We start from the raw sequence: 43,763 nt of genomic DNA on the forward strand, positions 1-43,763 counted from the left end.
CCTGGGCTACCGGCCACCGGCACCGGAAACGGCGACACCGCCATATCCGGCCTCCGGTTCCGCTTCGCTCCACCTCCGTCCGGATATGGCGGCGATGCGCTTAATGCACTAACAAACCAATCGGTCCACTCGGTGGGGGCAGACCACATCGTGGTCTGCGGGATATGCGGACACCGCATGGGTCTTCACTCACTCTGCCCATAAGAAGACCCCCGTCTATCACTGCATCGATAGCGAGCAGAGCGGGCACTGCCAGAATGTGCGCGCAAACCAGGTTGATGCAGAGGTCGAGCGGCTGTTGATCGAAGCTCTGCAACCCGATCGCATCGACCTTGCGCTTGCGGCTCATGAACAGATGAACGGCGAAAACCGGCTGCTGGAACGTCAATGGGCGCTGAATCGGGAGAAGGCGCATTACGAAGCGGAGCGTGCACGCCGACAATATGATGCCGTGGAGTCGGAAAAGCGGCTCGTCGCACGTTCGCTGGAAACGTTGTGGGAAGAGAAAATACGCGAAGCCGACGCGTCGAACAGGATTACGCGCGGTGGCATGTCGAGCAGGTTAACGCCCTGGCCGCCGCCGCGCGAACGCGTATCCTGACCATTGCCGACCCTGTTGCCCGCGTTCTCGAAGCGGGCTGGCATCGACGAACGCAAAGAGATGATGCGGCTCGTGATCGACAGCGTGACGGTCGACAAGAGCCGTGCGCAAGGCCGTATCTGGTTCGCGATCCTGTGGCAGACCGGCGCGCGAACAGAGCATGTGATCATCCGCAATACCGCCAACTATGACGATCTGGCTCACTTCGCACGCATCGAGGAGATGGTGCGAACGCTCAATGCTGTGGGATCACTCGACCGTCAGATCGCGGACGCCCTGACAGCCGAGGGCATCATGAGAAGATCGGCGCTCTGATCTATGCCAACCTCTTCGACAACGAGGGCGAAGACACCTTCTCGCTGATCTGGTCCCGCCCCAACGGCAGGCGCGCCGACTAAGACCCCACGCAAGACCCCGCCACAAGGTCGGGGCCTTGGTCCGTCATGCCTTCACTGTCCGGAGCCGCAGCGAATTGCCGATGACGCTGACGGACGACAGCGCCATCGCGGCAGCAGCGATGATCGGCGACAGCAGCAGCCCAAACGTGGGATAGAGCGCCCCCGCCGCGATCGGCACGCCTGCCGCATTGTAGATGAAAGCGAAGGCGAGGTTCTGGCGGATGTTGGCCATCGTCGCCTGCGACAGGCGTCGCGCGCGGACAATGCCGGTGAGATCGCCCTTGAGCAGCGTTACCCCCGCGCTCTCGATGGCAACGTCGGTCCCTGATCCCATGGCTATGCCGACATCAGCGGCGGCGAGCGCCGGCGCGTCATTTACGCCGTCACCCGCCATGGCCACCACCTTGCCCTGCGCCTTCAGGCGCTCGACCACCGCCGCCTTCTGGTCCGGCAGCACATCGGCCTCGACCTCATCAATGCCGAGCTTTCTGGCGACGGCTTCGGCCGTGGTGCGATTGTCGCCGGTCAGCATGACGATGCGGATGCCTTCGGCATGCAGGGCCTTCAGTGCCTCAGGCGTGGTCGCCTTGATCGGGTCGGCGATGGCGAAGATGCCGCCGATGGCATTGCCTATCCCGATATAGATCGCCGTCGCACCGTCGCGGCGCAACTCATCCGCCTGCCCGGCGAGCGACGCCGTATCGATCCCATGCTCGGCGAGAAAGGCGGTGCTGCCGAGCACCACTTGCCGTCCCTCGATCACGCCGACCGCGCCCTTACCGGTCGGCGAGTCGAAATCGGCGACATCGGGGATGGCGATCTTTCGTTCCTCGGCAGCCGCCACGATCGCGCGCGCAAGCGGATGCTCCGAGGCTTTTTCAACACCTGCCGCCAGCCGCAGGATGATCTCCTCGACAAATCCCGGCGCCGCGACGATCCGGGTCACCGCCGGTTTGCCTTCGGTAAGCGTCCCGGTCTTGTCGACCACCAGAGTATCGATCTTCTCCATCCGCTCGAGCGCCTCCGCGTTCTTGATCAGAACGCCGGCGGCCGCCCCCTTGCCGATACCGACCATGATCGACATCGGCGTCGCAAGCCCGAGCGCGCAGGGGCAGGCAATGATCAGCACGGAAACGGCCGCGATCAGGCCATGCGCCAGACGCGGCTCTAGCCCCCATACACCCCAGGCCGCGAAGGCGAGCAGCGCTACGGCGATGACGACCGGCACGAACCAGCCCGACACCTGATCAGCCATGCGCTGGATCGGCGCGCGCGAGCGCTGGGCATCCGCGACCATCTGGACGATGCGAGCCAGCATCGTGTCGCGCCCGACTTTTTCCGCCCGGATGACGAGCGCGCCGGTCTGATTCAGCGTACCTCCTACGACCGCTTCGCCGACTACGCGCGTCACCGGCATGGATTCGCCGGTCACCATCGATTCATCGATCGATGAGCGCCCCTGCTCGACCACGCCATCCACCGGCACGGTTTCCCCGGGCCGGACCCTGAGCCGCTCGCCGATCGCAATCGCCTCGACCGGCACATCTTCTTCCACACCGTCTGCCCCGATGCGTCGTGCGGTCTTCGGCGCGAGATTGAGAAGCGCGCGGATCGCGCCGGACGTCTGTTCCCGGGCGCGCAACTCCATAACCTGACCAAGCAGCACCAGCACGGTGATGACGGCGGCCGCCTCATAATAGACCGCGACCGCGCCATCAGCGTCACGGAAAGCCTGCGGGAAGAGCTGCGGCGCGAATGTCGCGACGATGCTGTATCCCCAGGCGACGCCGGTCCCCATCGCGATCAGCGTGAACATGTTGAGGCTGCGGTTGACGATCGACGCCCAGCCACGCGCGAAGAACGGCCATCCGGCCCACAGCACCACCGGCGTCGCCAGGGCGAACTGGATCCAGATCGAGATGTGCATCGGCCCCAGATGGTGCAGCGCCGGGATCAGGTGGCCGCCCATCTCCAGCAGGAACACGGGCAAGGCGAGCGCGAGGCCGATCCAGAAGCGCCGGGTCATATCGGCAAGTTCGGGACTGGGTCCGGCATCCGCCGCCGCGATCAGCGGCTCCAGCGCCATGCCGCAGATCGGACAACTGCCCGGCGCGTCCCGGCGGATTTCCGGATGCATCGGGCATGTCCAGATCGTCCCTTCCGTTGCGGTTGCCGTTACTGCCGCAACGTGGTGATGCTCATGGGTATCAGGTCCATGCGTGTGGCTATGGTGGGAATGATCGCCATGGGCGGCAGCACCCTCATGGTGATGTGCAGCATGCGCTGCCAGTGCCGCATAATGCACGGGGTCGGCGTCGAACTTCGCCTTGCAGCCGGCCGAGCAGAAGACGTAGCGCTCGCCTTCATACTCAGCATTGTGAGCGGTCCTGGCGGGATCGACCACCATGCCGCAGACCGGATCATGGTCGACGTGACCGGACGGCGTTACGCCGTCCGGCTCATGATGGTGATGATGGCCGTGCGCCCCAGTCACCTCGGCGGCGCGTTCGCTCTTCTGATCGTCGTCGGCCATTCATCACCTTTCACACGCCGCGCGTGCCTTCCGGTCTTTGTTCACTCCTCGATCAGATGGAACTCTTCGAGCAGCTTGGCGATCTCGGTGCCTTCGAGCTTCTTCATCAGCAGCTTGCGCAGGAAGGCCGGCCCGGGAAGATCGATGCCCTTGCCGTCCCGCAGCGGACCGATCGCAGCAAGAAGTGTACGGATATCATAGGTCGAGTTGAAGACCTCGGGCACGCCGCGCTCGACATTCATCAGCGTGTAGACGGCCTCCATCGGGGTTCTCACCGAATATTCCGTGGTGAAGATGCAGTCCCGCTGCTTCGACTCCGCGAACTGGCCGATGAAGGCGAAGTTGACCGCGCCCTCCGGCACCACGTCCGGCCGGTCACCCGCCTGGCGCGGCATGAAGAAGGCGGTAATATAGGGCATCATCGTGGGAACGGTGCTGGCGCCGGATGCCGCGAGTTCGGGAATGTCCTCGACCGGCACGCCGAGGTGATAGAGCCATTCCTGGGTGATCTCCTCACCGGTGCATTCCTGCATCGGCTTCTTCACGAAGTCGCCGGGGCAATCGACAAAGAGCGCGTAGAACCAGGCGATCATCTGATCTTTGGGCTGCTTCTTGAAATGCGGCTGGCGATGAACCGTCCAGCTCAGCAGCCACGCCGAGTCCTTCACCGTGACGATACCGGCGGAGACGATCTTGCCGGTAAAGGGGTTCCGCTTCGTGATCTTCTCGACATAGGCCGGAATGCGGGCGTCGAGGGCAGTGATCGACGCGGAGGCCCATTTCGTCTCCGGGATATGGGCGCCGAATACGTCCGGGCGGCCGAAGGCCGGATCCTTCGCCGCGATCCGCCGCCACAGGTCCCAGGCCGGCGCCGGTCCTTCGTTGAGCTTCGCCGGTGTCCTGTGGTCGCCATTGTCGGAATTCTCGGTCAATGAGCCGATGGTTATGAAGACGAGATCGTCTGGCGCGAGATCGACGCCGCCTTCGACGCCGCGCTCTTTCCAGTGAATGCGGGTCGCTTGCTTGCGGCCGGGCTGGATGTCGAAATCGACATCGGTGACCTCGACGCCGTAGCGGAACGTGACGCCGTGATCGGTCAGCCACTTCACCAGCGGCAGGACCATCGATTCATACTGGTTATAGCGGTTGAACTTGAGCGAGGAGAAGTCGGCGAGACTGCCGATGTGATGGATGAAGCGGTGCAGGTAGAGCTTCATCTCCAGCGCCGAATGCCATTCCTCGAAGGCGAACATGGTGCGCCAGTAGAGCCAGAAATTGCTTTTGAGGAAGTCTTCGCCGAAGACCTCGTTGATACGCTTGTTCTCCATCTCCTCGCGCGTCGCGAGGAAGACCGAGAGCAGGTCCTTCTGGGCCTTGTCGTTTAGCGTCAACAGCGCTTTGTCGGGCACGTCCTGGCCCTGGTTCTGCGTCGTGCGCTGGAGCGAAAAGTTGGGATCGTCCTTGTTGAGCCGGTAGAACTCGTCGAGCACGCTGGCGTCCTCGATCTCCAGCGAGGGGATCGAGCGATAAAGGTCCCACAGGCACTCGAAATGTTCTTCCATTTCGCGGCCGCCGCGAATGACGAAGCCCTTTTCGGGCACGTCCAGACCATCGAGCGCGCCACCAGGGATTTCCAGCTCTTCAAGGATGGTGATGCGGTCGCCGGAAACGCCGCCGTCGCGGATCAGGAAGGCCGCGCCGGCAAGCCCCGCCAGCCCCGAACCGACAAACCAGGCCGTCTTCTTGTCGGCGCCCTCGGGCTTGCGGGGACGCACGAAGGCTTCATAGTTTCCGCTGCTATAGTGCATGGCGAACTCCTGTTCTTCTTGTTGGGATCAGTCTGCGGAGGGCTTGTAGCTGTAGAAGCCTTCGCCCGAGGCGATGCCGAGCCTGCCCTTGTCGATGTAGTTTTCCTTCAGCCAGGCGGCGAGCGACTGAGCATGCTCGCCGCCATGCGAGAGGATGTTGTAGGGGGTGTTCAATCCGATGATGTCGTAGATCTGGAACGGCCCCATCGGCGCGCCGGTGGCGATCCGCCAGACCTTGTCGACATCTTCCGGCTCGGCATAGCCGCCGGCAGCCAGATCGGTGGCCGCGTTCAGGAACGGCACCAGCAGGGAGTTGAGGACGTAGCCCGCTTTTTCCTTGCGCACCGGGATCGGCACCATGCCGATCGCGGAGGAGAAGGCGATCAGGGTATCGAACACGGCCGGATCGGTGTCGTCCGTGCCCATCACCTCGGCGGTGTTGAACTTCCAGATGCTGTTGGCGAAGTGCAGCGCCAGAAACCGGTCCGGTCGGCCGGTGTAAGCCTTCAGGTCGCTCGGCAGCAGGGTCGAGCTATTGGTGGCGAAGATCGTCCTGTCCGGCGCGAGCCCCGCCAGTTTCTCGTAGAGCGCCTGCTTGATCGAAAGAACCTCCGGAACCGCCTCGATCACGAGGTCCGCGTCCGCGACGGCCGCGCCGAGATCGCTCAGCAGAGCGATCCGCTTGAGCGCCCCGGCCGCCTTGCCGCCAGCCGCGCCCGACACCTCGTTCGTGTAGGTTTCGACGAGCGCCGCCAGCCGTGCGCGCGCCTGTTCGAGCGCTTCCTCGCTGATGTCGTAGGCGACAACATCGAAGCCGCTATAGGCCGTCTGGAAGGCGATCTGGCTCCCGAGGACTCCCGTGCCGAGAACCGCCACTTTCCTGATATCGCTCATCCAATTTCCTTCTGCGCGGTATCGTCACTTAGAAACGGAGCCGCCACCTCCACCGGGACGCGGGCCAGCTTGCCGGTTTCCCGATCGACCAGGGCCCATTGGGTCAGCGAGGCGACGATCGTCCGGCCGTCTTCGGCATGGAATTCGACACATCGTGCATAGCGGGCACCCCGCGGCGCTCGGACGACCCAGGTGATCGCACTGACCTCGTCTCCCGCCCGGACATTGCCGCGATAGTCGACCTCATGGCGCAGCACGACCGCGACGAACCGGTCGCGATCCTGCGGCCGCGCGGCCGTCAGCCAATGCGCCACCGACGCATCCTGAATCCAGGTCACCCAGACCGCATTGTTGACATGGCCGAGTTCGTCGATGTCGGCGTCCCGGGCGCGGAAGCGGATATGGAAGCGCCGACGCTCATCCACCTCGCCGACGAGTGGGTGTCCGTGCTCATCGCAGCCGATGCGTCGACGATCTGACACGATCCCGCTCACGAATACGCCTGCTCCTCAAGCGACGAACCCAGTCCTGCCATGGCGCGGAAGAAGCCGACGAGCATCTCGTCGCGCGGCATGGCGCCTTCGACATCGCCCTGCACCGCCAGTCCCATCCAGAGCGCGTAAAGACCGATACCGGTCTGCATCGGCGGCAAGGCCGGACGAAGTGCGAAGCGTTGCGTCAGATCGGCGACGAGCTCACCGAACATCCGATAGCAGGCCGCCTTGCCCTCCCGGTGCCGCTCGGCGAAAGCCGGATCGCGCCGGGCATGGAGCTGCAATTCGATCGAGAGCAGTGACCATTGTGCCTCGTCGGCCAACTTCGCGAGCCGCGCGGCCAGCACCTGCAGCGTCGCCTCGATATCGTCGCCGGAGCAGTGCGCGACCAGGTCGCGAAGCAGTGTGACCTCGTCCTGGATATGGCTTTGCAGAATCTCGACCAGCAGATCATCCTTGCTGGCGAAGTTCGAGTAGAAGGCGCCCTGCGAATGCCCTGCGGCGCTGCAGATGTTGCGAATCGACATGGCAGCGACCCCCTCCTCGATAATCGAGGAATGCGCGGCCGCGATCAGCCGGTCCCGCGTCTGGCGCTGCGTGTCCTTGCGCGTAAGCGGCATGGGTTCGTTCTCCAACCAACGGGCGAGACGTGCGAAACCTTTTCGGAGGTTCCGCGTTCTCAGTGAAACCAGATATCAACTGATATCCGCAATCAACGGCGATTTCGACCCGAAATCGTTCCTGGGCAACGAAATCTCAGTGTGAAGGAGCGCTCTTGGCTCAAACCTACATTGGCTATTCCCCGGACGTGGAGGTTCTCGGCGAGGACGAGGAGCGGCTGACCGCCGAGATCCTCGAGATCATGGCCACCACCAACCGGCGGGCCTTCGAGCGTCATCGCCACGCCGTGCGCGACGCCCATGCCAAAAGCCATGGGTTCCTGAAGGGCGAACTGATCGTTCACGAACTGCCCTCGCATCTGCGCCAGGGCTTGTTCGCCCGACCCGCCAACTATCCGGTGGTGATCCGCCTCTCTTCGGCGCCGGGCGACATCCACTCCGATACCATTCCCGCGCCGCGTGGCATGGCGATCAAGGTGATCGGTGTCGATGGCGAGCGGCTTCTCCCCGAAGACCAGGGCCACAACCAGGATTTCCTGCTCGTCAACATCCCGACCTTGAGCTTCGGCACGATCGGTAAATATCGCCAGCTCATCAGCCTTCTGGAGAAGAATGCCCAGAACCCGGCCTTTCTCCAGCGAGCGATGGCTGGGGTCGCGCGCGGCGTGGAGGCGGCAGTCGAAGCGGTCGGCGTCGAGCCCGGCGCCACGCTGCGCGGGCTCGCTCGCGACAATAACCATTTGCTGGGCGAAACCTATCATTCGATGGCGGCGATCCGCTTCGGCGACCATATCGCCAAGATCAGTGCCGCGCCGTTCTCCGACAACGTCCGTGCACTGACCGGCAAGGATGTCGGCGCGGTTGAGGATTCCACCATGCGCGATCTGGTGGTTGAACATTTCCGCGAGCAAGGCGCAGAGTATCAGCTCCGTGCTCAGCTCTGTGCCGATCTCGACAGGATGCCGGTCGAGGACGCCGCCGTGCTCTGGCCGGAAGACCTTTCGCCGCACCAGCCGATCGCGACCCTGCGCATCCCGCCACAGGAGGCCTATTCGCCGGCGCGGCGCGTCTACGGCGATGATGTGCTGTCGTTCAATCCCTGGCACGGTATCCGCGATCATCAGCCACTCGGCTCGATCATGCGCGTGCGCATCGCCGCCTATGAACGATCCACCCGCTACCGCCATGAGATGAACGCCCAGCCTCGTGTCGAGCCGACAAACATCGACGCCATCCCGGACTGACGCACCGATCGTCACACGCAATCACGAAAGGAGGCCAGCCATGGCCGAAACCGAAGACACCCCGCAGATCGACGAAACCCGCCTTCAAGCCATCCGGCGGCGGATCGAGGAAGTGGCCGGCGACGCGCCGCAGCTCGCCAAGCTCGCCCTTGAGCAGATGGTGACGAAGCACAATCCCGACCTCAAGGGCACGGCGGGCTCGGCTGGCCGTGTCGGCGCCCAGTCCGGCAATGTCTCCGAGCTCACAGCCATCGCAAACTTGAAGCCAGGCGGCGCGGACCGGCTGAAACGCATCTTCGGGCTGGTGAACGGCAATTTCGATGGCGCGCAGAAGGTCGGCACGCTCCACAATATGCGGTTCGTGTTCTTCGACAACGACACACGAATCCTGTTCGCCACCGCCTATGACGGCGACTGGGACACCTATATCAACGACTTCGCCACCAAGATCCCCGACCTGATGGACCTGCTTTTCGCTTCGGTCGAAGGTTGGCCTGGCATCGCAAGCCCCAAGGTCAAGGATTTCATCGCCGAGCATCAGATCACCGCTGCCGGCTGGTTCGTCGCCAACCCGCAGGTGACCGTCGTCGACGTGCGCCGCCTTCAGCGGATGGAACATGCCGTCAACGAATTCCTGGACAAGGTGGGCTGAGCCATGGCGATCCTTCAGAAACTGAAAGAGCGCTTCCGGCGCGACAGCGTTACGCTCGATCTGCACGACATTCAGGCGCTGATCCTGCGAAGCCGGCCCGAGCCTTATGTCGGTATCCACGCCATGCTCCATTTCGACGAGGCGGAGGGCGCGCGCGATCTTCTCGGCCGGCTCGCGCCCCATATCGCATCTGCCGACAACTGGAGCGAGGATCTTGATTTCTGGATCGGGGCCGCACTCAGCTTCGAGGGGCTGAAGGCGCTCGGCGTTCCCGAAGCGCAGCTCAAGACATTCCCGCTCCCCTTCCAGCAGGGCATGGCCGCACGCGCGGAGCAGCTTCGCGACTTCGGACCCAACGCGCCGGAAAACTGGGAAGACGTGTTCAAGCCGGGCAACTGCCATCTCGCGCTGACCATCTACGCGGTCGACGATGATGCGCTCGACAAGGCGCTGGCGACGGCGCGCACCGAACTCGACCGGAGCAGCGGCGTCACCTTGCTCGGCGAGCATCGCTTCGGCGCGCCGGACGGCGCGAAAAACCCGTTCGGTTTCCGGGATTCGATCTCCCAGCCCGCCGTCGAAGGTAGCGGCGTCGATCCGCTGCCGGGCGAGGAGCGCCCGATCAAGGCGGGCGAGTTCATTCTTGGATATGAAAGCGAGAACGGCCAACCGCTTGGCATGCCCGAGCCCGCCGGGCTGGGCAAGAACGGCACCTTCGTCGTTATGCGCAAGTACAACAGCCGGGTCGGCTGTTTTAACGCCTTCCTCAAGGCGCATGGCGAGACGCCGGAGGAACGCGAGCTATTAGCCGCCAAGATGTTCGGTCGCTGGCGGTCAGGCGCGCCCTTGACGCTGTCGCCCGATCACGACGATCCCGACCTCGGCGCCGACCCGCAGCGCAACAACGACTTTAGCTTCAAGGATGACCCCAAAGGTCGCGTTGTGCCGCTTGGCTGCCATATGCGCCGGCTCAATCCCCGCGACTCCGAGTTGACGCTGCTCACCGACGTCAACATCCACAGGATCATCCGTCGTTCCTCGACCTTCGGGCCGGTCTATTCCGAGGATGTCACGCCGCAGGACGATAAGAAAGGCGATCGCGGCCTGTTCTTCATCTTCATCAGCGCGCGTGCCTATGACACGATCGAGTTCATGCAGCAGGAATGGATCAATCGCGGGAATTTCGTCGACCTTGGCGAAGAGCGCGATCCAATCGTTGGTCTGCATGAGGAGGACGGCCGGTTCACGATCCCGCAGGCGCCTGCGCGCAAGCGCATCGACGGTGTGCAGACCTTCAATGTCATGAAGGGAGGCGAATATCTGTTCATGCCAAGCCTATCGGCGCTTAAGTGGTTGGCAGAACGACGCTAAAGCTATTCACCTGATTGTCGGTTGAGATTTGAAGTGTGCAGAGTGACCCGGAAAGTGCGGGGCTGTGCGGAAGGTTAAGTGAGTGGGAGTTGAGTTTCGGCAAGGCTGGGGATGGTTGGTCCTTGTGGCGCTTACGATTTCGACGACCGGCGATGAAATCACGTTGCTGACGTTGATGTTCCGCACTGCCGAGAACGCATCCGGCTATGCGGTGCCGACGCTGCTGACCGCGGAGCTGCTACCCGGTCTGATCGCCGCACCCTGGGCGGGCCGCTTGATCGACCGCCGGGAGGCGGCCCGCATTCTGGTCATGGTGTCAGTTCTGCAAGCGGGCGTGATAGCATTTATCGCCTATTATCCCATGTTCACGCTCGCCGGGGCCGCGCTGTTGAGCGTGCTGTTCACGATCAGCAGCGCCGCAACATTCGCGTTGATTCCAGTGCTGGCGAGCGGCTTGGAATGACCTCGCACTCGCCAATTCCCTTATGGAAATGGTTCGCAGCCTTGGAATGCTCGCTGGTCCAGTCGCTGGGGGCGTACTGGTGGGATGGATCGGATCGCGCAATGCGCTTTTAGCCGATGCCGCCAGTTTTGCCCTTTTGGCCCTCGTCGTGATGGCGAGCAGGCTTCGCCGCAAGCCACAACGGGACGATCAGGAGGAAGAGACCCTGTTCGCGGACTACCTGCCGCTGCTCCGCAATCGGCGGTTGATGGTGGTTACGGGTGCGCTCAGCCTCGAAGTGTTTGCGACCGCCATAGCCGACGTTGCTTTCGTGTTTCTCGTGATGGTGACGCTGGGAGCGGGCCGACCGCGTTTGGAATGCTGACGGCACTATGGGCGGTTGGGATGTTGATCGGCGCTGGGCTGGCCGAAAGGGTTATTGGCCATAGGGTCGGACTGGAGGCGTTCGGCACGGCCGCTGTCATGGGCGCGACCATGCTGTGGATCGGCCTTGCGCCGATCGGGCTGGCAATCGTTGCCGTCGCCTTCATCCTAGGCGGCGGCGCAAACAGCATCCACAACGTCGCTGTCCGAACCTTGTTCCAGTCAGAATGCCCGCCCGCCGATCATGGCAAGGTCGCCGCGATCTATGGTGCGGTGACACGCACCGCCGTAATCGGCGGCTATGTTGCTGGCGGCTTCTTTTTTGTGCCGAATGATGCGCCAACCGCCTATCTCGTGGGCGGCCTGCTGGGCGTTGTCGCGGGCTTAGTCGGATGGCGGATATTCAATCGTAGATGGAGCGCAGCACCAATCAAAGCATCGACGCGCCAAGATTGACCTGATTGTCGTGCCCCTCCGCTAACGGCTATACCAATCAGGTGGCGTGATTGAGGCGCGGTGCGGAACGGACACGATAGCGACGCCCTAATGATGTAAGGCAGAAAATATATGACCTTTCAGTTTGATCCATCATTCGATGCAGAATCACTCCACATGCCGGGAGATTCTTTGATCGAATTAGACCAGATAGAGAGTTCATTAAGAATATTGCTGCCGTCTGAGCTTCGTGATTTATTTATTGAATTCGGATCAGCGATAGTTTTCAATAAGGATGTTGAATTTCCTGCGGAAAAATGCGCCTATTCCGATGATTCAGGAAGAATTGGCGTTTCAGTTATATATGGCCCTGTTGGCGGAAGCTTAGGAATAATTCTCATAAACTAACAATTATCCATGCAGATTCCAAAAATATCTGTGGTTTTTGCGGAAATCGGTCTGGGTAATATGCTGTTAATTGACAGAATTGATGGAAAGATATCCGTATGGCTGCACGATGAAGCTCTGCCTTCTAGGGCGATAACCCCCGTATACGACAGCTTTCATGACTTTATCGATGCACTGGTAGCCTTCGATCCTCCTCCCCTGCCCAGTTTAAAGGAATTGGGATTGGACTTGAAAGCGATGGGGATAGAAGAGGAGTAGCTAGGCTCAGGACTCACTGATCAAAGCCAGAAGATGACGGTGGCAGCGAGGGCGATGGCCGAGAAGAAGGCGTTGGGGCATCGGTCGTAGCGCGTCGCGACCCGTCGCCAGTCTTTGAGGCGGCCGAACATGATCTCGATGCGGTTGCGCCGTTTGTAGCGGCGCTTGTCGTGTTTGACGGCCTTGTTCCGGGATTTGCGACCGGGGATGCAGGGGGTGATGCCCTTTTCCTGCAAAGCATCGCGGAACCAGTCGGCATCGTAGCCGCGATCAGCGAGCAACCATTGGGCTTTGGGAAGTTCGTCCAACAGGGCAGCGGCACCGATATAATCGCTGACCTGCCCTGCGGTCATGAAGAAACTGATCGGACGGCCGTTCGCATCGGTAACGGCATGGAGCTTGGTGTTCATACCGCCTTTCGTGCGCCCGATCAGGCGTCCCGCGCCCCCTTTTTTACCGCCAGGCTCGATGCCGTGCGGTGGGCCTTGAGATAGGTTGCGTCGATCATAACCGTCCTGCGTTCGGAAGACTGAGGCACTGCCAGACCTTCCATCATCCGAAGGAAAACGCCCTTGTCACCCCACCGCTTCCAGCGGTTGTAAAGCGTCTTGTGCGGCCCATAGTCCTTTGGTGCATCCCGCCAGCGCAACCCATTCCTGTTGACGAAAATGATCCCGCTCAACACCCGGCGATCGTCGACACGCGGTTTGCCATGGCTCTTGGGAAAGTAGGGCTCAAGCCGAGCCATCTGCTCGTCCGTGAGCCAATACAGGTCGCTCATCTTCAATCTCCTCGCGGAGCCTGAATCAGATCGAGCCGGTTATATCAATGGGTCCTGACCCTAGAGGTTACGGTTCGGCGCTGACGGAAACCACACGATAACCGATAGCCTAACTATCTAAATTAACGTGGCTTTTCCTGCCTTCTGGCGGTCGCCAGCATCTCACGGCGAAGTATGGCGTTCATGCGGGCTTGGTAGCCCTTACCCTGCGATTTGAGCCAGGCGAGCACATCAGCATCAAGGCGTGCCGTCACCTGCTGCTTGATGGGCTTATAGAAGCGCCCACGCTGCCCGTTCCGCCAGAAATCCTCTGTCAGCGCCGGAGAGTCGCTATAGTCGATCCCGCTATCCGGCATCGCCTGCAGGGCATCCAGTTCGGCCTGTTGCGCTTCGGTCAACGGCGGCAGATTGTCCGGATCGAGTTGGAAACGGACGGTATCAGCGTCTTTCTTCTTCATAACGTCGCCTTTCCGTTCGATCGGCCTTTCGAGCCGAAATGATATGAATGATCTCCACATACTCGCCGTCATCGTCTTGCTCGACGACAGTGTGGGCCACGAGGAGGAGCAGATGCCCTTCCACGAGGCCCAAGGTTTGCCATCGTCGCTCGCCACCTTCGATCCGATCCTGATCGCTCAGCGCGAAAGGATCTGTGAACGCACGAGTAGCGATCGCAAAGCTGACGCCGTGCTTCTTCAGATTGCTCTCGGCTTTGGCCGGGTGCCAGGAGAAGCGCATGGATGGCATTACGGAAATATAATTATGTTTTTGTCGTTACGCAAGGCGCGGCGGTTTGAGCCATCCGGCCCGCGCGAGCGTATCTGCGAGGGTCGATCGGGGCACGTTGAACGTGCGGCTGATCGACGACTTGCTAGCGCCACCGGCAAGGGCGGCGGTGATCTGATCGAGCTTTTCCGCATCGATCGTTCGCGGGCGGCCACCGTAGCGCCCGCGCCGTCTGGCGGCCGCAAGGCCCGTCGCCGAATTGATCCCGTGGCGGCTGCACACATCGCTGTCGCCATGCCCGCTTCCTGCTCCGCGCCTCTTCAATTTATCGTAGAAGCTTTTGATGTGTCTTATTAAAATCCTTGGCTTGCCGCTCTCGGTCAGACGATGATTGGACGGATTTCAGTTCACTTTCGTCCATATCTGCGATTTGCACATGATCCGCCCTGTCAGGCACCCCTTTCCCTCCATCCGCCGATCGTCGAGCGTGGTGATTGTTCCAGAGAAGGTTTGGCCGATGTCGGGTACAAAAACACTGCCGCGCCACACGCCCTTCTTTTCAGGAACAAAATCGCGAAACAGGATCAGACCTACCAGATCGTTTGTCCCGCCGCGCCGCGCATCCGCCTTGGCTTTGTCACTTGCCCAGACCACGACCCCGCACATTCTGCTTCCGCACGGCTGGGCTCGCACATGTACGCTGTCCTGCGGATTCTTCCACACTCCGAAAGAAGCGCGCTGTGCCTCGACGGACGCAGATGCTGCAAGTAGCAGCATGGCTGCCAATACGAAACTGAACCTCATCGCCATTCTTCCTCAAGGCCGGATCATCATTTGCGCGACATTTTCCGCGATCGCCATGGTAGGCGCGTTAGTGTTGCCCGACACGATCGACGGCATGATCGATGCATCGACCACGCGCAAACCGTCAATGCCACGTACACGGGCTGCCGGATCGACCACGGATGCCGAGTCACTGCCCATGCGGCATGTTCCTACCGGATGATAGATTGTTTCAGCGCGCGCGCGGATGTCGTCGATCAGAGCCTCGTCGGTCTGGACCGCGGGTCCCGGTCGCACCTCCTCGCGCAAGTGACGGGCGAGCGCCGGCGCATGAAGGAGCTTGCGGGCTAGCTTCGCGCCATTCAGCAAGACGCCCACATCATCGGGATGACTGAGATAATTGCCCTCTATGCGCGGATGAGCCGTGGGATCGGCGATCTTGAGCCCGATCCTGCCGCGGCTCTTCGGTAGAAGGTCGCAGACATGCACGGTCATTCCGTAGCCGAAGGCTGTCTTGCGGCCATGGTCACGCAGGATCGCCGGCAGGAAATGGAATTGAAGATTGGGCCGCTCCCGGCCGGCGTCGGATTTGAGGAAAGCGCCGCCCTCCGAGGCATTTGACGTCAATTCGCCTTCATGATGAAGGAAATAGCTCCATGCGCCGCGTATCGCACGAGGCAGGAAACTGGGCGCCACCCCAAATCCTTCGCGATCGGCCGTGGTTGCCACAGCCGTATAGTCGAGGTGATCGGCGAGATTGGCTCCGACTTCGGGCGCATCCAGAACGATCTCTATGCCATGCTGCCTGAGTTCGCTCGCCGGGCCGACGCCCGACAGCATCAGAATCTGCGGCGAATTGACCGCGCCAGCCGAAAGGATCACCTCTCCACCGGGGCGCAGCAGCAGGTCCCGGCCGCCGACGCGGACCCCGATGGCGCGACGGTCCTTGAACAGTATCCGTTCGACGAGGCCGTTCGTTTCGATGGCGAGATTCTTGCGCGAGCGAGCCGGATCGAGAAACGCTCGCGCCGTGCTGAACCGTTGCCCGTCTTTCTGGGTCACCTGATAGACACCAAAGCCTTCCTGGCTCACGCCATTGAAGTCGGGATTTCGCGGGTAGTGCAGTTCCACCCCAGCTTCGACGAAGTCTTCCGTAAGTGGGTTCACTCGCCCAAGATTGGAGACGCAAAGTGGCCCGGCATTGCCATGATGCTCGTCGTGGATAGCCTGATTGTTTTCGAGCGCGATAAAAAGCTCGCGCATGCGCGGCCAGTCCCAGTCAGCTCCGGCGGCCGCCCCCCAGCCCTCATAGTCCGCCCGATCGCCGCGAATGTAGACCATTGCATTGATCGAGCTGCTGCCACCCAGCGTCTTGCCGCGCGGCCAATAGAGCCGCCGGTTGTTAAGGTGAGGCTCGACTTCGGTCTCACAGTTCCAGTTCACCCATCCCGTGCGGGCAATGACGCCGACGCCAAGCGGCATGTGAATGAAGGGATTGCGATCGCGCGGCCCCGCCTCGATGAGGCAGACAGCTTTATCCGAATCAGCAGAAAGGCGGTTGGCCATGACGCAGCCGGCCGAGCCGCCGCCAATGATGATATAGTCGTACATGGATTTACCCCAGAAAGCGTTTGGCAAGTCGGATCAGACGCGCTGCCCGGCCCGAATAGGGAGGAAAGACGAGAGGCAGAGCGGAGAAGCGGTTCTGGAGAACGGCGCGCTCATGACTGAAAGTCCGGAACCCGTGATGGCCATGTGCCGCCCCGATCCCGGAATTGTTCACACCGCCGAACGGCAGATGATCGTGGACGTATTGGACGATGGTAAGGTTGACGCCTGCACTGCCGGAAGTCGTGGCCGCCAGGATATGATCCACTCTCGCCCGGTCACGATCGAACACATAAAGCGCCAGCGGCTTGGGTCTTGCGTTGATCCGACCGATCACGGTTTCAATGTCATCATAGGTCAGGACCGGCAGGACGGGACCGAATATCTCCTCATGGTCGATCGCCGCCTCGGGAGCGATCGCCTCCAGCACTGTGGGCGCCAGCGCCCTTCCCTGCCTTTCGCCGCCGACAATGATCCGCCCGCCCGTGGCCAGGGCATCCGCAATCAGGCCCCCCAGTCTGTCCGCATGGCGATCATTGACGATCCTTGCGAGATAGGGGCTCGTCATGCCCGAACCATAAGCGGCGGCGATCCGGCGGCGCAGCGCTTCCACGAACCGGTCGCGGATCGAAGCGTGGACGAACACATGATCGGGCGCGATGCAGGTTTGACCGGCATTGGAGAATTTGCCGAAGGCGATCCAACTGGCGGCCGTCTCTATGTCGGCATCCGGTCCCACGATCGTGGGCGACTTGCCACCCAGTTCCAGCGTAACGGAGGTCAGGTGGCGGGAGGCTGCCTGCATTACGACTTTCCCGACCTCGGGGCTGCCGGTGAAGAAGATATGATCGAAGGGCAGCGCGAGCAGGGCCTGAGACATCTCCTTCCCGCCGAGGGCGACGGTAACCAAGTCTGGCGGAAATGTGTCGGCGATCAGCCGCGCGATGACGCCCGAGGTAGCAGGTGTCATCTCCGAAGGCTTCAGGATAGCGCTGTTGCCGGCAGCAAGGCAGGAGACAAGCGGCCCCAGGCAGAGATTGAATGGGTAATTCCAGGGCGCGATGATAAGGCACACGCCGCGTGGCTGCGGCACGATCCGTCCGGCCGTGCCGAAACCGATCAATGTCGGTCCGACATGGACTGGCCGCATCCATCGGCGCAGATTACGACGGCTGTGGCGGATTTCCTGCATGACCGGAAGAATTTCCGTCAGAAACACTTCGGCCTCCGGCTTGCCGAAGTCGGTCGCCATGGCCTGGACGATCTCCCCTTCGAACTTTCGTATGGCAGCCGCGAGGCGCGCCAGCGCAGCGCGTCTTTCAGCAAGGCCAAAGCGCATCCGGCGCTCGTCCGACATTGCCTTTTGCGCGGTGAAGAGCATTTCCACCGGGCGGCCATCACAGGGTTCCTGCGAAATCGAATGGCTCTCTTCAATCATTTCATTCTCGTCGAAAACATGACCTTCGCGCGAGTCTTACGAGCGCAAAAGCAATAGGGAACTACACGAACATGTAGTATCGACCCGACATGGGCCTGGGAACCGAATGGACTCCAACGCTGCTTTCGCGACTGGCGGAAACGGCACTTCGCCGTGTGGAATTGACCGCGCGCGTCAGCCTGCTGCGCGCACCTTGCGGCTACGGCAAATCGGCGACGCTCGCGGCCGGTTGGAAGGAGGCGGCGGACACTGGTCGCCCGGCGCTTTGGGCAAGTCTTGCAAGCGACGACACAAAGAAGGGCACCCTGCGTCGCCTCGCCTTTCAGGCCGGAACCGCCGCGGACATCGAGTCCATTCTCCAATGGATATGGCATCAGGACAGGCCCGGGATTATTTGCCTCGATGATGTTCAAGAAGCGCCGCATCTCGAAACGCTGACAAGAGACATGATGGATGCTCTTCCCGATGATTGGCGAGCGGTCCTTGCAACCTCCGCTCCCTGGGGATTTGGCGTCCTCAACGCTGACTGGCAGGAAGTCGGCCCCGATGCCCTGGCCTGCCGCGCCCAGGATCTGAAGGAATTGATCCGGGTCCCTTCAGCCCTCGACCGGATCATATCGGACACACAGGGTTGGCCCGCATTGTGCCGCATCGCGGGCCGTGTATCCCACCGGATGCAGCCACTGCATTTATGGCCCGAGATCATCTGTTATCTCGATCAGATGGTGTTGGCGCCCTTATCGCCCGCTCTGCGCACATGGCTGAAAAAGGCGGCATTAATCGCTCCCCTCGATGCCGAAAGCCACGATTTTGCCCTGCGCGTCCACGACGGCGCGCAATGGATCGCACGTGCGCAACGCGAATGCCTCCTATTGAGGCCGGACAGTGACGGAATGTTTGCGCTCAATCCGGCGCTGCGACACCATCTTGCCTTGAGCGGACAGTCGCAGCTTCGTTCCTCTCCAAGCCATCTTCTAAAACGTGCGGCTTTTCATCACTGGCGCGCCGGCCGGCCAGCGCAAACGATAGCGCTTTCGCTGCGGGCCGGCGATCCGGCCTGGGCGCGGGGGCTGGGCGGTGAGATCGTCATGGATGTCGCCCTGCGACAAGGCCGTATCGATGAGTTGGCCCATTGGCTCGAGGGCGTGCCCGACACAGCGTTGCTGACCAATCCCATGGCTGGCCTGGGAAAGATATGGGCCCTTTCCTTCCAGCAGCAGCATGCAGGGGCGACGCACCTTTTGAAGTTGCTGTCACGCACGGATGCGCATGAGGAATTGCTGACGCTGCTCGGTGCGACGACAGCGGCGCTGAGGGACGATGTCGTCCGGGCGGAAATGCTCTGCCGGCAATGGCTCGAGCTGCACGCCCGGGAAAATCCGATGATGAAGGCCTCCGCCCTGGCCTGCCTCGCGAGCATCGTGGCGAGCCAGTCGAACGCGGCCGAGTTCGCGGCACTACGTCCCCTACTGGATCAAGCCTTTGCCCTGGCCGATCAGGGCTTTGCCCGCGACTGGGCAAAGATTGCCGAAGTGCTGCTCCTGCTGACGCAGGGGCAGATCATTCCCGCACGAAATAGGATCGACGCGCATCTGACGGATATGGTCTCCCCGGTCGCCGAGCAGACGCTGAAAACATTGCGCCTCGCTGTGCTGGCCGAAAGCGGCGTGCCTCTGGCAGAACTGGAATGGCCGTTGCTTTTCTGCGACCAGATCGTCGACGTCCGCATTCATACGGCACGGGCCATATTACGGGCCGCTCGTCTGGCCGGAGATGCGGACCTCTGCGAAAAAATCCTGACCGAACTGGACGTGAAAGCCGTACGCGACCACATGCCGCGACTGCAACTCATGGCCGATATCCTGACTGCGGAACATGAAATCGCGTCGGGTCGATCGGTCACCATCCCCAATATTCCCAGGAACGACGCCATCACTTCGGCTCACCTCGCCATTGCGGACGTCGAGTGCATGCTTCTGTCTGCGACGCGGGCGCTTGCCGACCGGAAGGATCACCTCGCGCGCCAATTGACGGACCGTATCCTGGCCCGCATCCGCAGGGCAGGATGGCAACATATCATACTCAAAACCCTCATGCTGCGTTCGGTGCTGCATCTACGTAAAGAGGCGCTGCAACTTTCCATACGGTCAGCGGAAGAGGCCTCGGAAATTCGCGACAGCACAGGACTGAAGGAAACAGCGCGGGAGTTCCGGAATATCCTGGAGCATATTCACGCGGGATGGGCCGTAAAGGCGAGGTTTGATCGGTCCGCAGCACAACATCACTTGCCGAGTTCACAACATACCGAAGGATCCGACCTGTCTCGCCGCCAACTCCATATCCTCGGCCTGGCGCGGGATGGTCTTACGAGCGCGGAGATCGCCAACATATTGGGTATCGGCGAAGATGGCGTAAAATGGCATTTTCGCGCGATCTTCAAGTGTCTCGCTGTCAACAGGCGCACCCAGGCCGTCGCCACGGCGATACAGCGCGGTCTCCTTCACTAAACGATCTCCCACGTCACAAATAGAGGCAGGCATGCTGTTGCGCGGCCTCCCGCAAGGCAAGATCAGCAATCCATTCTTAGTCGACTCTCGGTGCCGCCCTCGCCAGCATGAGATCCACGAGAAAGTCCAGAAGCTCTCCGCTTGCGACCTCGTGCGGTTCGAGCAGGCCCTGGAACATGCTTCCCTCGTGGACAGCCAGGATCAGTCGCGCGATGCGCGGGAGGCCCCGGGCAACGATGCGGGAGTCCTCGCGAAGGATGTCGGCGAGCGCGCCCTCGATGATGGCGAGGATCCGTCCTTGCCGTTCGGCATAGTGGCTCGCCATGGCAGGATGGCGTAGGGCATAGAAGCCGAACTCGGCCTGGAGCAGATACCAGTCTCGATCGAACGGATAGCTGGCGATAAAGGCCTTGAGGAAATTGTCGGCCGTCGAGCCGGGCATGGACAGGGCGCAAGCGGTCGCCTCCTCCAGCCTCGACTGCAAGCGCTCGATCACCCGGTCATAGAGGGCGAAGAACAATTCGTCCTTGGATCGGAAGCTGGAATTATAGGCCCCCCGGCTCAGACCGACGCGCTCGCAAATATCTTCCTGGGTGGAGCCATGGAAGCCACGTTCGGCGAAGGCCTCGAGAGCGCCATCCAGGATGCGCTCCCGGGTCTGCGCCCGGGTCGGGCGCGTTCGTGCCGGGCGGCGGCGGCTCACGGGATCACGGGCGGGAGCATTTCGATACAAATATGTATTGAGTCGGTTGGATGTCAACGTTACCGTGCGGGAGCAGGAGACGTTCTTCATGACCTTGCGATGTTCGATGCTGGTTGCCGCGCTGGCGACTGCGGTCTGTCAGGGCGCGCAGGCGCAAACGATCGACAGGCTTGATCTCGATTATCGAAGCGCCCAGGCGAGGCTGCTCGAGCGGTCGGACGCGATCCAGGGCGCCGACGCCGATGTGCGCAGCAAGGAGGCCCAGAAAGGCTCCACGAGCACGTTGCGGCGTCCGACCGTCGAGTTCGAAGGACAGATGATCCGCTATCAGAAAACCCTCTATCTGCCGCTCGGCCCGCTGGCGGACGTGGCCCAGGATTATTCCATCTCTGACCCCCTGCGCTTCGAGATCGAGCGCACCAGCACCCGGCCGATCGTGACGGCGACGCTGCCGCTCTATTCCGGCGGCCAGATTCCCGCCGCCCAGGCGGGCGCCGCGGCGCAACTGGGACAGTCGCGCGCCGAACGCCAGATCGTCATCGACAACGGTCTGTTGCAGATGACCCAGCTCTATTTCGGCCAGCAGTTGCTCGAGCGCGTGCGCGATGTTCGCCGTGATGCGCTTGCGGGATTAGAGCGGCATGTCGCGGACGCCCTCAAGCTCGAACAGGAAGGGTTCATAAGCCGGGCCCAACGCCTCCAGGCGCAGGTAGCGCGCGACGACGCCGCGCGCGAACTGGAAAAGGCGCAGGCCGATCTCGCGAGTGCGCAGGTAGCGCTTGCCGGCGCGCTGCGGGCGCCGTCCGGCGTCGATCCCGTCTCCCCGATCTTCGTGATCCGTCAGCCGCTCCGTTCGCTCGACACCTATGTGGACGCGGCCCTGCGCGCCCATCCCCAACTGGATCGGCTCGGCGCGCTGGAAGACCAGGCTGAAGCGGGGGTGGCCCTTCAGCGCGCCAAGCTCCGGCCTACGATCTATGGCTTCGCCCAGTATAATTTCGATCGGCGCGACACGCTGTTGACCGATCCCGACTGGTCGGTGGGCGTCGGGCTGCGCTACACGCTCTTCTCCGGTGTGGGCCGCTCGCAAGCGGTGCAGGCCGCGCGGGAAACGGTGACGCAAGCCAATGCGGGCCTGCGCGAAGCCCGCACCCAGATCGAAATCGGCGTCACGCGGTCCTGGAACGATGCGGAAGCCGCGCGACGGCGGTTTGAGCTGACCGACACGGCCATCACTGCGGCGCAGGAGAATCTGCGGGTCCAGACCCTCGGCTATCAGGAGCAGCAGACAACCTCGCTCGACGTGATCGATGCGCAGCTCGGTCTTGCCCGCTCCCGGATCCAGCGCGCCCAGGCCGGATATGATTTCGTTGTCGCGCTCGCCCAGCTTCTCCACGTCAGCGGTCAGATCGCCACATTGCCGGACTATATCGACCAGGGTGAAAGGGTCACGCCATGACCGCCACATCGGAAACCCTGGTCACCCCGGACGAGACGGCTCCGCCGGTTCCGACCGGGCGGAAGCGCAAGTTGCTGCCGCTCATTGCTTTCCTCGTCGTGGTCATTCTCGGCCTCGGTCTCTGGCTGGCCTATCGCCCGGTTCCCGATCAGCTCCAGGGCATGGTCGAGGCCCGCGAACTGCGGATCACGAGCAAGGTCTCGGCTCGGATCACGGCCTTTCATGTCGAGGAAGGCCAGCCGGTGAAGACGGGACAGCTGCTCTATACGCTCGACAGTCCCGAGGTCGAAGCCCGCTCCGAACAGGCCGGCGGCGCGCTCGCCGCCGCGCAGGCGAATGCGGACAAGGCCGATGAAGGCGCACGGCCGGAGGATATCCGGGCTGCCGAGGCCCAGTGGCGACGCGCGCAGGCGGCGGCGGACCTCGCCCAGACCACCTATCAGCGCACCGAGCGCCTCTTTGAACAGGGTGTGCTGGCAGGGCAGAAACGCGACGAGAGCCGCGCAAACGCCCTGGCCTCCAATGAAGCGGCCCGAGCGGCGCGCGCGCAATATGATCTGGCGCTGGCCGGGGCGCGGCGACAGGATCGGCAGGCCGCGAGCGGACAGGTGCGCCAGGCGCGCGGCGCCCTGGCCGAAGTCGAGGCGGCCGAGAAGGAAACCTGGGTGTTCGCGCCGTCGGACGGTGAGATCGGACGCAGGCTGGCGCAGTCGGGCGAACTCGTGCCGCAGGGATTTCCCGTCTTCGTCCTGACCGACATCGATCATCCCTGGGTGACGCTCACCCTGAGAGAAGATCAGTTCAGTGCGATCCGCCGGGGACGGGTCCTGACCGGCCGCATACCTGCGCTCGGCGATCGTTGCGCCCAGTTTCGGGTCTTCTACATCGCGCCCGCCGGCGATTTCGCGACATGGCGCGCGACCCGCCAGTCGAGCGGATTTGACGTGAAGAGCTTTGACGTGCGCCTGTCGCCCGTGTCGCGGGTCGATGGGCTGCGCCCCGGCATGACGGTCCTGTTCGACTGGCCGCAATGATCCGGGCCTTCGTCGATAGCGCCCGGCGCGAAACCGCCTTCCTGCGCGGCAGCGTCTGGGATCTGGCGCTGGTCACCTGGCTGCCTCTGCTGCTGCTGGCGATCGTCGCGGTCCAGTTGTCGGCAGGCGTCATGCGGAACCTGCCGATCGTCGTGGTCGACGAGGACGGCGGCGGCGTCGCGCGCGACCTCATCCGCAAGCTGGAGGCGTCACCCGGGCTCAAGGTCGCGGCGCGGCCACCGGACATGGCACAGGCCGAGCATCTGGTCCGCTCCAACGCCGCCTATGCCGTGGTCCTGATCCCGCGTGATCTCGAGCGCACCGTGCTGCGCGGCGAGACCGGCAAGATCCTCCTCTTCTACAATGCGAGCTATTCCACGCCCTCGGGTTCGGTGTTGCGTGAAGTCGGCACCGTGGTCCAGGCCCACGCAAAGGCCTTGGCCGGGGAGCAAAGCGCCGCGATCGCCGGTCCCGCGCGTGTGCGGCCGCAGCCGGTGAGCGTGCAGAGCCGGATCCTCTACAACCCGCAGGCCAGTTACGAGCTGCAACTCGTCGCCCTGATCCACCCCGCACTCCTGCACCTGCTGTTCATGATCGCGGTCGTGAGCGCGCTCGGTCGCGAGCTGCGGGACGGGACCATCGGAGCATGGCTTGCAGGGCCTCGAGGCGAGGCGGTCGCCGCCGTCGCCGGCAAGATCGCGCCCTATATCCTCATCTTCCTGCTCTGGGGGGCGCTTGCGACCGGCTATCTCGCGGTCTACCGGGGCTGGCCCGTGCAAGGGAGCGTGGCGATGCTGATGGGCGGCTATCTCGCCCTCTATCTCGCCTATGCGGGCATGGCCTTGTTCATCGTCGGGGCCACCCTTTCCATGGGGCAGGCGCTGTCGATGACCGCCCTCTATGCGGGCGCTTCCTTCGCCTTCGCCGGGGCGATCTTCCCGATCGAGTCGGCCTCCGCCTTCGCCCGGCTATGGAGCGCGCTGCTGCCTTTTACCCGCTTCGCGCGGCTGGTCGCGGAGCAATGGATGATCGGCGCACCCGTGCTCGCATCTCTTGGATCGATCCTGGCGCTGTTTGCCTTTCTCGTCGTCGGCTCGGGCGCCGGGCTGCCGCGCTATGTCTCGGCGCGGATGAGCCCGGAGGTCTGGGGACGACGATGATCGGCCGCGCCTTCCTCGCTACCTTCCGCGCCGTTCTCTCCGACCGCTCCGCCTTCATGCTGATCGTCGTGTCGACGATTCTCTATTCCTTCTTCTACCCTTCAGCCTATTCCGGGGAGGTCGCGGTCCGCATTCCGGTGGCCGTCGTCGATCTCGACGACAGCGGCGCAAGCCGCAGTCTCGTGCGCCGGATCGCAGCGCTCCAGCAGGCCGATCTTGCCGCGCGCCCGGCCTCTCCAGGAGCCGCCCGGCTCTGGCTCGAGACGACCGGCGCAGGGGCCGTGGTCATCATCCCCGAGGGGTTCGAGCGACATATTCTGAACGGCGCCCAGGGCACGGTCGCGCTCTACGGCAACGGCGCCTATCTGCTGCGCAGCAGCACGGCGCTGTCAGGCATCGGCCTGGCGGTCACCACGATCGCCGGCGAGGCGGCGAGCGATCAGGCCATGGCGCAGGGCGCACCCGCCCGCCCTGCCCTGTCGCTCGTTCAGCGCCCGCTGTTCAACACGCGCGAAGGCTATGGCAGCACGGTGTTCCCCGGGGTCGGCTTCCTCATCATTCACCAGACCCTGCTGATGGGCCTGACGATGCTCGCCGCCACCCTGCGCGAGACACTGGGACGCTTTCGTCTGCCCTCGCGCACCCTTATCGGAATTGCCCTGGCCTTCTTCGTGATCGGCTGGGCCGACGTGGCCTATTATGCGGGTTTTGTGTTCTGGTTTCAGGACTATCCCCGCGCCGCCGGCTCTCCTGGCGCCTTGATCGTGGGCGGCAGTTTGTTCGTGGGCGCGACTGTGGCGGCGGCGCTTGCGCTGGCCAGCCTCTTCCGGACACGGGAACGACCCCTGCAACTGTGGATGGGCACGTCGCTCGCCATCTTCTTCCTCGCGGGTCTCTCCTGGCCGGCGGAGGCGACGCCGGCCTGGCTGGCGCTCCTCGCGCGCCTCCTGCCAACCACCGCGGGCATTCATCTCATGGTCGGGCTCAATCAGATGGGCGCGAGCCTTGCCGAGCAGACGCGGGAGGTGCTCAACCTCGCCATCCTCATTCTGGTCTACGGAGGCCTGGCCTGGTGGCGCTTCACGAAGATTTCCGCGCCGGACCTTCAGCCTCTCAAGCCCGACTGACGCCTCAATGGAACGAGATCGTCAGGGGCACCCCAAGTGCAACCCTCTCGCCCCGGCCGACGCGACCTTGGCGCAACCCAGGGGGAGGTGTTCGAAGCGGACCTCTGCAGGGCTTCATCAGATAGAGATCACCGAGATGGGGATAAACCGGAGGCTGCCTCGACTATTGCTCTGCTTTCGCCGCCGCGAGGATCGCGGCCTCTACCGGCGCCCAGGTGGGGTCCGCAGGCGAAAGCATGTTGAAGTGGCCCGCATTCTCCAGGGTGATCACCGTCGCCTTATCGCCGGCCGACTGTGCGGCTGCTGCATAGGCTTGCGCGGCTGAAGGCTCCAGCACGACGGAAGCGACCATGAATTGAGGCACGGCCAGAGGCAGCCATTCGATCGGATTTGCCTGACGGTAGCGGCCCGCCTGTGCGTCAGGAGCGCCCCCGAACAGGTTGACGAAGATCGGGCGGCCGCAAATATCCTTGTCGAACCCGTACAGGGTTCGCAGGTCGCCTGGGCCGTCGATGGCGACCGCGGCGGAAACCTTCAGTGGATCAGCGCCGCGGACCTCGCTGTCGGCAGGCAATCTGGGACGGGCCGCCAGCCACAGGGCAGCGTGGGCGCCGGCCGAATGTCCCACCGTCACCACATGCTTCAGGTCCAGAGGCTGGGTTCGTGCCAGCACCCTCAAGTGATCGAGCGCCGCTCCCCAATCCTGGAAGGTCCCAGGCCACCCGCCGCGGGTGTCACCAACCTGTCGATACTCTATATTCCATGTCGCCACGCCCTTGTCCGTCAAGGCGCTCGCCAACGGCGCCGTGCCTGCCAGTGTCTCATAGCCTTTGGACCAGCAGCCACCGTGAATGACCATGACGACGGGAAACGGGCCAGGACCTGCAGGCAAGCGCAGTTCACCGATCTGCAGAGGATCAGGACCATAGGCCTCGACGAGCGTCGGAGCGGTGACGGGAAGGGCGTGGAGTTGGGGCGGTCCGATCAGCGCATGTTGGTTATCCGACGGCGTCTGCGCCCAAGCGGTGCTCGTGACAATCAAGACTGTAGCCAGGCCTAATGAACGGTATCGCATGATCTACCTCTTTCATGCATCTTCCCGCTCCGACGTTACCAGCCAGTTCGTCAAATGTGAGAAGACAGCGATTCGTCATTAGATAACATGGTTCGCTATATTCTTTTCGGAAACACCATTCCGTCATCGAGTGGGCAAAGCGATAGATGAAATCCCGTTTCTGGCGCAAAGCATATTGCGGCTATGCGCGATCACGGTAGCCTTGATCATGGAAGTGATACGTCAGGCGACCAAAGAGCTATCTAGATTTCATTGTCGTCGTGAATTGCGGTTTCAGAGGATCGTGGGTTTTATCTCACTTGGCTATCCATGCTTCGACCAGCTTGACCGCATCCTCTACTGTTTTGACCTCACCGGCGGCTTCATCCGGGATAGTGAGTCCGAATTCGTCTTCAAGCGCCATCACAACTTCCAGCACATCGAGACTATCCACGCCGATGTCATCGTAGAAAGACGAAGCAAGGGCAATCTGATCCGGATAGACGCCGAGCTGACGGCTAATGATCCTGAAAACTCGGGGAGCGATTTCTTCCATCACAAAGCCCTCGCGCGGACACTATCGGCTAGGAAACAGGGCAGATTCTCGTAAACTCAATCATCGCAGAGCAACGATATTGTCCTGCGGCCAGTAAATTCATCATGCCTTGCTGAGCATTTTCTCGGCGCTCGTTTTCACAAAATCCGAAATCTGTCCTGACATCATTTTGAGGAACAGCGGTACGCTGACGTCGCCGCGAATCTCGCTATCCTCAATGTCGAGTTGCACCGGGATATTCTGCCCCATCGCCCCGATGACCAAGTGTAGTGCGTAGTCCGATACCCACTCGGAACTGAGCGAACCGCCTCCCGGGATATGCGCTGCCAGCTTGGGCAGGCCGGCCTCGATCCTGCTCTTCGCTTCGATTTTACCAAGGCTGTGCGGGATAACGACTTCCATATCTTCTTTCCTGTTCAGGCCGCCCGATCGACGAGCAGCAAGGTCGATGTCGCGGAGGCATAGAGTTTGCCGGCCATGTCGATCAGACGCGCCTCGGTATGCGCCACCCTCTTGCCCATCGACACCACCTGGCCGATTGCACGGACCATCCCGACCCTGTCGGTCAAGGGCGCATGATAGGCGACCTTGAGTTCGAGCGTGACGCAGTTGATGGGCACTTGGGCCGCGGAGTTCGCCGCGATGCCGCAGGCCGAATCCAGCAGCGTCGCGGCATAGCCACCATGGGCGATGCCCATGAAATTGTAGGTCTGCGAGGTGGGCGTCGCGACAAAGACGACCTTCCCCTCCTCCGCCTCAAGCAGATCGATGTCGAACAGGTCCATCATGGGCGGCCGGGTGCCGGCCGCCATGAACTGTTCGATCTCTTCCAGACCGGTCATCGCTTACCTCAAAGCTTTTCGGTCAGCTCAGGAACGATCTTGAAGAGGTCGCCGACCAGGCCGATATCGGCGACCTGGAAGATGGGCGCGTCCTCATCCTTGTTGATCGCGATGATGGTCTTGCTATCCTTCATGCCAGCAAGGTGCTGAATCGCACCCGATATGCCGACGGCGACATAGACTTCCGGCGCCACGATCTTGCCGGTCTGGCCGACCTGAAAATCGTTGGGCGCATAGCCAGCATCGACCGCCGCGCGGCTTGCGCCCACACCCGCGCCCAGCTTGTCGGCCAGCGGATCGATCACGCCATGAAACTGCCCGGCCGAGCCCAGCGCTCGCCCGCCCGAGACGATGATTTTGGCCGAGGTGAGTTCCGGGCGCTCGGACTGGGCGATCTCGGCACCCACGAAGCTGGAAAGTCCCGCATCCGTGCCCGTCGCAGCCTCGATACTGGCCGAGCCACCCTCGCGGGCCGCCTTCTCGAAGGCTGTGCCACGCACCGTGATAACCTTCTTTGCATCAGACGACTGGACCGTCGCGATCGCATTTCCCGCGTAGATGGGACGCGTAAACGTGTCAGCGCTTTCCACCGACAGGATGTCGCTGACCTGCATCACATCAAGCAAGGCCGCCACGCGCGGCGCGATGTTCTTGCCATTCGAAGTGGAAGGCGCCACGAACGCGTCATAGCCGCGCATCAGGTCCGCGACGGCCGGCGCGACATTCTCGGGCAAAGCGTGTTTGAACGCCGCATCGTCGAACGTTACGACTTTGGCGACACCCGCGACCTTCGCAGCAGCCTCGGCCACGCCGCCGATGCCCGCACCGGCAACCAGCAGATGGACCTCACCAAGTTTGGCAGCGGCGGTGACGGCCGATAGCGTCGCATCCTTGACCGACGCATTGTCATGTTCAACCCAGACGAGCGTATTCATAACTTATTCTCCGAGAAATCCGCCCCCGCTTCATCTCTGTGCGCACAGGATGAAGCGGGGTGCGCCGTCACTTGCATGGGAGAGGTTCGGCAAGTTCGGCGCGTTTGAAAGTTTATCAAATCGCCATTTCCTTGAGCCTGGCGACCAATTCATCGACGTCGGCCACCTTGATGCCCGCCGAGCGCTTGGGGGGTTCGGTCACCTTGAGCGTCTTGAGGCGCGAGGCGATCTCAACACCGAGATCGGCCGGCGTCTTCGTCGCCAGCGGCTTGGATTTGGCCTTCATGATATTGGGCAGGCTCGCATAGCGCGGTTCGTTGAGACGCAGATCGGTCGTCACGATCGCCGGCAGTTTGAGGCTTACGGTCTCCAGACCGCCATCCACCTCACGGGTCACCGCGACAGTCTCGCCCGATACTTCGACCTTGCTGGCGAATGTGCCCTGCCCCCAACCGAGAAGGGCTGCCAGCATCTGGCCGGTCTGATTGGCATCATCGTCGATGGCCTGCTTGCCGAGGATCACCAGGCCCGGAGCCTCCTCGGTGGCGATGGCCTTCAGGATCTTGGCGACGGCGAGCGGCTCGACCTCATCGTCAGTCTGGACGAGGATCGCGCGGTCGGCCCCCATGGCGAGCGCGGTGCGCAGCGTTTCCTGCGCCTTGGCGACGCCGATCGACACCACCACGATTTCGGTCGCGACTCCCTTTTCCTTGAGGCGGATAGCCTCTTCGACGGCGATCTCGTCGAACGGGTTCATCGACATCTTCACGTTCGCCAAATCGACGCCCGTCCCATCCGCCTTCACGCGCGGTTTCACATTATAATCGATAACCCGCTTGACGGGCACAAGCACCTTCATGGATCAATCCTACTCTGATTGTAATGCCGCCTGATATTCGGCAATGAGTCTCTCACAGATGGATCGGGCCGGTTGGACGGCAGTGGTAGCGCCGACACCGTGGCCTGCCGACCAGATCGTCTTCCAGGCCTTGGCCTCCTCCGAAACCGAAAGCGCGCCATGTGGCTCAGGGAGAGTCGCGGCTTCCAGCGAGGGCCGGAGAAAATTGGCCCCGACGCCGGTGACCCGGTCCGTATAGACGATATCCGCTGGTCCGGCCCCGATCACCATGTCTTTCTGTGCCGGCGAGGCGAGACTCTCTTCCGACGCGATGAAGTGGGATCCGATATAGGCAAGATCGGCCCCCATCATCTGCGCGGCCGCGATCTGGTGGCCGCGCGTGATGGCGCCGGAAAGCGCCAGCGGCCCCTGGAAGAAGCGCCGTATCTCGTCAACCAGTGCGAACGGGCTCATCGTGCCGGCATGTCCCCCCGCGCCGGCAGCGACCGCGATCAGACCGTCGACGCCAGCTTCGAGCGCCTTTTCCGCATGACGCACGTTCGTCACGTCGTGAAAGACCAGCCCGCCATAGCCCTGAACCACCTGGACAAGATCCGCGACGGCGCCGAGCGAGGTGATGACCAATGGCACATGGTGCCGAACGATCAGTTCCAGATCGGCGTCGAGCCTCGGATTGCTCTTATGGACGATGAGGTTGACGCCGAAGGGCGCCGCTCCCGGCATGGGAGCCAGCCGCTCCTCGATTTCATCCAGCCATTCACCGAAACCTTGACTGGTGCGCTGGTTGAGCGCCGGGAAAGTACCAAGCAGTCCCGCCTCGCAGCAACTGACGACAAGGTCCGGTCCCGACACAAGGAACATCGGCGCAACGATGGCTGGAATGGCCAGCCGCTTTTCGAGGCTTGCCGGAAGCGTCAAAACACGTCGTCTTCCAGCGCCATCAGCGACTTCTTGCCCGCCTTGATCGCCAGGAAGCTGGCGGTCGCCTGAGGCAGGATACGCTCGAAGAAGAACGTCGCCGTCTTGATCTTGGCATCGTAGAAGCGCTTGTCCTCGCTGCCGAAGAAGAGCTGCAAGCCTGCGATCTTGGTCGCCTTGGCAAAGCAATAGCCCATGGCCACCAGGCCCATCAGACGCAGATAGTCCGCCGACGCCGCGCCCGCCTCTTCGGGATCCTTGAGCGCCCGCTGCGCGACCGTGGCCGTCGAAAGCTGCAGCGCCCCGAACGCCTTGGCGAGCGCCTCGATCATCGGCTTCATCGGTCCGTCGACGTTGTTTTCCTCGATGAAAGCCGACACCGGATGGAAGAAGCTGCGCAGATAGCGGCCCATATGGGCGCCGAGCTTGCGGCCGACGAGATCGAGCGCCTGAACGCCGTTCGTCCCCTCATAGATCATGGTGATCCGGGCATCGCGGGCATATTGCTCGACGCCGCTTTCGCGGATGTAGCCGTGGCCACCATAGCATTGGACCGCAAGGTTCGCGCTGTCGAACGCAAGGTCGGTGAAGAGCGCTTTGACGACGGGGGTCATGAGCGCAATGAAGTCACTCGCACGCTGGCGCACTTCGGGTTCGGGAGAATGTTTTTCCGCGTCCAGGGCGCGCGAGACCCAGGCCGAGAGCGCCCGGCATCCCTCATTATAAGCCCGCATCGTCATCAACATGCGGCGAACATCGGGGTGAACGATGATCGGATCGGCTGCCTGATCGGGATATTTGGGTCCCGAGAGCGCCCGACCCTGAATACGATCTTTCGCATACCAGGCCGCCGCCTGATACGCCGCCTCGCCCACACCCAGGCCCTGGATGCCGACGGAGACACGCTCCGTGTTCATCATCGTGAACATGGCGGCCATGCCCTTGCCAGGCTCACCGACGATCCAGCCGATCGAATCATCAAAGTTCATCTGGCACGTCGCCGACGCCTTGAGACCCATCTTGTGCTCGATCGCGGCGCAGGCGACGCCGTTCGATTGACCGGGAGTACCGTCCTCCCTGGGCAGATATTTGGGGACGAGAAACAAGCTGATGCCCTTCACGCCCTTGGGGGCGTCGGGCAGGCGGGCGAGCACGAGATGGATGATATTCTCGGTCAGGTCATGCTCACCGGCGGAGATGAAGATCTTCGAGCCGGTGACCTTGTAGCTGCCATCGCCCTGCGGGACCGCGCGGCTGCGCAGGAGCCCGAGATCGGTACCGCAATGAGGCTCGGTCAGGCACATCGTGCCGGACCACTGGCCGTTCACCATCTTGGGCAGGTAGGCCTGCTTGAGCGCGTCACTGCCATGGCCCTCGATCGCAGTGGTGGCACCATGGGTGAGGCCCGGGTAGAGGCCGAAGGAGAGGTTGGACGAGCAGATCATCTCCTCGACCAGCTTGTTGACCGCTTCCGGCAGCCCCTGCCCACCCCATTCCGGATCGGATGCGAGCGCGGTCCAGCCACCTTCGGCGAACTGCTTATAGGCTTCGGGGAACCCCGCCGGCGTCCGCACGACGCCGTTTTCCAGATGACACCCCTCCTCGTCGCCCGACCGGTTGATCGGCAACAGGACGTCGCGACAGAAGCGCGCCGCCTCCTCGAGGATCGCATCGGTGAGATCCGGTGTGAACTCCGACAGCGCGGGAATATCCCCGAAGCCGTCATCGGCATGGAGTTCGTTGAGCACGAAGCGCATGTCGCGCAACGGGGCGTCATAGACTTGCATATTTATATCTCCTGACCGGTCGGCCATCCGGCCGCCGGCCGCCAATCAGTTACGCAGCGGCTTGCCGGTGACGAGCATCTGCTCGACGCGCGCCTGGGTCCGCGGGTCGCGCACCAGTTGCATGAAGGCCTCGCGCTCGAGCGCCAGCAGATCCTCTTCGGTCACGATGTCGATGAGATCCTTCTCGCCGCCCGTCAGGACGTCGGCGAGCGCGCCGGATACGACACCATCGTAAGATGTGGCGAGGCCACGGGCCTGGAAGCCTTCGACAGCCATCGAAAGAGCGGACTTGCCTCCCGCGCCAGGCAAGCGGAATTCCGGAGCCACAGGCGGTTTGTAACCGTCGGCCAGTTCCAGTGCCTTCGCCTTGGCGTCCGCCAGCAGACGGTCCCGGTTCATCGTAATGCCGTCCGAGGGACGCAGGAAGCCATGCTCCTTCGCCTCGGCGGCCGACTTTGCCACAGTGGCTGTCGATACCGTCTCGAAGACCTTGGCTACGGCCGGCATCGGCCCCTTGGGCATGCCGGGACTGGAGCGCCAGCGATCGATCATTTCACCGCATCCGCCCCAGCCAGGGATCAGACCCACGCCGCACTCGACCAGACCCACATAGCTTTCGGCATGGGCCTGCACGGCATCACTGTTGAGCAGGATCTCGCAACCGCCGCCCAATGCCATCCCGGCCGGAGCGCTCACGACCGGGAACAGCGCATATTTGAGCGCCTTGTAGGCCTGCTGCCCGCCCGCGACGAGCTTTTCGATCTCGCCCCATGCCGCGATGTTCAGTGCGAACAGAGCAAGACCGAGATTGGCGCCGGCGGAGAAATTGCTGCCCTCATTATAGACGACGAGCGCCTTGAACTTGTCCTGCACGACCGGGATCGCCTGACCGATCAGCTTCATCACATCGCCGTCGAGCGCGTTCATCTTGCCGGTGAACTCAAGGCAGGCAACGCCGTCGCCGACATCCCAGAGTGCCGCCGAACCATTTTTGAGGATCGGCTGGCTATGGAGCTTGATGTCTTCCAGCAGCAGCACGCCCTCGGGCCGCACGACATCATGATAGTCGCCGGCGGCATCGAGATATTGCCGACGGCCGTCCTGCACCCGGTAGAAAGGCCGATCTCCGGCTACCTTGAGGATCGCGGGAACATCCCGCCCCTCGGCGGCCAGCCGTTCGGCGAGCTTGCCCGGCCCGAGGCGATCGATCAGTTCGAACGGCCCGAACTTCCAGTTGTAGCCGAGCTTCATCGCGTCATCGATGCCGACGATGTTGTCCGCAGCTTCACCGACCAGACTCGCGGCATAGGAAAGAACCTTGCCGAGAATTTCCCAGGCATAGGCGCCGACCTTGCCGGGCGCAGCAACCAATGCTGCCAGGTCCTTCTCGGCCCGGCCCGGCAAGGAAGCCGGCTTCACCGATACGCGATATTCGCCGGTCGCGAGATCGAGCGCTTTCTTGGTCTTCGTCGCCTTGTCGAACGCGTAGAAACCGCCCTTGCCCTTCCGCCCGGTAAAGCCTTCCGCGATCATCCTGTCGACGAGCGGCATCGGCCTCACCGTGTCGAAATAGGCGTCACCTGCCGGCAGCGTCGAGGACAGGCTCTTCGTGAGCAGCGGCATGAGGTCGACGCCAACGAGATCGACAAGGCCGAAAATGCCGGTCTTGGGCACGCCCATCGGCTTTCCGCCGATCTGGTCGGCTTCCTCCACCGTCAGCCCCTGGTCCATCGCGGCATTGATCGCGACGGCCAGCCAGTAGGTACCGATGCGATTGGCGATGAAGCCCGGCGTGTCCCGCGCCGGCACGATGCGCTTGCCGAGCTTTCGATCGACGAAATCCGAGACGCGCCTCGCCACAGCCGTATCAGTGTCGGGGCCGGTCACGATTTCGATGAGCCGCATGTAGCGCGGCGGATTGAAGAAATGGGTGATCAGGAAGTCCTGTTTGAACTGATCGTTCCGCCCCTCGACCAGATGGCCAAGCGGAATCGTCGAGGTATTGGACGATACCGCCGTGCCCGGACGCTTGAGCTGCTCGAGCTTGGCGTAGAGCGCCTGCTTGATGTCGAGCCGTTCGACGATCGCCTCGACGATCCAGTCGCATTCGGCCACCCGCTCGAGATGGTCGTCGATATTGCCCGTTTCAACGAGCTTCGCCGCAGCCTTCGACATGAAGGGCGCCGGATCGGTCTTCAGCATCTTCGCGACCGCACCCTTCGCCACGGCGTCACGATCGCCGCCCTCCTTGGGCACGATATCGAGCAGCAGCACCGGCACGCCGGCATTGGCGACCTGCGCTGCGATGCCGGCGCCCATGACGCCTGCGCCGATCACGCAGACCTTTTTGATGGTTTCCGGCGGGGCGCCGACTGGCTTGATGGCCTGCTCGCTCATTCCGCCGCCTCCAGCACGGTGGCGATGCCCTGACCGCCGCCGATGCACTGGGTGGCAAGCGCATAGCTGCCGCCTTCGCGCTTCAGCAGAGCCGCGGCCTTGCCCACGATCCGCGCACCGGTCGCCCCCAGAGGGTGGCCTATCGCGATGGCGCCGCCGTCCAGATTGACCTTCGACTGGTCAAGCCCCAGGTCGCTGATGCAGGCCAGTGACTGGCTCGCAAAGGCTTCGTTGAGCTCGACAACGTCAAGCTGGTCCACACTGAGCCCCGCCCGCTGCAGCGCCTTGCGCGAGGCCTCGACCGGTCCGATGCCCATGATCTCCGGCTGGCAGCCAGAGACAGCAACCGACTTGATGCGGGCAAGGATCGGCAGTCCATGCGCGCGCGCATAATCCTCGCTCGTGACCAGGATTGCGCTTGCGCCATCGGTCAGCGGCGAGGACGTTCCCGCCGTTACCGTGCCGTCCTGGCTGAAGGCCGGCTTCAGCCCGGCGAGGGTTTCCGTCGTCGTGCCGGCACGCGGCGTGCCATCCTTGTCGACCACGCCCGCCTTGGTGGTGATCGGCACGATCTCGGCCTCGAGCTTGCCGGCCGCGATAGCCGCGGCCGCCTTGTCCTGACTGGCGACCGCAAAGGCTTCCTGCTGGGCACGGGTGATCTGATATTTGGTCGCGACATTCTCCGCCGTGTCGCCCATGCCCATATAGGCGGCGCTCTTCTTCGCGAGCTCGGGGTTCGGCAGCGGATTGAACCCCATCATCGGCACGCGGCTCATCGACTCCACGCCCGCGCAGATGAAGGCCTCGCCGGCGCCAAGCTGAATCTGGCCCGCAGCGATGTGGACCGAGCTCATCGACGATCCGCAGAAGCGATTAACGGTCATGCCGCCGACAGAGAGCGGCAGGTCGGCGAGAAGACCGATAAGGCGCGCGATGTTGAAGCCCTGCTCGCCTTCAGGAAAAGCGCAGCCCAGCACGATATCCTCGATATCTTCGGCCTTCACGCCGGTCTGCTGAATCAGTCCGCGAATGACCTGAGCGGCCAGATCGTCAGGGCGGACGCGCGCCAGCGCGCCCTTGCCTGCCAGGTGAAAGGGGGACCGGGCATAGCCCGCAACAACCACATTACGCATCGATGATAGCCTCTCCAGGGAATCGGACATCTGATTACCTAATGGTGCGTGAAATGACGTTTACGTCAACTAAAATCTTTGACACTCTTCTCACGCCGTCGAGGGAATCGTCATGCACCGGTTCCCGGGAGGCTTGATATCGGAGGTCTTGGCCGAGGAACGTACGGATGCTCGCCAGTGAAAAACCGCGCACTCTCATCCCGGCGATGATGCTCGCGCCCGTCTTATCGACGGCTGCGCCTCTCCCCAAGCGCCACTGCACCTGTTTTCGAAGGCGCACACATGCGATTTTCTGAGCATCCCCTCCGGCGTCAGATCGTCGGCGAAATGCATCTGCGCCGTTTTCCTGCACTCGAATTGCCCGCCATGGCATTTCAGACGGTTCGCCTGGTCGATGAGAATGACCGGGAGAAGGAATGGCTGATCCTGGAGCAGCGATGTGCCTCTGGACTCGATCGCAACCTGCGCCACCTGGAAACGGAGTGGTCCGCCAACGGGCGGCTGGCCTGGGAAAGGCACAGTGAAGCGGTCACCACGACGCTAACGTCAACCTCGGTCAGCGCGGACGCGCAGTTCTGGTCTGCTCCCGACGTCGGCCCCTTCAGTGATACCTTGCAGTGGATGGAAACGCTGCCGGGCCTGGTCATCCGCGCAACCCACATCGTCGTTGTGGCGAACGATAGCTACGCCGAGCCGGTTGTCGATCGGGCCGACTTCCATCCGGGCCATCTCGTCTCCTGCATCATCGGGGATAGCGTCCGGATCTGGAGCGACTTTCGCATTCACGCCGGCGGCTACGGGCGCCTGGTCGTTGCCGCGAACGGGGCGGCTGACGGCGAAGTGTCGCGTTCCATCCAGCGCATTCAGGAACTGGGCAATTATCGCAATCTTTCCTTGCTTGAAGGCACGCACAGATCAATAGCTTGACGGCGTCACACACGAACACGCCCGAACCCTGACGACGGGGCCAGCAGCGCCTGACCCCTCCAATTCGCACACAACCTAATAGGCATTTTGATGACGCATTGAGCTATTGACTTACCTATACGTCATCGAGATGGTTATGGGACGCTGATTTGCCGCATATTGGCTCCAGACGTGAAACAGACGGTCGCCTGAAGGCGCGCGGAGAGGAACAATGTCGATCATTCTGACACTACTGGCTTCGAGCACTGCATTGCCCGCCGACACCGTTGTCGGTCGCTGGCAAACCGAGAGCCGTCATGGCGTCGTGGAAATCACCCGCTGCGGGCAATCGATCTGCGGTGCCTTGATCAGTTCCGACGGGATCAAAGCCAACCCCGAACTACGTGACGAAAAGAACAAGACCGCTGCGTTGCGCGGTCGTCCGCTTCGTGGATTGCAGATTCTGCAGGGTTTTACGTGGAAGTCGGGCAGTTGGTCGGGTGGTTCCATCTACAACGCTGAGGATGGCGGTACATACAGCGCGACGGTCACGTTAGCCGATCGGGATCATTTGCGCCTCAAGGGCTGCATCGTCTGGCCCCTGTGCAAGACGCAGACATGGACGCGCCTCCGATAAGCACGAGGAATTTGACAATCACGAAAGGGGAGATGGGCGTGGCAGGCAAAAATTGGAAAGTTGGGATCGCAACATCGGCCGTGGCGGCTGGATTGCTCGCGCCGCAAGCCGCGAGCGCGCAGGCCTTTTACCTTCAGGAACAATCGTCCAGAGGTGCCGGACGAGCCTTTTCGGGCGAGGTCGCCGACCAGGGCGTACAGTCCCTCTGGTGGAATCCGGCTGCGATCGCAGGCATGGAAGGAGTCGATGCCCACCAGGCCGTAAGCGTAATCCTTCCCAAAGGGTCGGTTGACAATGTCAACACGCTCATTGTCCGTCCCGGGCAGTCGGCTGCGGCTGTAGGCGGGAGCCAACGCTCTCGTGATCCGATCAATAATGGCGTACTACCCTCCGGCGCGATAGCCGTCGGCCTGACATCACGGCTCGCTTTGGGGCTGACCGTCGCCTCCCCTTATAGCTTCACAACCAATTATGATGCCGACAGCTGGGCACGGTATAGCGCCGACAAGACCAAGCTGCGAACATACGACATCCAGCCATCGATCGCCTACCTCGTTACGCCAAATCTCAGCATCGGCGCCGCGCTTAATATCGAATATGCCGACGCATCATTGTCCAACTATCTGCCGAACCTATCGCCTCTTCTCGCCGACGGCCACCAGGAGCTGAAAGGCAATGGTTGGGATCTTGGCTGGTCGGCCGGGCTGCAATATCGCACCGGCCCCATGCAACTGGGCGCCAGCTACAAGTCGAGCGTGAAGCATAATCTCGACGGTTCGGTGACGACGACTGGTCTTCTTGGTCCGCTCGCCGGGCAAAACAGCGTAGTGAATGCAAACGCCACGTTCGAGACCCCCTGGCAGGCGATCTTCGGAGCGCGCGTGGCGGTGTCGCCCAAGGTCACCCTCAACGGTCAGGTGACCCGCATGGGTTGGTCGAAATTCGACGCTATCCGGCTCGGCGCGCCGCTCAACGTTTCAATCCCGGAAAATTACCGGGACACTTGGAGCTTCGCAGGCGGCATCGATTACGCGGTCACACCAGCCTGGACCGTTCGTGCCGGCGTTCAACACGCCCAGACCCCGACGCGCAACGGCAATCGGGACGCTCGAGTGCCTGACAGCAACCGTTGGAATTTCGCTGCCGGCACAAGCTATGCCGTGTCTTCCCGGTTCACGCTCGATGCGGGCGCAGCGTATATTACGTTCAAGGATACGACTATTGATCGCACGACAGCGGCCTATGCCGGCACGGCCGTGCAGACGCCGATCCTGATGGACGGCAAGCTCGAGGACGCGCACGCCGTCGTGCTGTCGCTCGGCGGACGTTTCCACTTCTGATGCTGGAGATCGCCATGCCCCAGCCCGCCATCAGCGCCTTCCCGTCGATACCGGAACCGGCAATTCCGCCACGGCTCCTGACCGACCTCCTCGACAATGCGTTGAACCTTTATCCCGAACGCGTCGCCATCGACTTTCTCGGGCGAACCTGGACTTATGCGCAGGTGGGGCAACTCGTTCGCCGTGCAGCACGTGGATTGCAGGATCAGGGGCTGCGTAAGGGCGATCGGTTCGGCCTGTGCCTGCCGAACTGCCCCTATTTCGCGATATTGTACTTCGCGGCGCTGCGCGTGGGTGCGATCGTGGTCAACTTCAACCCGCTCTACACGGAGCGCGAACTGGAGCATCAGATCCGGGACTCGGGAACGCGCATGATGGCGGTACCGGACGTCCGGATAATCCACGAGAAAGTGCAAGCCGTCGCGCCACGTGCCGGGCTGGACAAGATCGTGTTGTGCGGCATGAGGGATATGCTGCCCTGGCTGCAAGGCCTGGGCTTTGCGCTATTCAAGCGAAAAGACCACGCGCGGATACTCGACGAAGGCCTTCATGTCCGGCTCAAGGCGCTTCTCGCCCATGATGCCGAACCTGACGCGGTAGAACGTCACCCTGATGATGTCGCGGTCCTTCAATATACCGGAGGCACAACCGGCGTGCCCAAGGGCGCAATGCTGACCCACGCCAACCTCACGGCGAACAGCGCCCAGATGGTGGTGCATGTGGGAGGACTTCGCCCGCAGCAGGAGAGAACTCTCGGCGTCCTGCCCATGTTTCACGTCTTCGCACTCACGACGGTGCTCAACTTCTCAGTCGAAATCGGCGCCGAAATCGTCCTGCTGCCACGGTTTGAGATGAAGCAGGTTCTCAACACGATGAAGCGCAAGCCGCCGACACAGTTCTTCGGCGTGCCTACGATCTATGTTGCCCTGAACGCGCTTCCGGACGACGAGATACCCGATCTCTCGGCCGTGCGCGCCTGTATATCCGGCGGCGCACCGCTCCCGCTCGAGGTACGCGAGGAGTTCGAGGCACGCACGCGTGCCAGGGTCGTGGAAGGATATGGGCTCTCCGAAACCGCCCCGATCATCGCCTGCAACCCGTTGTTTGGGACGGTGAAGGACAATAGCTGCGGCCCAAGTTTCCCCGGCACCATCATCGAGATCCGAGATCCGGAGGATCCCTCGCGGGTTCTTCCCCAGGGAGAACGCGGAGAAGTGTGCGCCCGCGGCCCTCAGGTGATGAAGGGCTATTGGCAGCGCCCTGCAGAAACCAGTGCTGTCTTCGTCGATGGCGCGCTACGAACCGGCGATATCGGCTATTTTGATGAGGATGGCTATCTCTTCCTCGTCGACCGCATCAAGGACATCATCTTCTGTGGCGGATATAATGTATATCCCCGGATCATCGAGGATGCGGCCTACCAGCACCCGGCGGTAAAGGAGGCGATCGCAATCGCGATTCCTGACGCCTACAGAGGTCAATCTCCCAAGTTGTTCATCGCGCTGCACGAGGGATCGAACCTGACCGTCGATGAACTCAAGGTCTTTTTGCAGGATCGCCTCAGCAAGATCGAGATGCCCAAGGCCTTCGCATTCCGGGACAGCCTGCCCAAGACGTTGATCGGCAAACTTTCGAAGAAGGATTTGATCGAGGAGGAGAACAAAAAGCTCGCCTGAGCCTCTATCCCCTGTCAAGCTACGAGGCTTATGCGCTTGAGTGGTAGGGTAGCCGTGATTGGAGGACAGGGAGTGGATGGCATGGGGAACTCGCTCCACCTCGCCGAGGACGATGAAACGCTTAAGGACGCGGATCGCGACAACCCCACGCACAAGGAGAGAACCCGCGCAAAGGATGCGGATTTACAAGTGTACGGCATCCAGGATGTCGCTCAGGAACTCGGACTGACACTTCGCACGCTACGCTTCTACGAAAAGGAGGGGCTTATCGCCCCTCAACGGGTAGGCAGTACCCGGGCATATTCCAGGCGTGAGATCGGACGCATACAGCTGATTTTGCGCGGCAAACGCCTTGGCTTCTCCATCAAGGAAATCAAGGAGTTTCTCGATCTCTACGATGCCGATCCCGAGCATAAGGAGCAAATGGAGCGATTGATTGCCCGCATCCGGGAAAGGTTGGTCGACTTGAAGACGCAGCGCTCTGCGCTCGACCTGACAATCGACGAGCTTACAACCATCGAAGTGGAAGCGATGGCAAAGTTGCAGCGATAATTTGGTCATCCCATTCTCTAACCGAGCGGTAACGCTTGATCGCGGCGCCCCCGATCCAATCAAGCCGTCCAGCGACGAGCGCCGCGCCGATCGCTAAGGCCGCCCCAGAACCGCGCCATGATCATCCAGGCGATGCCCGACGCGGTCATCGCCCCGCCGACCTGCCATGGCTCGAGGCCAAGCACGCGCGCGATGGGGCCCGCGAGCGCCACGAACGACATCATCGCCATCGAGCAGACGAAGGTCTCGAACATCAGTGGCTTCATGCTGAAAGCGCCTGATGCTTCCTCCCCCACTTGTTCGTCGCCTGTCGCTGTCGCAGCTTCGGTCATGCTGCTTCGTCCCGTGATGCGACCGGCGAACGGCCACCATTCCAGAGCAGCGCCGTCGAGACGGCATAGACAACGAGCCAGCCGAGGTTGAACGCGGCGCCGTCAAGCCAGGTGTGCGCCGGCTCGGGCAGGATGCGCGCGATCAGCATGCCGATCGCGACCAGCGAGACGGGATTGGCCAGCGCTGCGAACCAGCGTGGCCAGGCGGTGCGGCCCAGCGCGATGACGATCCCGAGGAGCAGCAGCGCCAGGCCCAGCGTCACGATCGGCATCAACCAGGCGATGAGCAGGACAGGCTCCAAGCCGATTGCCCGCAATGTGGACAATCGCTCGAGAATTTCCGCGAAGGCACGTCGTCCCGGTCTACCGGGTGGTTGGCGGATCCAGGCAAGAATGCTGATGCGGCCTGCATTGTGCTGCAGCAGCAGCGAGTCCAGCAGGCCGCATTGCACTGAAGTCAGACTTCCCGTCAGCAGGTCGCCCACGTTCCGCTCGGCATCTAACAGAGCCTTGCTCACCATGCGTTCCAGGGACGTGATACCGGGCACGATTATCTGCCGGCGGCGGAATTCTTCCATCAGGATCCACGCGAGATCGATTCCACCGACCATGGTCAGTGCGATCGGCAAGAGCCAAGCCTGCAGTTCTGCATGGATCGGACGGCTCAATTGCCGGAAACCGAATACCTCGCGCAGCGTATCGAGTTGCTCATACCGGGTGGGACCACGCGTGGCATAATCGGCAAGCGCGTCCGGCTCGACGCCAAGCTGATCCCCGACGAACCTGAGAGGAGCATCAGGGATGAATTCGCCGGGTTTCAGCAATCGGCCAGGATATCGCAAGGTGCAGAGCTGCAGCGCAAAACCGAGGCGGTTGTGGGGACGCCTCCGGCTCGTGATGACGCGCAGATCTGCGGAACTGAGCGTCCAGTATCGCACCAGATCTGGCTCGCTCTCCGGCAAGGCGAACAACTCGGCGTGTTGCGCCTCGGTCAGAACAGAGCGGCGGGGCATCGGTTCAGGCCTTGACCGGTCCCGTCCAGCCAATGCGATCGAGCGTGCCGATGAGGGTCGATCGCGGCACCTTGAATGATCGGCACACCGACGCCTTGCTTGCGCCGGCATCGAGGGCTGCCGTGATCTGCTCGATCGTTTCCGCGTCAATGCTGGGCGGCCGGCCCCCGCGCCGGCCCCGTCGTCGAGCTGCGACCAAGCCTGCCATCACCCGCTCACGCGTGAGCGCGCGTTCATATTGGGCGAGCGCGCCGAAGAGCGAAAACAGCAATTCACCATGGGGCGTGCTTGTGTCCATCTGCTCCGTTAGCGATCGGAAGGCCACACCTCGATTTTTCAGATCGGTTATGATCGCCAGAAGATTGGTCAATGATCGCCCGAGACGGTCGAGTTTCCAAACGACCAAGGTGTCGCCGGCCTTCAGGAATTCGAGGCAAGTGACCTGCCCCCCGGCGGCCCCTCGATCATAACGAGAGTCTTGCGGTTGAATATTCCGGTATGCTCGCCTGCACAAGCGCGCCGGGCGTGATGCTATCGTCCTGCACGAACGTCCGACGCGCTTGTGCAGGCGTTCGATTTCCCAACGATGAGTGGGGGCGAACATGGTTGTAGTCGTAGCGCCAGATGGCCAGCTTCCGGCGGGCGTCAGCCAAGCTGTCGAACAGCTCCTCGTTGAGCAGCTCATCGCGCAATGAGCCGTTGAAGCTCTCGATGAAGCCGTTCTGCTGGGGCTTACCGGGATCGATGTAATGCCACTCGACCTTGTTCTGACTGGCCCATTGCAGGATCGCCCGGCTCGTAAATTCAGTGCCATAGCACATTGGGAAGCGGCCCCTCGAAGGGGCGCACTGCCTTGATGAAGGCAAGGGCGCGTAGCGCCCGCAGGCTTCATCAAGGCGGTCATGATCGGCCCGCAGGTCTCTAAAGTGAAGTTGTCGACTCAACCCTTTGGAGACAG

General features: G+C 62.3%; 48 protein-coding genes and 1 pseudogene. 22 read left to right on the forward strand and 27 right to left on the reverse strand.

The features are described from left to right. From F4U95_RS21660 to F4U95_RS21670, 3 genes are all read left to right on the forward strand, one after another. On the forward strand, positions 1 to 112 hold a 112-nt coding region (locus tag F4U95_RS21660; protein ID WP_150426544.1), incomplete at its 5' end, for an integrase catalytic subunit. A 147-nt stretch (positions 113 to 259) separates the two neighbouring features. After that, a complete protein-coding gene (locus F4U95_RS21665) occupies positions 260 to 601 on the forward strand; it encodes a hypothetical protein (RefSeq protein WP_025290608.1) in 342 nt (113 codons plus the stop codon). A 3-nt stretch (positions 602 to 604) separates the two neighbouring features. Beyond that, positions 605 to 916, forward strand: a complete 312-nt coding sequence (locus tag F4U95_RS21670; protein ID WP_099232143.1) for a hypothetical protein — start codon at positions 605 to 607, stop codon at positions 914 to 916. Positions 917 to 1,042: 126 nt separating this feature from the next. Here the strand turns inward: F4U95_RS21670 and F4U95_RS21680 are convergent, their stop codons facing one another. Genes F4U95_RS21680 through F4U95_RS21695 form a run of 4 tightly spaced genes read right to left on the reverse strand, consistent with a single transcriptional unit; the run spans position 1,043 to position 6,635 of the window. After that, positions 1,043 to 3,532, reverse strand: coding sequence for a heavy metal translocating P-type ATPase (locus F4U95_RS21680; protein WP_150412182.1), 2,490 nt, complete (start codon positions 3,530 to 3,532; stop codon positions 1,043 to 1,045). 41 nt (positions 3,533 to 3,573) lie between these two features. Then, complete coding sequence (locus tag F4U95_RS21685; RefSeq protein ID WP_120252583.1) at positions 3,574 to 5,340, reverse strand: oleate hydratase; 1,767 nt, start codon at positions 5,338 to 5,340, stop codon at positions 3,574 to 3,576. Positions 5,341 to 5,367: 27 nt separating this feature from the next. Continuing rightward, the gene (locus F4U95_RS21690) at positions 5,368 to 6,234 is read right to left on the reverse strand and encodes a 3-hydroxyacyl-CoA dehydrogenase (protein WP_120252840.1); all 867 of its coding nucleotides are present in this window, start codon (positions 6,232 to 6,234) and stop codon (positions 5,368 to 5,370) included. After that, positions 6,231 to 6,635: an acyl-CoA thioesterase gene (locus tag F4U95_RS21695; RefSeq protein ID WP_035219913.1), complete on the reverse strand. Its 405-nt coding sequence runs from the start codon at positions 6,633 to 6,635 to the stop codon at positions 6,231 to 6,233. The genes F4U95_RS21690 and F4U95_RS21695 overlap by 4 nt, the downstream gene beginning before the upstream one ends. Between F4U95_RS21695 and F4U95_RS25415 the strand changes: the two genes are divergently transcribed. Beyond that, positions 6,591 to 6,713, forward strand: a complete 123-nt coding sequence (locus F4U95_RS25415; RefSeq protein ID WP_269462558.1) for a hypothetical protein — start codon at positions 6,591 to 6,593, stop codon at positions 6,711 to 6,713. The two genes, F4U95_RS21695 and F4U95_RS25415, sit on opposite strands and share 45 nt — an antisense overlap. A gap of 11 nt (positions 6,714 to 6,724) precedes the next feature. On the opposite strand, the gene F4U95_RS21700 is transcribed toward F4U95_RS25415, so the two are convergent. Continuing rightward, positions 6,725 to 7,348, reverse strand: coding sequence for a TetR/AcrR family transcriptional regulator (locus F4U95_RS21700; protein WP_120252838.1), 624 nt, complete (start codon positions 7,346 to 7,348; stop codon positions 6,725 to 6,727). A 155-nt stretch (positions 7,349 to 7,503) separates the two neighbouring features. On the opposite strand from F4U95_RS21700, the gene F4U95_RS21705 reads away from it, so the two are divergent. The 8 genes from F4U95_RS21705 to F4U95_RS21730 all read left to right on the forward strand — a co-directional run bounded on the left by F4U95_RS21705 (position 7,504) and on the right by F4U95_RS21730 (position 12,542). Then, positions 7,504 to 8,592, forward strand: a complete 1,089-nt coding sequence (locus tag F4U95_RS21705; RefSeq protein WP_246171674.1) for a catalase family protein — start codon at positions 7,504 to 7,506, stop codon at positions 8,590 to 8,592. Between the two features lie 40 nt (positions 8,593 to 8,632). After that, positions 8,633 to 9,244 (forward strand): hypothetical protein, encoded by a 612-nt coding sequence (locus tag F4U95_RS21710; protein ID WP_017503242.1) that lies wholly within the window; start codon positions 8,633 to 8,635, stop codon positions 9,242 to 9,244. Positions 9,245 to 9,247: 3 nt separating this feature from the next. Beyond that, entirely contained in the window at positions 9,248 to 10,615 is a 1,368-nt protein-coding gene (locus F4U95_RS21715; protein ID WP_120252837.1) for a Dyp-type peroxidase, read from the forward strand. Between the two features lie 124 nt (positions 10,616 to 10,739). Continuing rightward, positions 10,740 to 11,078 carry a hypothetical protein gene (locus tag F4U95_RS25235; protein ID WP_017503244.1) on the forward strand — a complete coding sequence of 113 codons (339 nt, stop codon included), beginning with the start codon at positions 10,740 to 10,742 and terminating at the stop codon, positions 11,076 to 11,078. 22 nt (positions 11,079 to 11,100) lie between these two features. After that, complete coding sequence (locus F4U95_RS25240) at positions 11,101 to 11,442, forward strand: MFS transporter (RefSeq protein WP_017503245.1); 342 nt, start codon at positions 11,101 to 11,103, stop codon at positions 11,440 to 11,442. A gap of 98 nt (positions 11,443 to 11,540) precedes the next feature. Further along, positions 11,541 to 11,897, forward strand: coding sequence for an MFS transporter (locus F4U95_RS25245; protein ID WP_245892582.1), 357 nt, complete (start codon positions 11,541 to 11,543; stop codon positions 11,895 to 11,897). Positions 11,898 to 12,008: 111 nt separating this feature from the next. Further along, the gene (locus F4U95_RS21725; protein ID WP_145986290.1) at positions 12,009 to 12,284 is read left to right on the forward strand and encodes a hypothetical protein; all 276 of its coding nucleotides are present in this window, start codon (positions 12,009 to 12,011) and stop codon (positions 12,282 to 12,284) included. A gap of 9 nt (positions 12,285 to 12,293) precedes the next feature. Beyond that, entirely contained in the window at positions 12,294 to 12,542 is a 249-nt protein-coding gene (locus F4U95_RS21730) for an SMI1/KNR4 family protein (RefSeq protein ID WP_120252836.1), read from the forward strand. Between the two features lie 20 nt (positions 12,543 to 12,562). Here the strand turns inward: F4U95_RS21730 and F4U95_RS21735 are convergent. The 7 genes from F4U95_RS21735 to F4U95_RS21765 form a co-directional block, all read right to left on the reverse strand. Beyond that, positions 12,563 to 13,323 (reverse strand): IS5 family transposase gene (locus tag F4U95_RS21735; protein WP_120252835.1). Its coding sequence is split into 2 segments (ribosomal slippage): positions 12,563 to 12,999 and positions 12,999 to 13,323, totalling 762 coding nucleotides; the frame shifts between segments, so codons are not numbered across the junction. A gap of 122 nt (positions 13,324 to 13,445) precedes the next feature. Further along, positions 13,446 to 13,781 carry a BrnA antitoxin family protein gene (locus tag F4U95_RS21740; RefSeq protein ID WP_004206995.1) on the reverse strand — a complete coding sequence of 112 codons (336 nt, stop codon included), beginning with the start codon at positions 13,779 to 13,781 and terminating at the stop codon, positions 13,446 to 13,448. After that, positions 13,762 to 14,070: a BrnT family toxin gene (locus F4U95_RS21745; RefSeq protein ID WP_037474511.1), complete on the reverse strand. Its 309-nt coding sequence runs from the start codon at positions 14,068 to 14,070 to the stop codon at positions 13,762 to 13,764. Before F4U95_RS21745 ends, F4U95_RS21740 begins: the two co-directional genes overlap by 20 nt. A gap of 27 nt (positions 14,071 to 14,097) precedes the next feature. Further along, positions 14,098 to 14,331 carry a helix-turn-helix domain-containing protein gene (locus tag F4U95_RS21750; RefSeq protein ID WP_425505083.1) on the reverse strand — a complete coding sequence of 78 codons (234 nt, stop codon included), beginning with the start codon at positions 14,329 to 14,331 and terminating at the stop codon, positions 14,098 to 14,100. 120 nt (positions 14,332 to 14,451) lie between these two features. Next, the gene (locus F4U95_RS21755) at positions 14,452 to 14,853 is read right to left on the reverse strand and encodes a DUF2147 domain-containing protein (RefSeq protein ID WP_004207001.1); all 402 of its coding nucleotides are present in this window, start codon (positions 14,851 to 14,853) and stop codon (positions 14,452 to 14,454) included. 12 nt (positions 14,854 to 14,865) lie between these two features. After that, positions 14,866 to 16,443 carry a GMC family oxidoreductase gene (locus F4U95_RS21760; RefSeq protein ID WP_037474518.1) on the reverse strand — a complete coding sequence of 526 codons (1,578 nt, stop codon included), beginning with the start codon at positions 16,441 to 16,443 and terminating at the stop codon, positions 14,866 to 14,868. A gap of 4 nt (positions 16,444 to 16,447) precedes the next feature. Beyond that, positions 16,448 to 17,878: an aldehyde dehydrogenase family protein gene (locus tag F4U95_RS21765; protein ID WP_037474520.1), complete on the reverse strand. Its 1,431-nt coding sequence runs from the start codon at positions 17,876 to 17,878 to the stop codon at positions 16,448 to 16,450. An 89-nt stretch (positions 17,879 to 17,967) separates the two neighbouring features. Here F4U95_RS21765 and F4U95_RS21770 point away from each other — a divergent pair, with 89 nt between their 5' ends. Further along, positions 17,968 to 20,385 carry a helix-turn-helix transcriptional regulator gene (locus F4U95_RS21770; protein ID WP_120252834.1) on the forward strand — a complete coding sequence of 806 codons (2,418 nt, stop codon included), beginning with the start codon at positions 17,968 to 17,970 and terminating at the stop codon, positions 20,383 to 20,385. A 76-nt stretch (positions 20,386 to 20,461) separates the two neighbouring features. Here the strand turns inward: F4U95_RS21770 and F4U95_RS21775 are convergent, their stop codons facing one another. Continuing rightward, on the reverse strand, positions 20,462 to 21,178 hold the full coding sequence (locus tag F4U95_RS21775; protein ID WP_246171676.1) for a TetR/AcrR family transcriptional regulator: 717 nt from the start codon (positions 21,176 to 21,178) through the stop codon (positions 20,462 to 20,464). On the opposite strand from F4U95_RS21775, the gene F4U95_RS21780 reads away from it, so the two are divergent. The 4 genes from F4U95_RS21780 to F4U95_RS21795 are packed head-to-tail and all read left to right on the forward strand — an operon-like array spanning position 21,177 to position 25,868. Next, positions 21,177 to 22,547, forward strand: coding sequence for a TolC family protein (locus F4U95_RS21780; RefSeq protein ID WP_025290596.1), 1,371 nt, complete (start codon positions 21,177 to 21,179; stop codon positions 22,545 to 22,547). The two genes, F4U95_RS21775 and F4U95_RS21780, sit on opposite strands and share 2 nt — an antisense overlap. After that, positions 22,544 to 23,581: an HlyD family secretion protein gene (locus F4U95_RS21785; RefSeq protein ID WP_197716491.1), complete on the forward strand. Its 1,038-nt coding sequence runs from the start codon at positions 22,544 to 22,546 to the stop codon at positions 23,579 to 23,581. The genes F4U95_RS21780 and F4U95_RS21785 overlap by 4 nt, the downstream gene beginning before the upstream one ends. Continuing rightward, positions 23,578 to 24,741: an ABC transporter permease gene (locus tag F4U95_RS21790; protein ID WP_120252832.1), complete on the forward strand. Its 1,164-nt coding sequence runs from the start codon at positions 23,578 to 23,580 to the stop codon at positions 24,739 to 24,741. The genes F4U95_RS21785 and F4U95_RS21790 overlap by 4 nt, the downstream gene beginning before the upstream one ends. After that, positions 24,738 to 25,868, forward strand: a complete 1,131-nt coding sequence (locus F4U95_RS21795; protein ID WP_004206985.1) for an ABC transporter permease — start codon at positions 24,738 to 24,740, stop codon at positions 25,866 to 25,868. Before F4U95_RS21790 ends, F4U95_RS21795 begins: the two co-directional genes overlap by 4 nt. Positions 25,869 to 26,031: 163 nt before the next feature. Here the strand turns inward: F4U95_RS21795 and F4U95_RS21800 are convergent, their stop codons facing one another. From F4U95_RS21800 to F4U95_RS21845, 10 genes are all read right to left on the reverse strand, one after another. Continuing rightward, positions 26,032 to 26,943 (reverse strand): alpha/beta hydrolase family protein, encoded by a 912-nt coding sequence (locus F4U95_RS21800; protein ID WP_120252831.1) that lies wholly within the window; start codon positions 26,941 to 26,943, stop codon positions 26,032 to 26,034. Positions 26,944 to 27,238: 295 nt separating this feature from the next. Beyond that, complete coding sequence (acpP, locus tag F4U95_RS21805; RefSeq protein WP_004206981.1) at positions 27,239 to 27,478, reverse strand: acyl carrier protein; 240 nt, start codon at positions 27,476 to 27,478, stop codon at positions 27,239 to 27,241. Between the two features lie 102 nt (positions 27,479 to 27,580). Beyond that, positions 27,581 to 27,880 carry a polyhydroxyalkanoic acid system family protein gene (locus tag F4U95_RS21810; RefSeq protein WP_004206980.1) on the reverse strand — a complete coding sequence of 100 codons (300 nt, stop codon included), beginning with the start codon at positions 27,878 to 27,880 and terminating at the stop codon, positions 27,581 to 27,583. Between the two features lie 14 nt (positions 27,881 to 27,894). Next, the gene (locus tag F4U95_RS21815; RefSeq protein ID WP_004206979.1) at positions 27,895 to 28,320 is read right to left on the reverse strand and encodes a PaaI family thioesterase; all 426 of its coding nucleotides are present in this window, start codon (positions 28,318 to 28,320) and stop codon (positions 27,895 to 27,897) included. Positions 28,321 to 28,328: 8 nt separating this feature from the next. Further along, positions 28,329 to 29,255 (reverse strand): electron transfer flavoprotein subunit alpha/FixB family protein, encoded by a 927-nt coding sequence (locus F4U95_RS21820; protein WP_004206978.1) that lies wholly within the window; start codon positions 29,253 to 29,255, stop codon positions 28,329 to 28,331. A gap of 115 nt (positions 29,256 to 29,370) precedes the next feature. Then, positions 29,371 to 30,114 (reverse strand): electron transfer flavoprotein subunit beta/FixA family protein, encoded by a 744-nt coding sequence (locus tag F4U95_RS21825; RefSeq protein WP_004206977.1) that lies wholly within the window; start codon positions 30,112 to 30,114, stop codon positions 29,371 to 29,373. Between the two features lie 9 nt (positions 30,115 to 30,123). Next, on the reverse strand, positions 30,124 to 31,032 hold the full coding sequence (locus tag F4U95_RS21830; RefSeq protein ID WP_164523917.1) for an NAD(P)H-dependent flavin oxidoreductase: 909 nt from the start codon (positions 31,030 to 31,032) through the stop codon (positions 30,124 to 30,126). Beyond that, the gene (locus F4U95_RS21835) at positions 31,029 to 32,819 is read right to left on the reverse strand and encodes an acyl-CoA dehydrogenase C-terminal domain-containing protein (protein WP_150426843.1); all 1,791 of its coding nucleotides are present in this window, start codon (positions 32,817 to 32,819) and stop codon (positions 31,029 to 31,031) included. The genes F4U95_RS21830 and F4U95_RS21835 overlap by 4 nt, the downstream gene beginning before the upstream one ends. Before the next feature lie 45 nt (positions 32,820 to 32,864). Further along, positions 32,865 to 35,216, reverse strand: a complete 2,352-nt coding sequence (locus tag F4U95_RS21840) for a 3-hydroxyacyl-CoA dehydrogenase/enoyl-CoA hydratase family protein (RefSeq protein WP_120252830.1) — start codon at positions 35,214 to 35,216, stop codon at positions 32,865 to 32,867. Beyond that, positions 35,213 to 36,349 carry a thiolase family protein gene (locus F4U95_RS21845; RefSeq protein WP_004206969.1) on the reverse strand — a complete coding sequence of 379 codons (1,137 nt, stop codon included), beginning with the start codon at positions 36,347 to 36,349 and terminating at the stop codon, positions 35,213 to 35,215. Before F4U95_RS21845 ends, F4U95_RS21840 begins: the two co-directional genes overlap by 4 nt. A 282-nt stretch (positions 36,350 to 36,631) precedes the next feature. Between F4U95_RS21845 and F4U95_RS21850 the strand changes: the two genes are divergently transcribed. The 5 genes from F4U95_RS21850 to F4U95_RS21870 all read left to right on the forward strand — a co-directional run bounded on the left by F4U95_RS21850 (position 36,632) and on the right by F4U95_RS21870 (position 41,460). Further along, the gene (locus F4U95_RS21850; RefSeq protein ID WP_004206967.1) at positions 36,632 to 37,276 is read left to right on the forward strand and encodes a DUF3422 family protein; all 645 of its coding nucleotides are present in this window, start codon (positions 36,632 to 36,634) and stop codon (positions 37,274 to 37,276) included. 211 nt (positions 37,277 to 37,487) lie between these two features. Beyond that, entirely contained in the window at positions 37,488 to 37,892 is a 405-nt protein-coding gene (locus F4U95_RS21855; protein WP_026109759.1) for a DUF2147 domain-containing protein, read from the forward strand. A 32-nt stretch (positions 37,893 to 37,924) separates the two neighbouring features. Continuing rightward, complete coding sequence (locus F4U95_RS21860; protein ID WP_120252828.1) at positions 37,925 to 39,232, forward strand: OmpP1/FadL family transporter; 1,308 nt, start codon at positions 37,925 to 37,927, stop codon at positions 39,230 to 39,232. Further along, positions 39,232 to 40,908: a long-chain-fatty-acid--CoA ligase gene (locus F4U95_RS21865; protein WP_425505084.1), complete on the forward strand. Its 1,677-nt coding sequence runs from the start codon at positions 39,232 to 39,234 to the stop codon at positions 40,906 to 40,908. The genes F4U95_RS21860 and F4U95_RS21865 overlap by 1 nt, the downstream gene beginning before the upstream one ends. Positions 40,909 to 40,989: 81 nt before the next feature. After that, positions 40,990 to 41,460 (forward strand): MerR family transcriptional regulator, encoded by a 471-nt coding sequence (locus F4U95_RS21870; protein WP_120252827.1) that lies wholly within the window; start codon positions 40,990 to 40,992, stop codon positions 41,458 to 41,460. A 59-nt stretch (positions 41,461 to 41,519) separates the two neighbouring features. Here F4U95_RS21870 and F4U95_RS21875 read toward each other — a convergent pair whose 3' ends face one another. The 4 genes and pseudogenes from F4U95_RS21875 to F4U95_RS21890 all read right to left on the reverse strand — a co-directional run. Beyond that, positions 41,520 to 41,726, reverse strand: a complete 207-nt coding sequence (locus F4U95_RS21875; RefSeq protein ID WP_246171677.1) for a hypothetical protein — start codon at positions 41,724 to 41,726, stop codon at positions 41,520 to 41,522. Positions 41,727 to 42,073: 347 nt separating this feature from the next. Continuing rightward, positions 42,074 to 42,805: pseudogene (locus F4U95_RS21880) on the reverse strand (DUF4158 domain-containing protein); the annotation flags it as partial. Positions 42,806 to 42,809: 4 nt separating this feature from the next. Continuing rightward, complete coding sequence (locus F4U95_RS21885; protein WP_425505086.1) at positions 42,810 to 43,319, reverse strand: recombinase family protein; 510 nt, start codon at positions 43,317 to 43,319, stop codon at positions 42,810 to 42,812. After that, positions 43,270 to 43,763: integrase core domain-containing protein (locus tag F4U95_RS21890; RefSeq protein ID WP_425505085.1), on the reverse strand; the 494-nt coding region annotated here is incomplete at its 5' end. The genes F4U95_RS21885 and F4U95_RS21890, both read right to left, overlap by 50 nt.

The organism is Sphingobium limneticum (assembly GCF_008710165.1).
Lineage (GTDB): Bacteria > Pseudomonadota > Alphaproteobacteria > Sphingomonadales > Sphingomonadaceae > Sphingobium > Sphingobium limneticum.

What these genes read in the sequence shown, in the direction of transcription:
- F4U95_RS21680 (WP_150412182.1), bottom strand. Translation starts at nt 3,532, where the DNA reads ATGGCCGACGACGATCAGAAGAGCGAACGCGCCGCCGAGGTGACTGGG.
- F4U95_RS21685 (WP_120252583.1), bottom strand. Translation starts at nt 5,340, where the DNA reads ATGCACTATAGCAGCGGAAACTATGAAGCCTTCGTGCGTCCCCGCAAG.
- F4U95_RS21690 (WP_120252840.1), bottom strand. Translation starts at nt 6,234, where the DNA reads ATGAGCGATATCAGGAAAGTGGCGGTTCTCGGCACGGGAGTCCTCGGG.
- F4U95_RS25415 (WP_269462558.1), top strand. Translation starts at nt 6,591, where the DNA reads ATGGCCGAGTTCGTCGATGTCGGCGTCCCGGGCGCGGAAGCGGATATG.
- F4U95_RS21700 (WP_120252838.1), bottom strand. Translation starts at nt 7,348, where the DNA reads ATGCCGCTTACGCGCAAGGACACGCAGCGCCAGACGCGGGACCGGCTG.
- F4U95_RS21710 (WP_017503242.1), top strand. Translation starts at nt 8,633, where the DNA reads ATGGCCGAAACCGAAGACACCCCGCAGATCGACGAAACCCGCCTTCAA.
- F4U95_RS21715 (WP_120252837.1), top strand. Translation starts at nt 9,248, where the DNA reads ATGGCGATCCTTCAGAAACTGAAAGAGCGCTTCCGGCGCGACAGCGTT.
- F4U95_RS25240 (WP_017503245.1), top strand. Translation starts at nt 11,101, where the DNA reads ATGGAAATGGTTCGCAGCCTTGGAATGCTCGCTGGTCCAGTCGCTGGG.
- F4U95_RS25245 (WP_245892582.1), top strand. Translation starts at nt 11,541, where the DNA reads ATGGGCGCGACCATGCTGTGGATCGGCCTTGCGCCGATCGGGCTGGCA.
- F4U95_RS21725 (WP_145986290.1), top strand. Translation starts at nt 12,009, where the DNA reads ATGACCTTTCAGTTTGATCCATCATTCGATGCAGAATCACTCCACATG.
- F4U95_RS21730 (WP_120252836.1), top strand. Translation starts at nt 12,294, where the DNA reads ATGCAGATTCCAAAAATATCTGTGGTTTTTGCGGAAATCGGTCTGGGT.
- F4U95_RS21740 (WP_004206995.1), bottom strand. Translation starts at nt 13,781, where the DNA reads ATGAAGAAGAAAGACGCTGATACCGTCCGTTTCCAACTCGATCCGGAC.
- F4U95_RS21745 (WP_037474511.1), bottom strand. Translation starts at nt 14,070, where the DNA reads ATGCCATCCATGCGCTTCTCCTGGCACCCGGCCAAAGCCGAGAGCAAT.
- F4U95_RS21755 (WP_004207001.1), bottom strand. Translation starts at nt 14,853, where the DNA reads ATGAGGTTCAGTTTCGTATTGGCAGCCATGCTGCTACTTGCAGCATCT.
- F4U95_RS21760 (WP_037474518.1), bottom strand. Translation starts at nt 16,443, where the DNA reads ATGTACGACTATATCATCATTGGCGGCGGCTCGGCCGGCTGCGTCATG.
- F4U95_RS21765 (WP_037474520.1), bottom strand. Translation starts at nt 17,878, where the DNA reads ATGATTGAAGAGAGCCATTCGATTTCGCAGGAACCCTGTGATGGCCGC.
- F4U95_RS21770 (WP_120252834.1), top strand. Translation starts at nt 17,968, where the DNA reads ATGGGCCTGGGAACCGAATGGACTCCAACGCTGCTTTCGCGACTGGCG.
- F4U95_RS21780 (WP_025290596.1), top strand. Translation starts at nt 21,177, where the DNA reads ATGACCTTGCGATGTTCGATGCTGGTTGCCGCGCTGGCGACTGCGGTC.
- F4U95_RS21775 (WP_246171676.1), bottom strand. Translation starts at nt 21,178, where the DNA reads ATGAAGAACGTCTCCTGCTCCCGCACGGTAACGTTGACATCCAACCGA.
- F4U95_RS21785 (WP_197716491.1), top strand. Translation starts at nt 22,544, where the DNA reads ATGACCGCCACATCGGAAACCCTGGTCACCCCGGACGAGACGGCTCCG.
- F4U95_RS21790 (WP_120252832.1), top strand. Translation starts at nt 23,578, where the DNA reads ATGATCCGGGCCTTCGTCGATAGCGCCCGGCGCGAAACCGCCTTCCTG.
- F4U95_RS21795 (WP_004206985.1), top strand. Translation starts at nt 24,738, where the DNA reads ATGATCGGCCGCGCCTTCCTCGCTACCTTCCGCGCCGTTCTCTCCGAC.
- F4U95_RS21800 (WP_120252831.1), bottom strand. Translation starts at nt 26,943, where the DNA reads ATGCGATACCGTTCATTAGGCCTGGCTACAGTCTTGATTGTCACGAGC.
- acpP (WP_004206981.1), bottom strand. Translation starts at nt 27,478, where the DNA reads ATGGAAGAAATCGCTCCCCGAGTTTTCAGGATCATTAGCCGTCAGCTC.
- F4U95_RS21810 (WP_004206980.1), bottom strand. Translation starts at nt 27,880, where the DNA reads ATGGAAGTCGTTATCCCGCACAGCCTTGGTAAAATCGAAGCGAAGAGC.
- F4U95_RS21815 (WP_004206979.1), bottom strand. Translation starts at nt 28,320, where the DNA reads ATGACCGGTCTGGAAGAGATCGAACAGTTCATGGCGGCCGGCACCCGG.
- F4U95_RS21820 (WP_004206978.1), bottom strand. Translation starts at nt 29,255, where the DNA reads ATGAATACGCTCGTCTGGGTTGAACATGACAATGCGTCGGTCAAGGAT.
- F4U95_RS21825 (WP_004206977.1), bottom strand. Translation starts at nt 30,114, where the DNA reads ATGAAGGTGCTTGTGCCCGTCAAGCGGGTTATCGATTATAATGTGAAA.
- F4U95_RS21835 (WP_150426843.1), bottom strand. Translation starts at nt 32,819, where the DNA reads ATGCAAGTCTATGACGCCCCGTTGCGCGACATGCGCTTCGTGCTCAAC.
- F4U95_RS21840 (WP_120252830.1), bottom strand. Translation starts at nt 35,216, where the DNA reads ATGAGCGAGCAGGCCATCAAGCCAGTCGGCGCCCCGCCGGAAACCATC.
- F4U95_RS21845 (WP_004206969.1), bottom strand. Translation starts at nt 36,349, where the DNA reads ATGCGTAATGTGGTTGTTGCGGGCTATGCCCGGTCCCCCTTTCACCTG.
- F4U95_RS21850 (WP_004206967.1), top strand. Translation starts at nt 36,632, where the DNA reads ATGCGATTTTCTGAGCATCCCCTCCGGCGTCAGATCGTCGGCGAAATG.
- F4U95_RS21855 (WP_026109759.1), top strand. Translation starts at nt 37,488, where the DNA reads ATGTCGATCATTCTGACACTACTGGCTTCGAGCACTGCATTGCCCGCC.
- F4U95_RS21860 (WP_120252828.1), top strand. Translation starts at nt 37,925, where the DNA reads ATGGGCGTGGCAGGCAAAAATTGGAAAGTTGGGATCGCAACATCGGCC.
- F4U95_RS21865 (WP_425505084.1), top strand. Translation starts at nt 39,232, where the DNA reads ATGCTGGAGATCGCCATGCCCCAGCCCGCCATCAGCGCCTTCCCGTCG.
- F4U95_RS21870 (WP_120252827.1), top strand. Translation starts at nt 40,990, where the DNA reads ATGGGGAACTCGCTCCACCTCGCCGAGGACGATGAAACGCTTAAGGAC.
- F4U95_RS21875 (WP_246171677.1), bottom strand. Translation starts at nt 41,726, where the DNA reads ATGAAGCCACTGATGTTCGAGACCTTCGTCTGCTCGATGGCGATGATG.